Source organism: Enterobacter sp. CP102, assembly GCF_025152625.1.
GTDB lineage: Bacteria > Pseudomonadota > Gammaproteobacteria > Enterobacterales > Enterobacteriaceae > Enterobacter > Enterobacter soli.
On record NZ_CP104014.1, the window covers coordinates 2352213 to 2409883 of the forward strand.

54 protein-coding genes and 3 pseudogenes (1 of these 57 only partly in view) are annotated in these 57671 nt (G+C 52.2%); 34 read left to right on the forward strand and 23 right to left on the reverse strand.

The window, feature by feature from the left end; all coding sequences use genetic code 11:
- Window positions 1–600, forward strand: the 3' end of a protein-coding gene (locus N1249_RS11130) for an arsenic transporter (protein WP_259837819.1). Its footprint begins 690 nt before the window's first position; the window shows 600 of its 1290 coding nt (coding positions 691–1290); its start codon lies beyond the left edge, outside the window; its stop codon occupies window positions 598–600.
- Window positions 601–743: 143 nt separating this feature from the next.
- Here the strand turns inward: N1249_RS11130 and N1249_RS11135 are convergent.
- Window positions 744–1690: pseudogene (locus N1249_RS11135) on the reverse strand (helix-turn-helix domain-containing protein); the annotation flags it as partial.
- A 219-nt stretch (window positions 1691–1909) separates the two neighbouring features.
- On the opposite strand from N1249_RS11135, the gene N1249_RS23260 reads away from it, so the two are divergent.
- Window positions 1910–2113: a colicin E1 family microcin immunity protein gene (locus N1249_RS23260; protein WP_409193168.1), complete on the forward strand. Its 204-nt coding sequence runs from the start codon at window positions 1910–1912 to the stop codon at window positions 2111–2113.
- 96 nt (window positions 2114–2209) lie between these two features.
- On the opposite strand, the gene N1249_RS11140 is transcribed toward N1249_RS23260, so the two are convergent.
- The 3 genes from N1249_RS11140 to N1249_RS11150 form a co-directional block, all read right to left on the reverse strand.
- Window positions 2210–3079 carry an aldo/keto reductase gene (locus N1249_RS11140; protein ID WP_259838093.1) on the reverse strand — a complete coding sequence of 290 codons (870 nt, stop codon included), beginning with the start codon at window positions 3077–3079 and terminating at the stop codon, window positions 2210–2212.
- Window positions 3080–3130: 51 nt separating this feature from the next.
- Window positions 3131–3484, reverse strand: coding sequence for a cyclophilin-like fold protein (locus N1249_RS11145; RefSeq protein WP_259837821.1), 354 nt, complete (start codon window positions 3482–3484; stop codon window positions 3131–3133).
- A 431-nt stretch (window positions 3485–3915) separates the two neighbouring features.
- Window positions 3916–4965 (reverse strand): alpha/beta hydrolase, encoded by a 1050-nt coding sequence (locus N1249_RS11150; RefSeq protein WP_409193169.1) that lies wholly within the window; start codon window positions 4963–4965, stop codon window positions 3916–3918.
- 262 nt (window positions 4966–5227) lie between these two features.
- Here N1249_RS11150 and N1249_RS11155 point away from each other — a divergent pair, with 262 nt between their 5' ends.
- From N1249_RS11155 to N1249_RS11175, 5 genes are all read left to right on the forward strand, one after another.
- A complete protein-coding gene (locus N1249_RS11155; RefSeq protein WP_182061130.1) occupies window positions 5228–5908 on the forward strand; it encodes a heavy metal response regulator transcription factor in 681 nt (226 codons plus the stop codon).
- A 15-nt stretch (window positions 5909–5923) separates the two neighbouring features.
- Window positions 5924–7381, forward strand: coding sequence for a heavy metal sensor histidine kinase (locus N1249_RS11160; RefSeq protein WP_259837824.1), 1458 nt, complete (start codon window positions 5924–5926; stop codon window positions 7379–7381).
- Window positions 7382–7446: 65 nt separating this feature from the next.
- Window positions 7447–7926 carry a cupin domain-containing protein gene (locus tag N1249_RS11165; protein ID WP_259837833.1) on the forward strand — a complete coding sequence of 160 codons (480 nt, stop codon included), beginning with the start codon at window positions 7447–7449 and terminating at the stop codon, window positions 7924–7926.
- Window positions 7904–8665: a carboxymuconolactone decarboxylase family protein gene (locus N1249_RS11170; protein ID WP_259837835.1), complete on the forward strand. Its 762-nt coding sequence runs from the start codon at window positions 7904–7906 to the stop codon at window positions 8663–8665. The genes N1249_RS11165 and N1249_RS11170 overlap by 23 nt, the downstream gene beginning before the upstream one ends.
- 51 nt (window positions 8666–8716) lie before the next feature.
- A complete protein-coding gene (locus N1249_RS11175) occupies window positions 8717–9781 on the forward strand; it encodes an alpha/beta fold hydrolase (RefSeq protein WP_259837837.1) in 1065 nt (354 codons plus the stop codon).
- Between the two features lie 111 nt (window positions 9782–9892).
- Here N1249_RS11175 and N1249_RS11180 read toward each other — a convergent pair whose 3' ends face one another.
- The gene (locus N1249_RS11180) at window positions 9893–11305 is read right to left on the reverse strand and encodes a hypothetical protein (RefSeq protein WP_259837841.1); all 1413 of its coding nucleotides are present in this window, start codon (window positions 11303–11305) and stop codon (window positions 9893–9895) included.
- A 459-nt stretch (window positions 11306–11764) separates the two neighbouring features.
- On the opposite strand from N1249_RS11180, the gene N1249_RS11185 reads away from it, so the two are divergent.
- Window positions 11765–12616 carry an aldo/keto reductase gene (locus tag N1249_RS11185; RefSeq protein WP_259837843.1) on the forward strand — a complete coding sequence of 284 codons (852 nt, stop codon included), beginning with the start codon at window positions 11765–11767 and terminating at the stop codon, window positions 12614–12616.
- A 28-nt stretch (window positions 12617–12644) separates the two neighbouring features.
- Window positions 12645–13634: an aldo/keto reductase gene (locus tag N1249_RS11190; protein ID WP_259837845.1), complete on the forward strand. Its 990-nt coding sequence runs from the start codon at window positions 12645–12647 to the stop codon at window positions 13632–13634.
- A 34-nt stretch (window positions 13635–13668) separates the two neighbouring features.
- On the opposite strand, the gene N1249_RS11195 is transcribed toward N1249_RS11190, so the two are convergent.
- Complete coding sequence (locus N1249_RS11195; RefSeq protein ID WP_259837847.1) at window positions 13669–14562, reverse strand: LysR family transcriptional regulator; 894 nt, start codon at window positions 14560–14562, stop codon at window positions 13669–13671.
- A gap of 148 nt (window positions 14563–14710) precedes the next feature.
- Between N1249_RS11195 and N1249_RS11200 the strand changes: the two genes are divergently transcribed.
- Window positions 14711–15502, forward strand: a complete 792-nt coding sequence (locus tag N1249_RS11200) for an SDR family oxidoreductase (protein ID WP_259837848.1) — start codon at window positions 14711–14713, stop codon at window positions 15500–15502.
- A 124-nt stretch (window positions 15503–15626) separates the two neighbouring features.
- Window positions 15627–15878, forward strand: coding sequence for a DUF1471 domain-containing protein (locus N1249_RS11205; protein ID WP_259837850.1), 252 nt, complete (start codon window positions 15627–15629; stop codon window positions 15876–15878).
- A gap of 14 nt (window positions 15879–15892) precedes the next feature.
- Here the strand turns inward: N1249_RS11205 and N1249_RS11210 are convergent, their stop codons facing one another.
- Window positions 15893–17080 carry an OmpP1/FadL family transporter gene (locus N1249_RS11210; RefSeq protein ID WP_259837852.1) on the reverse strand — a complete coding sequence of 396 codons (1188 nt, stop codon included), beginning with the start codon at window positions 17078–17080 and terminating at the stop codon, window positions 15893–15895.
- A 25-nt stretch (window positions 17081–17105) separates the two neighbouring features.
- Window positions 17106–17627, reverse strand: coding sequence for a hypothetical protein (locus N1249_RS11215; protein ID WP_259837853.1), 522 nt, complete (start codon window positions 17625–17627; stop codon window positions 17106–17108).
- Between the two features lie 188 nt (window positions 17628–17815).
- On the opposite strand from N1249_RS11215, the pseudogene N1249_RS11220 reads away from it, so the two are divergent.
- The 7 genes and pseudogenes from N1249_RS11220 to N1249_RS11250 all read left to right on the forward strand — a co-directional run bounded on the left by N1249_RS11220 (window position 17816) and on the right by N1249_RS11250 (window position 25510).
- Window positions 17816–18375, forward strand: a pseudogene (locus N1249_RS11220) (hypothetical protein).
- A gap of 165 nt (window positions 18376–18540) precedes the next feature.
- On the forward strand, window positions 18541–19218 hold the full coding sequence (locus N1249_RS11225) for a type 1 glutamine amidotransferase domain-containing protein (protein ID WP_259837854.1): 678 nt from the start codon (window positions 18541–18543) through the stop codon (window positions 19216–19218).
- 143 nt (window positions 19219–19361) lie between these two features.
- Window positions 19362–20102 (forward strand): nitroreductase family protein, encoded by a 741-nt coding sequence (locus N1249_RS11230; protein WP_259837881.1) that lies wholly within the window; start codon window positions 19362–19364, stop codon window positions 20100–20102.
- 409 nt (window positions 20103–20511) lie between these two features.
- Window positions 20512–20766 carry a DUF1471 domain-containing protein gene (locus N1249_RS11235; protein WP_259837883.1) on the forward strand — a complete coding sequence of 85 codons (255 nt, stop codon included), beginning with the start codon at window positions 20512–20514 and terminating at the stop codon, window positions 20764–20766.
- A gap of 69 nt (window positions 20767–20835) precedes the next feature.
- Entirely contained in the window at window positions 20836–21177 is a 342-nt protein-coding gene (locus N1249_RS11240; RefSeq protein WP_259837886.1) for a helix-turn-helix domain-containing protein, read from the forward strand.
- 29 nt (window positions 21178–21206) lie between these two features.
- Window positions 21207–22382 carry an efflux RND transporter periplasmic adaptor subunit gene (locus N1249_RS11245; RefSeq protein ID WP_259837888.1) on the forward strand — a complete coding sequence of 392 codons (1176 nt, stop codon included), beginning with the start codon at window positions 21207–21209 and terminating at the stop codon, window positions 22380–22382.
- The gene (locus N1249_RS11250; protein ID WP_259837890.1) at window positions 22382–25510 is read left to right on the forward strand and encodes an efflux RND transporter permease subunit; all 3129 of its coding nucleotides are present in this window, start codon (window positions 22382–22384) and stop codon (window positions 25508–25510) included. Before N1249_RS11245 ends, N1249_RS11250 begins: the two co-directional genes overlap by 1 nt.
- 70 nt (window positions 25511–25580) lie before the next feature.
- On the opposite strand, the gene N1249_RS11255 is transcribed toward N1249_RS11250, so the two are convergent.
- The gene (locus N1249_RS11255) at window positions 25581–26969 is read right to left on the reverse strand and encodes a hypothetical protein (RefSeq protein WP_259837892.1); all 1389 of its coding nucleotides are present in this window, start codon (window positions 26967–26969) and stop codon (window positions 25581–25583) included.
- A gap of 249 nt (window positions 26970–27218) precedes the next feature.
- Here N1249_RS11255 and N1249_RS11260 point away from each other — a divergent pair, with 249 nt between their 5' ends.
- Both N1249_RS11260 and N1249_RS11265 read left to right on the forward strand, forming a co-directional pair.
- Entirely contained in the window at window positions 27219–27506 is a 288-nt protein-coding gene (locus tag N1249_RS11260) for a VF530 family protein (protein WP_259837894.1), read from the forward strand.
- A gap of 7 nt (window positions 27507–27513) precedes the next feature.
- Window positions 27514–28806 carry a glycoside hydrolase family 10 protein gene (locus N1249_RS11265; RefSeq protein WP_259837896.1) on the forward strand — a complete coding sequence of 431 codons (1293 nt, stop codon included), beginning with the start codon at window positions 27514–27516 and terminating at the stop codon, window positions 28804–28806.
- Between the two features lie 80 nt (window positions 28807–28886).
- On the opposite strand, the gene dsbG is transcribed toward N1249_RS11265, so the two are convergent.
- The 8 genes and pseudogenes from dsbG to N1249_RS11305 form a co-directional block, all read right to left on the reverse strand.
- A complete protein-coding gene (gene dsbG / locus N1249_RS11270) occupies window positions 28887–29648 on the reverse strand; it encodes a thiol:disulfide interchange protein DsbG (protein WP_259837898.1) in 762 nt (253 codons plus the stop codon).
- Between the two features lie 133 nt (window positions 29649–29781).
- Window positions 29782–30471: a VIT family protein gene (locus tag N1249_RS11275; RefSeq protein WP_259837900.1), complete on the reverse strand. Its 690-nt coding sequence runs from the start codon at window positions 30469–30471 to the stop codon at window positions 29782–29784.
- Window positions 30472–30541: 70 nt separating this feature from the next.
- Window positions 30542–31123, reverse strand: a pseudogene (locus N1249_RS11280) (cytochrome b/b6 domain-containing protein).
- Between the two features lie 107 nt (window positions 31124–31230).
- Window positions 31231–31791: an RNA polymerase sigma factor gene (locus tag N1249_RS11285; protein WP_259838097.1), complete on the reverse strand. Its 561-nt coding sequence runs from the start codon at window positions 31789–31791 to the stop codon at window positions 31231–31233.
- A 5-nt stretch (window positions 31792–31796) separates the two neighbouring features.
- Window positions 31797–32210, reverse strand: a complete 414-nt coding sequence (locus tag N1249_RS11290) for a hypothetical protein (RefSeq protein ID WP_217186735.1) — start codon at window positions 32208–32210, stop codon at window positions 31797–31799.
- Window positions 32211–32340: 130 nt separating this feature from the next.
- Entirely contained in the window at window positions 32341–33891 is a 1551-nt protein-coding gene (locus tag N1249_RS11295) for a methyl-accepting chemotaxis protein (RefSeq protein ID WP_259837918.1), read from the reverse strand.
- Between the two features lie 194 nt (window positions 33892–34085).
- On the reverse strand, window positions 34086–35300 hold the full coding sequence (locus N1249_RS11300) for a diguanylate phosphodiesterase (protein ID WP_259837920.1): 1215 nt from the start codon (window positions 35298–35300) through the stop codon (window positions 34086–34088).
- A 166-nt stretch (window positions 35301–35466) separates the two neighbouring features.
- Window positions 35467–36951 carry a carboxylesterase gene (locus N1249_RS11305; RefSeq protein WP_259837928.1) on the reverse strand — a complete coding sequence of 495 codons (1485 nt, stop codon included), beginning with the start codon at window positions 36949–36951 and terminating at the stop codon, window positions 35467–35469.
- Window positions 36952–37218: 267 nt separating this feature from the next.
- On the opposite strand from N1249_RS11305, the gene N1249_RS11310 reads away from it, so the two are divergent.
- From N1249_RS11310 to N1249_RS11345, 8 genes are read left to right on the forward strand one after another with little or no spacing between them, the layout of a single operon-like run.
- Complete coding sequence (locus N1249_RS11310; protein ID WP_259837929.1) at window positions 37219–38073, forward strand: MurR/RpiR family transcriptional regulator; 855 nt, start codon at window positions 37219–37221, stop codon at window positions 38071–38073.
- 12 nt (window positions 38074–38085) lie between these two features.
- Window positions 38086–38661 carry a D-alanyl-D-alanine dipeptidase gene (gene ddpX, locus N1249_RS11315; protein WP_166715330.1) on the forward strand — a complete coding sequence of 192 codons (576 nt, stop codon included), beginning with the start codon at window positions 38086–38088 and terminating at the stop codon, window positions 38659–38661.
- 15 nt (window positions 38662–38676) lie between these two features.
- Window positions 38677–40209: an ABC transporter substrate-binding protein gene (locus N1249_RS11320; RefSeq protein ID WP_257273152.1), complete on the forward strand. Its 1533-nt coding sequence runs from the start codon at window positions 38677–38679 to the stop codon at window positions 40207–40209.
- Between the two features lie 23 nt (window positions 40210–40232).
- Window positions 40233–41255 (forward strand): ABC transporter permease, encoded by a 1023-nt coding sequence (locus N1249_RS11325; RefSeq protein ID WP_259829315.1) that lies wholly within the window; start codon window positions 40233–40235, stop codon window positions 41253–41255.
- Window positions 41252–42145, forward strand: coding sequence for a D,D-dipeptide ABC transporter permease (gene ddpC / locus N1249_RS11330; protein ID WP_259829317.1), 894 nt, complete (start codon window positions 41252–41254; stop codon window positions 42143–42145). Before N1249_RS11325 ends, ddpC begins: the two co-directional genes overlap by 4 nt.
- Entirely contained in the window at window positions 42145–43131 is a 987-nt protein-coding gene (locus N1249_RS11335) for an ABC transporter ATP-binding protein (protein ID WP_259829318.1), read from the forward strand. Before ddpC ends, N1249_RS11335 begins: the two co-directional genes overlap by 1 nt.
- Window positions 43124–44053, forward strand: coding sequence for an ABC transporter ATP-binding protein (locus N1249_RS11340; protein ID WP_259829319.1), 930 nt, complete (start codon window positions 43124–43126; stop codon window positions 44051–44053). Before N1249_RS11335 ends, N1249_RS11340 begins: the two co-directional genes overlap by 8 nt.
- Complete coding sequence (locus N1249_RS11345) at window positions 44053–45030, forward strand: mannuronate-specific alginate lyase (protein WP_259829320.1); 978 nt, start codon at window positions 44053–44055, stop codon at window positions 45028–45030. Before N1249_RS11340 ends, N1249_RS11345 begins: the two co-directional genes overlap by 1 nt.
- Here N1249_RS11345 and N1249_RS11350 read toward each other — a convergent pair.
- Window positions 45027–45776 carry an SDR family NAD(P)-dependent oxidoreductase gene (locus N1249_RS11350; protein WP_166715337.1) on the reverse strand — a complete coding sequence of 250 codons (750 nt, stop codon included), beginning with the start codon at window positions 45774–45776 and terminating at the stop codon, window positions 45027–45029. The genes N1249_RS11345 and N1249_RS11350 overlap by 4 nt on opposite strands.
- Before the next feature lie 156 nt (window positions 45777–45932).
- Here N1249_RS11350 and N1249_RS11355 point away from each other — a divergent pair, with 156 nt between their 5' ends.
- Window positions 45933–46838, forward strand: a complete 906-nt coding sequence (locus N1249_RS11355) for a LysR family transcriptional regulator (protein WP_259829322.1) — start codon at window positions 45933–45935, stop codon at window positions 46836–46838.
- Window positions 46839–46860: 22 nt separating this feature from the next.
- On the opposite strand, the gene N1249_RS11360 is transcribed toward N1249_RS11355, so the two are convergent.
- The 4 genes from N1249_RS11360 to N1249_RS11375 all read right to left on the reverse strand — a co-directional run bounded on the left by N1249_RS11360 (window position 46861) and on the right by N1249_RS11375 (window position 50633).
- Window positions 46861–47289 carry an OsmC family protein gene (locus N1249_RS11360; protein ID WP_259829324.1) on the reverse strand — a complete coding sequence of 143 codons (429 nt, stop codon included), beginning with the start codon at window positions 47287–47289 and terminating at the stop codon, window positions 46861–46863.
- Between the two features lie 74 nt (window positions 47290–47363).
- Window positions 47364–48473 carry a hypothetical protein gene (locus tag N1249_RS11365; RefSeq protein WP_259829325.1) on the reverse strand — a complete coding sequence of 370 codons (1110 nt, stop codon included), beginning with the start codon at window positions 48471–48473 and terminating at the stop codon, window positions 47364–47366.
- A gap of 125 nt (window positions 48474–48598) precedes the next feature.
- Window positions 48599–49645 carry an NAD(P)-dependent alcohol dehydrogenase gene (locus N1249_RS11370; RefSeq protein WP_259829327.1) on the reverse strand — a complete coding sequence of 349 codons (1047 nt, stop codon included), beginning with the start codon at window positions 49643–49645 and terminating at the stop codon, window positions 48599–48601.
- Between the two features lie 112 nt (window positions 49646–49757).
- Window positions 49758–50633, reverse strand: a complete 876-nt coding sequence (locus N1249_RS11375) for a LysR family transcriptional regulator (RefSeq protein ID WP_259829329.1) — start codon at window positions 50631–50633, stop codon at window positions 49758–49760.
- A 111-nt stretch (window positions 50634–50744) separates the two neighbouring features.
- Between N1249_RS11375 and N1249_RS11380 the strand changes: the two genes are divergently transcribed.
- From N1249_RS11380 to N1249_RS11395, 4 genes are all read left to right on the forward strand, one after another.
- Entirely contained in the window at window positions 50745–51596 is an 852-nt protein-coding gene (locus N1249_RS11380; protein ID WP_259838099.1) for a Vmh family MBL fold metallo-hydrolase, read from the forward strand.
- Window positions 51597–51696: 100 nt separating this feature from the next.
- Window positions 51697–51834, forward strand: a complete 138-nt coding sequence (gene sra / locus N1249_RS11385) for a stationary-phase-induced ribosome-associated protein (protein WP_217186721.1) — start codon at window positions 51697–51699, stop codon at window positions 51832–51834.
- A gap of 174 nt (window positions 51835–52008) precedes the next feature.
- Complete coding sequence (locus N1249_RS11390; RefSeq protein ID WP_259829332.1) at window positions 52009–53706, forward strand: NAD-dependent malic enzyme; 1698 nt, start codon at window positions 52009–52011, stop codon at window positions 53704–53706.
- A gap of 328 nt (window positions 53707–54034) precedes the next feature.
- Window positions 54035–55744: an ABC-F family ATP-binding cassette domain-containing protein gene (locus N1249_RS11395; protein WP_259829334.1), complete on the forward strand. Its 1710-nt coding sequence runs from the start codon at window positions 54035–54037 to the stop codon at window positions 55742–55744.
- A 37-nt stretch (window positions 55745–55781) separates the two neighbouring features.
- On the opposite strand, the gene N1249_RS11400 is transcribed toward N1249_RS11395, so the two are convergent.
- The gene (locus tag N1249_RS11400) at window positions 55782–56381 is read right to left on the reverse strand and encodes an inorganic diphosphatase (protein ID WP_259829336.1); all 600 of its coding nucleotides are present in this window, start codon (window positions 56379–56381) and stop codon (window positions 55782–55784) included.
- Between the two features lie 277 nt (window positions 56382–56658).
- On the opposite strand from N1249_RS11400, the gene adhP reads away from it, so the two are divergent.
- Window positions 56659–57669 carry an alcohol dehydrogenase AdhP gene (adhP, locus tag N1249_RS11405; RefSeq protein WP_259829337.1) on the forward strand — a complete coding sequence of 337 codons (1011 nt, stop codon included), beginning with the start codon at window positions 56659–56661 and terminating at the stop codon, window positions 57667–57669.
- Window positions 57670–57671: the final 2 nt, after the last annotated feature.

Genomic DNA, 57671 nt, shown 5'->3' on the forward strand with positions numbered 1-57671 from the left:
CTGTTATTGTTGCTTATCGGTTTCTTTGTTCTGGAGCCGTTGGGGATCCCTGTCAGTGCAATAGCGGCTACTGGCGCAACAGTGTTGTTTGTAGTGGCGAAAAAAGGTCATGCAATTAACACGGGGAAAGTCCTGCGCGGTGCACCATGGCAGATCGTTGTTTTTTCGCTGGGCATGTACCTCGTGGTCTATGGCCTGCGCAATGCAGGGCTCACGGAGTACCTGTCCGGAGTGCTGAACCTGCTCGCAGGCAAAGGTTTATGGGTTGCGACGTTTGGCACTGGCTTCTTGACTGCATTCCTCTCATCAGTAATGAACAATATGCCGACGGTGCTGATTGGTGCGCTGTCGATAGACGGGAGTACAGCGGCTGGCGTCGTCAAAGAGGCAATGATTTATGCCAACGTGATTGGCTGCGATTTAGGTCCGAAAATCACCCCAATTGGCAGTCTGGCTACACTGCTATGGCTTCATGTGCTTGCCCAGAAAAATATGACAATCTCCTGGGGATATTACTTCCGTACCGGCATTGTAATGACTGTGCCAGTGCTGTTTGTCACTCTGGCCGCGCTGGGGTGGCGGCTCTCTGTCACTTTGTAATGAGATACTGATATGAGCAACATTACTCAAAATAGGTGGATGTCCGCGTATGGGTTATGTTTTCAGCTCTTGCCGAAGATGTCTTTGCTCCGAGTTTGCAGGTGTTTGAGTGCCGTCAACATGTCATCCTGATTCAGGCTACGTTGTGATTTCTTGCCAGGCTGCATCTTTCTGCGTGAGGTCTGGCCGTTAATTGATGGCAGAGCCTGCGAACGGGGGTTGTCACGCTTGTCCTGAACCAGATTTATCATCTCCAGTGCGTGTCCCAGGCGCTTGTTGTCGACGATGGCTCCCTGGTCCAATTCTCCCTGCTGGTCGTAAGTGATGAAGGGCAGGGAAGTACCGTTATACCGTTAGCCCGGAGCTCAATAGTGCCGTCCGGATACTGCCAGCCATCAATGTATTCCCCTGAAAACGCCGATTTTCTTCATTATCTTCGAGCAGATAAAGCTTCTTATCGTACTGTAATATCAGGTTTTTTTAGAACTTACAATGTTCACACCATGTGAATAGGTGGCTTTGCAAACCTGCGGTTGTAGTCAGCTATAAACTCTTCGGTAAAGGCGTTTGCAGCCTCAGGTGTAGTGATACCACGGAGCTGCAGCTCCTTGACCAGACGGTTCTGTAACCAGCGATGCTCGCTGCCATCAATCTGGATCAGCTCTCGGGTACAGGCACGCCGCGGCTGATATACACGCGGTGGCCGTAACTTGCGGGGGATCCATAAACCAGCCTGTGTCATCAGCTTGCGTACCGTCTCTTTGGCCAGATACAGACCGTGGATCTCGGCCAGCTTCTCGCAGGCTAAAGTAGGACCAAAATCAGCGTAACGTTCGCGAATAATACGCAGTGCACGTTCAGCAAGGCCCGGCATCAGTTGCCGGTTACCTGGCTGGCCACGACGACGGTTAACCAGCGAAAGTGGTCCGTGTTCGCGGTAACGCTCAAGCAAACGGCGGCAGTGTCTGTCCGAGATCTCCAGCCGGCGGGCGGCAAGACGAGTAGTAAGACGCCGGTCAATCACGTCCTGCAGGATCCTGAGTCGGTTCACATCGTTCATCGAAAAAAACTCCGTTCCGTATGCCGTCATTGGTCTCATCCTCAGAAAGCGGCGATCGCTGTGGTGAGACTGTATCTGGTCAGATACGGACATCTCAATTTAGTTATTAGAACTGTAGTGCGCATAATGTATATTATGTTAAATGGAATATAACCAACCGTACCGTACCAGCTCATGAGCCATTCCCTGCTGTTTCGCTACCCGACCAGCTAAGATTCATTCTTATCCCATAAGATACGGTTCTGGTGGTTGATTTTCCCCTTTGCAAAGAAAGCGATTGAACGGATTGCCCTGAAATATTCAACACGCGGACAGTGGACTACAGGTTTCTATACTGAAACGCCGATGAAGAACGGATTGTACGCATTCTACTTCATGCTGATTTTCGTCGTGTCCATACCAATTGGCGTAATCTATCTGCTGTACCTTGCGGTATCAAAAAAGGCCACATGACGTGGCCTTACTTCTCATCGACGCGCGCCGAAATTGCCGTTCTTTCACCCTTCCCTTTTTTCCAGAACGACTTGTTAACTCATTAGAGCGGCAAGATCAATCATGGATCCTGACGCCAAGACAACCGCGAACAAATTCAGGATTAAAATGCTTCACGGCCTCACCAACATAGCCTAAATCGAGTGCGCTGATTTGCGCCATTTCGCTCTCCGACAATGAGAAGTCCCAGATGGCGAAATTCTCAACGATACGTTCCTGATGAGTGGATTTAGGGATAACCGTAACACCACGTTGAATGTTCCAGCGCAAAACAACCTGAGCAATGGTTTTTTTATGGATGTCAGCAATTCCCTGAAGCATCTCATTTTCATACGGTTTATGTCTTCCGCCGCCCAACGGTGCCCAGGCTTCTGGCTGGACGTTGTAATGCTTCATAGTTTCCAGCGCGGCGGGTTGCGCAAAATAAGGATGCAATTCAACCTGATTGACCATCGGCCTGATCCTGACGGTTTCACAGAAGTTTGCTAATACATGAGCATAAAAATTGGACACCCCAATCGCTTTCAGTTTGCCGGCATCATAAGCATCCTCCAGCGCACGCCAGGCGCTGAAATAGTCACGCATCGCCTGGTGGAGTAAGTAAAGGTCAAAGTATTCCAGTCCAGATTTTTCCAGCGATGCGTCGATACCCGCTTTGGCCATATCGTAGCTGGCCATATCCTGTACCCACAGTTTTGAGGTAATGAACAACTCTTCGCGGGTACACAAACCTTCGGCAATGGCTTCACGAACTGCGTCACCCACCGCATCTTCATTACCGTATACCGCGGCGGTATCAATAAGACGATAGCCGGTACGAATCGCATTCAATACTGACTGTTTACATTCTTCTTTATTGGTAACCTGAAAAACGCCAAAACCTGCCATCGGCATTTTTAGGTTGTTGCTTAATACTGAATATTCCACTGTAGAGTACCTCCACTCTGTTTTAGGCATCAAAAATGTTCGGAGTAACGATTACTCAGTCAGAAGTTCAAATCTGGCGCTATAGGAGTCAGGATGGACGGGCAACGCGTCCGGCTCATCTAACTGACCTAATTTAACTAATCCGCCCGCATAGCCATGTGGTTTATAGAAAATAGCCAGATTGCCCCACGGGGCATACATCGTGATATCACCCTTTTTCGCGGCCATGCCTGCTGGTGAACCCGCGGTAGACAATCGGGCGGGTAAATCGCTTATTTTCTCCTCCCCGGCATAATCTTTCAGCGTCAATGTAAGCGGTAAAAGTGCTGCAAAATCGCGGCTTGCCTGACTGTCATTCAGGGTCGCGGTAATCGTTTTGTCGTCGAGAATAATGCGTAACTTCATAGGGTTTTCCTGTGTATGACGTGCAATTACCGTAGCCGGAAATATCGTGATCAAGGCCAGCACTAACCAACCCGAAAGGCCGGGTAATACAGGTTGCGTTTTAGAAGAGATAACCATGGATAGCCACCCGAGCGCAGACGTTTACAGCTATTTTGAACAGAACAAAACAGCTTGTTAATAGCGGTTATCAGAATAGAGAAATGAATTGAATTCATTAATTACAGCTATGATGATTGCCACTTTCTATCCCGTCGACCCCGTAGTTCATCCCCTGCCCCTTACCAGGTCTATGAATTCCATTCATAGCACCTATTTAAGTAGCGTAATTATCTTTAACCGCAATTTCTTTAATCTGGGTGTATCAGGAGAGTCAGTGCCGCGAAGATGGTGGGCATCCCCAACCTGTACGGCTGGGGTGTTATAGAGACTAACTAGATGTTTTTATCGAAGAAGACGTCTAATTTTTGCAAAGCCTGGTCAACATATTTTGGCACCCAGTAAGTCTCGATATGGGTAGCACCGTCGATCAGGAACAGTTCTTTGTCCTTCGTCCCGGTGGCTTTCGCGAACGCATCTTCAGTCATATAGAGCGTATCCGCTTTTGTACCGGCAATCATCAACAGTGGTTTATTGATGAGATTGATATGGTCCGTTACATCAAAACTCATCAAATCTAACAGGCTGCTTGTGGTGTATTTAAACGTTGAGTTCGGGTGTGCGTGGGTTTTCCAGTAGTACTCGTAGCCCTGCCGATATAAGGCAAAAGGCAATTTAGCAATCTGTTCATCAGTCAGGTTGGCATCACCGGAATAAAGCACCTCGCCTCCGGCAGCCTCCTGAGCACGTGCGTCAGATGCCTGCTGAAGACGCAGCTGGACAGTATCCAGCTGTGAATTTTGCATCCCGTTGCGGCGTACAAGGCCGGAATTAAACATGCTGATGGTTGCAATGGATTTAAACCGTTTGTCCGTCTCGGCAGCAACGAGTGAATAACCGCCACCACCGCAAATGCCAAGCAGGCCAAGACGGGAAGTATCAACCCCCGGATACTGGCTGATGTAATCAGCCATACCGTGAACGTCTTCAATACGGTTAACCGGTTTATCCACGCTGCGGGGCATCCCGCCACTGGCACCCTGATAAGCCGCATCGGCGGTGATCGTAATGTACCCATGCTCGGCGAGGCGCTGCGCATACAACCCGGCGACCTGCTCTTTTACGCCACCATTAGGATGCGCGACCACTACGGCAGGATATTTTTTGGCGGGATCGTAGTTAGCAGGGGTATAGACATTCGCAGCAATCTGGATGCCATGCAGATCGTATTTCACCGGATGAATGTTGACCTTGCCTTTTACGTTCTCAGCGATGGCGCCTTCATAAACGAGTGTGAATGGATTCTTTTTGTAATCAGCCGCATTGACTGAGCTCACTCCAGCCATTGCCGTGAGTAGCATTGCACTTATAAGCGTGAATTTCATGGTCTCCCCCGATGAGTGTCGGCCTGGTTTTGCAGGCTCGCGGATTTAAATGTGCAGGCTCAGATTAGGGCGAGAGGACTGTCAGCAGGGTGACAAGGAAATAACATTTTTGTCAGGAAACGGGCTGGGATGGCTAAGCGTTTCTGACAATGCTGTCAGGTAACTGTCAGCTTTATGTTGGCAACCAGGAGGCAAAATGGTCTCAGTAACAGGGTTGGTCAGGTATTGAAGCACCGTTGAAAAGTAAAGAGGAAGTCCCGATATGCGCCTACTTTTAGTTGAAGATGAAGAAAAAACGTCAACCTATCTCAACCGTGCGTTGAGCGAATCAGGTTTTACGGTAGATGTCTCAGCAGATGGCGCTGAAGGTCTTCATTACGCACTGGAGTTCGACTACGACGCGATAATCCTGGATGTGATGTTGCCGGGGATGGATGGCTACCGGGTACTCGAGGGTGTGCGGGCAGCCAAACAGACACCGGTGCTGATGCTCTCTGCTCGGGGATCGGTCGATGAGCGCGTAAAAGGTCTCCGCCTTGGCGCAGATGATTATCTGCCCAAGCCCTTCTCTCTTATTGAACTGGTGGCACGCATTCAGGCCCTGGTACGTCGCCGCTCTATGGATGGCGCGGATATCACCCAGCTGCAAATTCACGATCTGCATCTCGACTTACTGGCTCGCCGCGTTTTTCGTGCCGGAACACGGCTGGAGCTAACGGCGAAAGAGTTTTCCCTGTTGAGTCTTCTGGCCAGGCATCAGGGGGAGATCCTGTCAAAGATGATGATTGCTGAGCAGATATGGGACATGAATTTTGACAGTGATGCCAACGTGGTTGAAGTCGCCATTAAACGCCTTCGCGCAAAAGTGGATGCCCCGTTCGACGTCAAACTGTTACATACCGTTCGTGGCATGGGCTATGTCCTCGAAGTTCGTTCTGAATAAATGAAGAGGATAATCATGCCTAAGCGTTCCATCTCAGTTCACCTGGCGCTGATGTTTGCTTTATCCGCGCTGCTGATTGTGTCCGTAATCGGCATCCTGCTGAGAAGCTCCTTGCATGATTCTTTGCAAAAGCAGATGCACAACGAGCTGTTGTTCCGGGAATCATTAATGAGCCCGTGGATCACCGCACGAACCTCGGCTGAAGGCTGGTCGACGCTTGCCAACAAATTCACCGTTTTAACCAATTCTGAAGGTGAGCGCGTTCGCTACTGGATCGTGAGCGATAACCCACGCTTTAGCGTAGGAGGAACGCCACCAGTAGGCGTTCAGTGGTCTTCTTTGCAGGAAGGTTTTAATAAAGTGCCTGGCGCATCGGAAGGTGCATGTTCACTGTTCCTGTTAGTGAAAACTATCCCCGCCAATGGAGAAAGACCCGAGCTGCGCTATGTCGTTGCCATCGACTCAACACCCTACATGGGTACACTGAATGCCTTCACCAGGACGCTGCTTATCATTGTCGCACTGGGCGTCGTGATTGTCGCCATACTGGGCTACGTGGTTTCAAAGGTTGGTCTGCGTCCAGTTGGCGCGCTCAGTAAACAGGCCCGGCAACTCGCGCCCGGGGACCACGGCCAGCGCCTGAACACCCGCACGTTACCCGAAGAACTCCAGCAACTGTCTCTATCATTTAATGGCGTGCTGGAACGTCAGGAGATCGCCTGGCGTCAGCTCGACAGTTTTAATGCCGATGTTGCACATGAACTCAGGACCCCACTGACCAACCTGATTGGCCAGACGCAACTGGGGCTCTCACGCCGACGCTCGCAGGATGAACTGGAAGAGCTATTGGGTTCCAATCTGGAAGAGCTTGAACGCATGACGTCGATCGTTAATGACATGCTGTTCCTGTCCCATGCCCACGCGGGTGAACATGCTTCCCAGCTCATGCAGGTGTCCCTGCGAGAAGAAACCCTGAAAACAGCGGAGTATGTTGAACCCTCTTTTGCGGAAAAGCAGCTCTTGATGGACGTTCAGGGCGACGTCACCGCCCACATCGACCGGCGACTGTTCCACCGCTCGCTGGCCAATTTACTGGAAAACAGCGCAAGACATTCGCCATCCAATAGCACGGTTACGGTGCGCTTAAGTGAAAAAGGTCATCAGGCCTGTGTTGAAGTTTCAAACCCGGGCGATCCCATAGCGCCAGAGCACTTACACCGGCTTTTCGAGCGGTTTTATCGCGTTGATACCTCCAGGGCCCGGAGTGATACCCATCATGGGCTGGGCCTGTCGATCGTACGCGCCGTCGCCATTATGCACCGGGGTGATGCTTTTGCGCGAAGTGAAGGTGGCATCAATACATTTGGCCTGACCTTTGAGATACACGCGGATAAAACGACGAGCAATTCGCACTCCGGCACTGAACCGGAACCAGGGTTAACTGACAGAATTGTCAGGGGGGTGTCAGCCTGAGGACATCGCACCCTCGTTAATATCATCACAGGCAATCCCCCTCTTCATTGATAAGGACGCTTCGTATGATCAGGCATTTACGTTACCTCGGGCTGTTATTTCCTCTCTTTGTGTTTTCATCCTGGGCAGCGGAGCAACATTCCGCTGTTCATATCGCTCCCGCCGGAAGTCAGAACGCAGTATATGGGCCAGCGGAGAACTTTACCGGCCGCGTCCGGGTTGATCCTCTTTTTAAACCGGATAACGACATCCGTGCTTCCGGGGCCTATGTCACCTTTGAACCCGGCGCCCGTTCCGCCTGGCATACGCATCCGGCAGGCCAGCAGTTGATTGTGACCTCGGGCGTTGGGCTTACCCAACAAGAAGGCCAGCCGGTGCAGGTTATCCGCGCGGGTGACGTTGTCACTTGTCCGGCGGGCATCAAACACTGGCATGGGGCCGCACCGGGTAGCGCGATGACGCATCTGGCAGTAACCGGGGTTGTGGATGGCAAAAGCGTTAACTGGATGGAGAAAGTGACAGATGAACAATACCACGCCCATTAAGGCACTAGCAGCAGCGGTACTGCTGACCTTCGGTTTTGGTCTTACAGCACAGGCTGCGCCCGTCAATACAGGAGCCTCAGAGATGAACCATGAACAAACAGTTTCAGAAACACTGTCAGCCCGCCAGCAGGCCATCCCGTTGATTGCGGCATCGATGGCCAGCAGTCAGATGGATAAGCTGAATACGGCACTGAATCAGGGCCTTGATGCCGGGCTCACGATCAACGAAACCAAAGAGATACTCGTCCAGCTTTATGCCTACACGGGCTTCCCCCGGAGTCTGAACGCGCTGAGTGAACTGATGAAGGTTGTCGAAGCACGTAAACAACGTGGCATTAAAGACGTTGAGGGTAAAGAACCCACCGCCCCGATCCCTGTCGGAGATGAACTTCGCCGTTTCGGTACTGCCAACCAGACGAAAATCTCAGGCGCTCCGGTTCAGGGCCCGCTGTTTGATTTTGCCCCGGTCATAAATCAATTTCTGCAAACGCATCTGTTCGGGGACATTTTTGCCCGCGATAACCTCGACTGGCAAAGCCGCGAGCTGGCAACGGTTGGCGCATTAGCAGCCACACCAGGCGTTGAATCACAACTGCTTTCGCATACGCGTGCAAGTATGCGGGTCGGGTTGACGGCAGCGCAGTTGCGCCAGCTGGCAGAGGTTCTGCGTGAACATGGCGAAAATGATGCAGCTATGCGGGTTGAAAAAGCGTTGCAACAGGCGCTCGCAAACAATTAGGAGTTGGTTAGAGACGATACGCAGCTGATTTATTTATAAGAGGAAATACCCTTGAAGACACTTTTAAAAACACTGTCCTTCTGCGTTATTGCGGGTGGCATGGTGGCTCAGTCGGTATCCGCCGAGCTTTTGGTCATTCAGGAACAGGGCAGCTTTTCTGCTGGCGGGACGATAATCACTTCCCCCGGGAAATTTGACGCGAAAAAGCCGATGGACTCTGCTGGTCAAACTTATCACGGCGATCACGCGTCTGTGTTCTACCAAATCCCGGTGAATCCACATAAATACCCAATCGTCATGCTGCACGGCGCTGGCCAGTTCTCCCGAACCTGGGAAAGCACCCCGGATGGTCGTGAAGGTTTCCAGAATATATTCCTGCGTCGCGGATTCTCAACTTATCTTGTCGATCAGCCTCGTCGGGGCAGCGCCGGGCGCACGACGGTAGAAGGTACTGTTTCGCCAAAACCGGATGAGCAGCTGTGGTTTAATCAATTCCGCGTTGGCGTGTGGCCAGAGTATTTTAAAGGTGTTCAGTTCTCTCATGACAAAGAAGCGCTGAATCAGTATTTCCGTCAGATGACTCCCAATACCGGGCCGTTTGATATCAATGTTATCTCGGACGCGATGTCCGCCGTCGTGGATAAATCTGGCCCGGCGATCCTCTTCACCCACTCTCAGGGCGGCGGACCAGGCTGGTACACGGCAATGAAAAATGACAATGTCAAAGCCATTGTCGCTTTCGAGCCTGGCAGCAGTTTTGTCTTCCCGGAAAAAGAGCTCCCTGCCCCTATGCCAAGCGCGTTTGACACGCTAAAGGGCGAGCCAGTGCCAATGGAGCAGTTTATGGCTCTGACCAAAATCCCGATTCTGATTATTTACGGCGATAACATACCGGATAAACCTGTCGCCATGCCCGCGCAGGACAGCTGGCGCGTACGCCTGGCGATGGCCCGTGAGTGGCGTGAAGTGGTGAATAAGCATGGCGGGGATGTGACGGTTACGCATCTGCCAGAAGTGGGAATTAAAGGGAATACGCACTTCCCGTTCTCTGATTTAAATAATGTGCAGATTGCTGATTTGGTGAGTCAGTTCCTTAAGGACAAGGATCTGCAATAGGAAGTGATAGTATTGAGCCTTCATTGTTGAGGGCTCAATACAAGTATCTGAGCTGTAGGTTTATCGCCATAAGACACAATATTATTGGGCATATGGACTTCAAGCTACTGATTAACGTATCACACTGACATTTTCCAGTTTCACTGGGCTTTCAGGCTTATTACCTACTTGCATCGCTACCGGGATAAAAACATTGAGATCCTGCAGCCAGGCGAGTTTGATACTGCTACCCACTTGCCCTTCGTCAGTTTCATGGCAGTCAACTAATAGAAATTTCCCACCAAATTCAGGAGCAATGCTATTTGCGTCGCCCTTTGTTGTTACTTCGCAGCTTAACGCTGAAGTAATGACTTTCTTATCAGAGTCAATACTATCCCATTGCGCCTGATAACGTTGACCTGTCACTAGCGGGAAATGCAGATCCGTCTGCAATTTGTTGAGGAGTGATGAGCCAGTGCTGATGGACATGGTAAACTTAAGCTGTAGCTGATTAGCCAGAGTTAAACGTTGCACTTTCCAGATACCATAATCCTCCAGTTTGCGTACATAACCATTTGGTTGTGCATCCAACTGCACTTTGGTCTTACCGAGCGCGCTTACTTCGGTATAACGAACCTGTTTAAAGCGTGGAAGTGCCCAGGGTTTGATCAATGACTGAGCCTGGCGCTCAATTGCATCAGAGAGGGAATATTTATTCAGCCACTGTGGATTATTATCACTCAGGTCGGGCATTGATGGCCCCATCAATGTTGATATTGGTTTATTCGCGGCGGGTACAAAGTGGCCTTCTGCTGTAAACTTTTTTCCTGCGGGTAACTGGCAAAGCTGCTCGAAGCGTTGTGCCATCTGAGTGTCAATTTTGAAACTACTCTTGCGACGAACAATGTCAGCAGTTATGAGCGAATCCGTTACGCGCCCCTCACTGTCAAAGTTCATTGCAGCAACGGCATCACCCTGATGGGTTTTACAGTTGTATATGTAGTGTTCAATCTTTAATTCAAGCGGCGCATCGTAAGGCGGTTCCCAAATGATATCTGCAAAGTCATATCCAACGCGTACCGATAAAATGTCGCCACTGTGCTGAATGCTATTAACATCGACCAGCTTGGTAATGCCGAATTCAGACGTGGCTGATAACTTTTCCCATCGAGCCTCTTTTATTGGTAGCTGGCAAACCGTACGAATATCTTCTGCTGTCATCTGCTTATCATCCTGTGCAGGTGCATACCGAAGGTAGCTGTCGCCGTAATAGCGAGCAGTGGTATAGCCCTTATCATTCAACAAATCCTTGTACAGAAGCTGTGCCTTGCCCTGTTTGCAATCAATGGTTCGCCATTGTTGGGCTGTTTTCCCGTTATTAAAGTTTAACGACACCATGAAATTTACACGATCATGGATTCTGGTGACGGATAAGGGATTAGTGTCACCACCTGTCAATGTAGGCGTATCAGCAGCCTGAACGAAAGAAAACGGCAAGAAAGACAGTAAAACGAGTGGGCGCGTTAAAAGGCGTACGATAAACATACATGTTCCTTCATTTATTCATTAAGAATTGAAGATATCGGCATTTCACAGCAAATTATTAGCCATCATTGGTTCTTACAGTTCTGCTACTTATGTCAAAATGATTCAAATTTAGCGATTAGCGGAGACTTATTGAAATGGCTATTGTGTTCAACAATATAGTTTAATGCTCTCCATCAAACCTGAATGGGCAACAAGGAAGCGCGGAGAATTTACAGAAATCCTTAGCGAACAGGTTTAAAAAGGTCGGGGGTTTTTCAGAAACGTCGTTATCATCACTTTGATTCGAGCATCATTGTTCTAATCGCTCAGCATCCAACTGCCGCTCCTGGCACAAAGCCGATCGTTCCCTGTGTTTATTAATGAATAAATCAAATAAACCCTAGCTAATTACCCCATCTAATCGAATAAATCTCTTTGCGTTATGCTTTTCCTGGACAACAGCTGAAGGATAACGTCATGCAAACTGTAAAACTGAATAACGGTGTTGAAATGCCCTTGCTGGGCTTTGGTGTGTTTCAGATGTCTGATGCCGCTGAATGCGAGAGAGCCGTTATTGATGCCATCGATACGGGATACCGCCTGATCGATACCGCCGCGTCTTACCAGAATGAAACCCAGGTCGGGAACGCACTGAAACAGACCGGCATCGCCCGTAACGAACTCTTTGTCACGACCAAACTGTGGTTGCAGGATACCCATTACGAAGGCGCTAAAGCACAGTTCGAACGCTCCCTTAATCGACTGCAACTTGATTACGTTGACCTGTACCTGATTCACCAGCCTTACGGTGATGTCCATGGGGCCTGGCGTGCCATGGAAGAACTGCACCGGGCAGGCAAAATTCGCGCCATTGGTGTCAGTAACTTCCATCCAGACAGACTGGCCGATCTTATCGCTTTCAACAACGTTGTCCCTGCGGTAAATCAGATTGAAGTTAACCCGTTTAACCAGCAGTTACATGCGGTTCCATGGAATCAAAGCCGTGGCATTCAGCCGGAGGCCTGGGCGCCGTTTGCGGAAGGCAAAAATGGTCTGTTCCAGCATCCCGTGTTAACGGCCATTGGTCAGAAGTACGGCAAAAGCGTGGGCCAGGTTGTGCTGCGATGGATCTTCCAGCGAGGCATCGTTTCGCTGGCGAAATCAGTGCGTAAAGAACGCATGGAAGAAAACATTAACATTCTCGATTTTGAACTCAGTCATGAAGATATGCTGCAAATTGCCGCACTCGATACCGCAACCAGCGCCTTCTTCTCCCACCGCGACCCGGCAATGGTGGAATGGCTGACTGGCCGCAAACTTGATGTTTAAGTCGCGATATAAAAGAGGTAGTCATTCAATGCAAAAACGTTATCTGGGTAAATCCGGACTCGAAGTCTCTGCGCTTGGGCTCGGCTGCATGGGCTTAAGCCACGGCTACGGCCCGGCGACAGATACTCGTCAGGCTGTCGGGCTGATTCGCGCTGCGGTCGAACGTGGCGTCACCTTCTTCGATACCGCCGAAGTATACGGCCCCTTTCTTAATGAAGAGGTTGTCGGCGAAGCGTTAAAACCGTTTCGTGACCGCGTGGTCATCGCCACCAAGTTTGGTTTTACCTTCGGTGATGACAACAAGCAGCAGATTTTAAACAGCCGTCCGGAGCATATTCGTGACGCTGTGGAAGGATCACTTCGCCGTCTTAAAACTGATGTCATTGATCTGCTGTATCAACACCGTGTCGACCCGGATGTGCCCATTGAAGATGTTGCAGGAACAGTGAAAGACCTGATAGCTGAAGGCAAAGTTAAACATTTCGGCCTGTCTGAAGCGGGTGCACAAACCATTCGTCGTGCACATGCGGTACAACCTGTCACAGCCCTGCAAAGTGAATACTCCATGTGGTGGCGCGAGCCTGAGAAGGAGATCCTGTCATTGCTGGAGGAACTGGGCATCGGTTTTGTCCCTTTCAGCCCATTAGGTAAAGGCTTCCTGACGGGTTCAATTAAGCCAGGAACCACGTTTGGCAAGGATGATTACCGCAGCACTGTGCCACGTTTTGCCGAACAAGCGATTGAAGCGAATGAAAAACTGGTCTCATTGCTGGGTGAACTGGCAGCACAAAAAGGCGTGACGTCTGCGCAAATCGCGCTGGCATGGCTGCTGGCACAAAAGCCGTGGATTGTTCCTATCCCTGGCACCACTAAGCTGCACCGGCTGGAGGAAAACCTGTGCGCTGCCGACATCATTCTTTCTCAGGATGACTCACGGCAGATAACACAGGCGCTTGAAACGATTAAAATTGTCGGGGAGCGTTACTCCCCTGAGCATCAGGCTCGCGTAGGCCGTTAATACCCTGGCGGGTCCGTATCACGTTGCGGACCCGTTATTCCGAGTAGCGAAGCGCATCGATCATCAGCGCAAACGCCGGCGGATGCTGCTTTCGGCTCGGGTAGTAAAGATAATATCCGGGGAAAGAGGGACACCAGTCCTGGAGAACCTGAATGAGTTCGCCTGACTGTATATACTCCAGCACCCTATCCTCAGGTATACAGGCGATCCCAAAACCGGATAACGCGGCATCGATCCTTTCCGCCTGCATATTAAACGTTACCTGCCCATCAACCCTGACCCGTAACGGCTTCCCTTCCCGCTCAAACTCCCAATGGTAAAGTCCACCAGCCGTCGGCAGGCGCATATTGATGCACCGGTGATTTTGAAGATCGTGGGGTGTTTCAGGTACCGGGTTCTCTGCAAAATATGACGGTGCGCCAACCACTGCCATTCGCATATCTGGCCCGATTCTTACGGCAACCATATCCTTATCCACGCTTTCACCCAGACGGATCCCGGCATCAAAACGCCCTTCCACAATATCGACAAAACCGTTATCAACCACCAGCTCAACGTTGATTTCCGGATATTCCCTGAGGAAGGGTTTTAACTTCGGCCATACCACACTTCGCGCGGAATGCTCACCGGCGGATAAACGGATATTGCCGGAAGCAGTGCCATTGAGTTGAACAAGGGATTCCAGCTCCTGTTCAAGATCGGCTATCCGGGGTTCAAGACAGGCAATAATTCGCTCCCCCGCTTCTGTTGGGGCAACGCTTCGGGTCGTGCGGGTCAGAAGGCGGATTTTCAACCTTTCTTCCAGTGCCTTAATCGCATGGCTGAGGGCTGACTGGGAAACACCAAGTTTGCCCGCGGCTTTCGTAAAACTACGCTCCCTTGCTACCACAAGAAAGAGTTGAAGTTCGTTGAAGTTTTCTTTGAGCATTGGCGATTTCCTTATAGAAGCATTCCCTTCAACGCTCACTCATGAAGGGCGTTCATAGACACAATCATTTTAGCCCCATTACTGACAATAATGATAATTGATATTCTGACGCTATCGAAAATTAGTCTGAAGTATCAGAAGGTTTATCATGAAAATACTCGTTGCTGGTGCGACAGGAAGTATTGGTCTTCATGTCGTGAATACCGCTATAGAAATGGGCCATCATCCCGTAGCCCTTGTCAGAAATAAGCGCAAAGTTAAATTACTTCCTCGTGGAACCGATGTTTTCTACGGCGATGTCTCAATGCCTGAAACACTTACCGATTTGCCGAAAGATATCGATGCCGTGATCTTCACTCTCGGCTCTGATGGTCAGGGGCGAATTGGTGCCAGAGCAATAGATTACGGCGGCGTGCGTAATATTCTACAAATATTCAAGGATACGTCTGTTCGTATCGCCTTAATGACCACGATTGGCGTGACTGAACGGCTCAGCACATGGAATCAACGCACTGAGGTTCATGACTGGAAAAGACGTGCCGAACGTCTGGTCAGGGCGAGTGGTCATCCCTATACCATCGTCAGGCCCGGCTGGTTTGATTACAACAATGAAGATGAACACAAAATCGTTATGCTTCAGGGAGACAGACGCCATGCGGGAACGCCAGAAGATGGTGTGATATCCCGCGAGCAAATTGCCCTGGTTCTGGTCAGTGCTCTGAGCAACGATGCGGCAAAAAATAAAACGTTCGAGCTGGTAGCCGTACGAGGCATAGCACAGCAGGATCTTACCCCTCTGTTTGCTCAATTGCAGGCAGACAATCCCCAAAAATATGATGCCATTTTAGATATGGACAATATGCCCCTCAGTGAAGAGCCTGAGTGCATTATTAATGAGCTAAATCAGTATTCAAAAAACTCAGCGCATCTAAAACCCTGACAGCATTGTCATATAGCGGTCAGTCTTATGACAGCTTAGGTCTGTATAGTTAACTAAACAGACGGAGAAATCCCTCCTGATACAAGCCCAGTTTTAAAGATAGCGTTTAAAAGAGGTACCAGATATGAAAGCACTGCTTATTGCAACATTGGTGATGGGTTCCATTTCAGCGAATGCCGCATTTGCGGCTCAGGAAATTAACCATGCCGATGGCAAAGAAAAAATTGGCGTAATCTCAGCCAGCAATGCCTATACGCTTGACGATTTATCAAATGCACTTTCTCGTAAGGCTGATGAGCAAGGTGCTACGTCATTTAGAATTCTCTCTACATCGGGAAATAACAGGTTGCACGGAGTTGCGGAAATATATAAATAATCCACAATACCCACTCAGAACTGGTAACTGTAGTTCACACTGGCGAACCATAGCCAGGGATTATCATAGCTTCCTTTAAATACCTCAGGCGACTGCACCTGGGAAGATTGCATATGCAGATACGACACCGCGAAACCGATATTGCTTTGCGGTGTCACCTGATATTGCGCCCCTGTTGCAAATCGCCATTCATCACCGGTTGGTAAAGACAGCGCAATATCACTTTGTGACTTATAAATGGTGCTATCAAATGCCACGCCTGCATTTACTCGCCATAGTTCAGTCAGGCGATACTGCACACCAAGCGCTGTATGCCAGGAGTCTTTCAGCCGATTTTTCCGATCAACATCCTGCCCGGCAATCGTAATCTGTGGGCTGCCGAACTGGCTCCAGTCCTGCCAGCCAAGGTCACCCATCACTGACCATTGTTTATTAACGTCGTGTACCACACTTAACATGATTTGTTGCGGGGCTCTGATTTGCGCAGAGATTGGCAGATCATATTCAACATTGGGTAAGTTGGGGAAACGGGCTTTACCATTAATGTTAAAGTCATATTCCGTCTTACTGGTCCAGGCAATACCGGCTCGTGTCTGATCGGTAATCTCCATCAGTAAACCCAGACGATAACTCAACGCCCAGTCATGATCTTTCTCCGTTACATCATCACCATCGACATTACGGGTCAGTGAGAGGAAACCATAGTTAACATTAACAGAACCCCCTACTGAAACACGGTCACTGAGTTTATAAGCCAGTGATGGACTCAATGTCATGGCAACCATGGTGCTCTTTTTAATAAGTCGATCCCCTGCCCAGTTGCCAAAATCAATCCCCAGACCATAGTTACCATACAGTCCAATACCGGCATAAACATCGTCATTAAGCTTTTGTGCGTAGAACGCGCTGGCGTTAGGGAAAAAATGCATGATATCGCCAGGACTTTTGCGCCCTGATTCATCATCCAGCTTATAGGAAATGTCACCGTCCATGGCCTGCAAGCCACCCGTAAACATATGATCAGGAAGTCGCGTCATTCCTGCGGGGTTAGTGACAATGGTTGAGGGATCTTGAGCGCGTGCCGCCTGCCCGGCTCCGGCAAGCGCCGTGTCTTCCGTAGCAATTTCATAAAAATAGAGTGCGCTTGCATGGGTTGTTTGTGACAGAAATAATCCCAGATAAACCAGTGTTATTTTCTTCATTTGCCACTTGCGTTAGGTAATTTTATTATTCACTCTCTTGAAAACTGGGGAGTTCACCATAGTTGATTCTTATCCCCTGCAATTCATCAATGATCGCCTCACTAATATCCTGACCACTTTCTGAAGTCACACTCTGGTCTTTATTAAAGACCACTGAATAATGGTTTTTAACGCGATACGACTCAACAACCCGGGTGATCTCATTCTGGCTAATCATGCGAATGCGGCCCGCTTCGACGCGGAGTTTATTGCTTAGGCTGGCTTTTTCGAGCAATCCGATTTCGCGACGCTGGGGCTCAGGCAGGGCTGAATTCTTCAGTTGCGCGCTTCTCTCTGCTTCCTGAGCCAGCAGAGTGACCTTTTCGGTTCTGAGTTTCTCTTGCTGCATGATTGATGATTCATTCAATACCCGCGTATAGCTGACGTAGGCAACGCCCGGCCTTTTGTCACTGACTTTAACGTTATTGAGGAAGATAAAATAAATGACCAGACAGAGAGCGATTAACAGAAAAACAAAAAGGCGCATCGAGAATTTTTTTGTCTTCATTATTGGATCCGTAATTTAGCGTTTCACCTTGAAAGAATATATTCGCTACTGAAGATCACCTGAGATTTTCTCACCATCAGGAATAAAAATTGAGTATAACAAGTATCCCCGTTTGCGCGTCGCAAACTACTGACAGTTGCAAGCCTTGCCCTATAGTTAAATGACACTTTCGTACCCCGGGACTGGTCATGAACTCAGATGCCCTTTGTCTGCGCGGATTATTGCTAGCACTACTGCTCATGAATACCGAGGGGATGGCCGCAGACGACCATCGAATCAAACAACGAGCAGATGCTGTCCTGACGCTAATGAGTTTTATGGTGGTTCCTGATATTACAGCCAGCGATCTGAATATCGAGACGGGTACTAATGAAAGTAATGAGCTCACAATCACCCAGTTTGGCGGCGGCGCGACAATGAGTGATACATTCCCGATCTACCTGGAAGGTGCGCTGGGCTATAGCCGCTACGATCCAAAGTTCGTGCTAAGTAACGGCACAGATACACGGCGCATTCCCACCAAATGGAACAGCCTGACATCAACCGGCGGTGTCGGCTGGGATTTCCCGGTGTACCGTGACAGCCACGGTGGAAACTGGGTTTTAACAGCCTGAGTTCGGTGGGTGTAGGGCTCGAACTGGACAGCAGTCAGTACCCTGTATTTATCACCCGCACGCGACTTGTGGCACGCTACATGTTTGGGCATGACACCAGTGGTTACGGGATTGGCCTGGCGATGAGTTTTTGAATGCAGTACGTTTGCGGTTTACACCCGCCTCCCAGCGCCATCAATATGTTCAATCAGGATCTGTTTTGCATATGCCACGCGTGGTTGTAACCATATCAGGCTGTAACCGATCGTTTTTACAAAACTGATTTCGCCCCTGTCTTACAACATTATCGGGAGATAGCAATGAAAGTATTAATGGTTCTGACCTCTCACAGTGAACTGGGTAACACCGGTAAAAAAACCGGCTTCTGGCTTGAAGAGTTTGCCGCCCCGTATTACGTGTTCAAAGATGCTGGCGCAGAAATTGTGCTGGCCTCTCCGGCCGCTGGCCGGCCACCGCTGGATCCGAAAAGTGATTTAGCCGATTTTCAGACCGAACTGACGCATCGTTTCAAAGCCGACCCGGCAGCACAGCATGAACTTGCCAACACAGTAAAACTCGACACCGTACGTCAGGAGGATTTTGACACCGTGTTCTATCCTGGCGGCCACGGCCCACTGTGGGATCTGGCGGAGTCGAAGACCTCCATCGCACTGATTGAAGCCTTCACCCGCGCCGGTAAACCAACGGGCTTCGTCTGCCACGCACCGGGCGTGCTGCGTCATGTTAAAGCCGCAAATGGCGAGCCGCTGATCAAAGGCCGACAGGTGACGGGCTTTACCAATGGCGAAGAAGCTGATGTGGAGTTGACCGGTGTTGTGCCTTTCCTGATTGAAGATGCCTTTATCGCACTGGGCGCGCACTACCAGAAAGGCCCGAACTGGGCACCGTTTATTGTCGAAGACGGCAAACTGATCACCGGGCAGAACCCGGCCAGCTCCGAAGGTGTCGCCAAAGCTCTTGTTGCGCAGCTGAGTTAACCACCAGCCCGGCCATCAATCCCCGATGGCCAGGATCATCATGGTCAATGTGCGTCAGTACTTTTCGCCTGCATTCCGCAAAGAGTGTTAAATGAAAAACGGCTGAGGGCTGTTAGGATTTTGTGATTAACACCGGAGAATCTATGAACACCATTATTGACCTGTTTAACGACCATAAGAGCGAGCGCAGTTTTACCGATAAAGCCATCGATGACGCCACGCTCGACCGTATTCTCAGCACCGCCTGGAACGCCCCTACCTCAGTCCATTCCCAGCAGGTTTCAGTGGTCGTCACGCGAGATGCACAAAAGCGCGCAGAGATTTCCCGTATTGCGGGCGGCCAGCCGTGGATTGCCAAAGCACCGGTATTCGTCACCTTCGTGCTGGATATGCACAAAACCGAAGTGGGCATGAAGCTCGCTGGCAAGCAACAGGTAGCCCATCAAAGTATCGAGAGCCTTGTTGCCGGCGCAACCGACGTGGGTATCGCGTTGGGTTCGGTAATGGCAGCAGCCCGTTCCGAAGGTCTGGGGATCGTGCCGATTGGCGGTATCCGCCTGCATCCTCAGGCGCTGATCGATCTGCTCGGTCTGCCGGAACACACCTACCCGGTTGCCGGTGTGGTGATTGGACACGTCGATGTCCCGTCCCATCATAAACCGCGTCTTCCTTTGGAGACGTTCCGCCATGACGAAACCTACGTTACCGATGGGCTGGAAGAAAAAATCACCCGCTACAATCAGCAGATGACCGATCACTGGCAGGCCATTAATCGCCCTGACGGTGAAACATGGAGTGAAAGCGTGAGCGGTTATTACCAGCACGTTTATTTCCCGGACGTGCTGCCTTCGCTGCTGAAACAAGGATTTGGGGTGGATAAATAGGCTGCCTAATGCGGTCAAACCCTGATTGATTGCTTTACTCCGACATTGCCAGCAAACCGGCGTCCAGACTAATTCCCTTTAATCTCGATAGTGGCCAACAACGCCCCTATGTTGGCCAGATCACGTGCACGAATTCCAGGTTATATGCGGAATAAGTACACTGCCTAAGAGTTTCCCGTCCTCGTAATCATCGGTTATCTCCAGCATCAACTTATCTTGTTACGTAATTAATAAAAGCACATTTTGTGACAGGAATCGCATAAAGAGTTAAATTTCAGGTTTTTCAAGAGCCTATTAATGATAAATATTCATAAGTGTTAGCGGCGAGGATGTCTTAATCAAGTTAACCAAAATCGTTACTATGTTCTCGTTCCGTTATATTTCCGTAGTTATATCTCTGAGGTTACAGATGAAAACCATTATTATCACTTTATCCACTCTTTTCGCACTGTTTACCGCAGGTAGCGCCTTCTCTGCACAAATTGTGAATAACGATGCCGGGAAAGAAAAAATTGGCGTTGTTTCCGCTGGCGGTGCCACAACGCTTGACGAGCTGGTTGCCAGTCTTTCCGCTCAGGCAGATAAAAAAGGGGCCACCTATTTCAAAGTTATTTCCACTTCTGGCGCCAATAAAATGCATGGCGTAGCAGAAATATACAAATAATTCAGAAGTCATCTCCAGTGACAATCATTTTACTGAGTGTTTTAGTTGATTTAACAAATGAGACTGTAAATGATTAGACTGGATAACTTAATATCTGAAATTACGCAGTGGATAGACGATAACATTCACCAACCATTAAGCATCGAGGATGTTGCGGCGCGCGCTGGATATTCTAAATGGCATCTTCAGCGCGTCTTCGTTCAAATGAAGGGTGAAAACATTGCCGCGTATATCAGGGACAGAAAACTGACGTTAGCTGCAAACGATCTTGTTAAAAGTCATGATAAGATCCTTGATATCAGCTTTCGCTATGGCTTTGATTCTCAGCAATCATTTACCCGTTCATTCTCCAGAAAATACCGAATCCCACCGCAAAAATATCGTCGTTTGTATGCCGAAAGGCATTACTAATACTGTTCTAATAATAAGAGTTAACATTTATGAAAAGTTCGGTGGCTTATACGCCTCTGGCGATGCTATGCATTTGCGCTTTATCTACGGGGCTAACTGGGTGCGATAATAAAGCTGTTTCCTCTTCCGGCAAAGATGAGAACCCGGAAGTGATTGTCGAAACCCTAAAGTCCGCTCCTCTTTCCATGACACGCGATCTCCCTGCCCGTACGGTGGCCTCACGCATTGCGGAAATTCGCCCGCAGGTGTCAGGCATTGTATTGTCCAGGGATTTTACAGAAGGAAGTGACATCAGTGCAGGTCAGGCGCTTTATCATATCGACTCCGCGGTATTTCGCGCAGCGGTGGATAACGCCAGAGCGGCTGTTAACCAGGCGACTGCACAGTCACAACTCGCCCAGGCTACGCTCTCTCGCTATCGCGCATTGAGCGGCAAAAATTATGTCAGCCGTCAGGATCTCGATCAGGCTCAGGCTACCGCTCAGCAGTCTCATGCGGCCATTGACGCTGCCCGTGCGGCGCTTCGCTCTGCTGAAATAGACCTTAAACACAGCGTCGTCACATCGCCTGTGGATGGTCAAATTGGTCTGTCGAGCGTGACGGAAGGTGCACTTGTTCAGAACGGGCAAGCAACCGCGTTGGCGACCGTGCAGCAGTTAGATCCTATGTATGTCGACATCACCCAGCCCAGTGACGATTTTTTGCGCCTGCAACAGGCGCTGGCACAGGGGCAGATTAAGCAGGTCGACGGTAAAGTCCCGGTTCATTTACTCATGCAGAACGGGACGCCGTACCCTTTAAGCGGAACGCTGGCCTTCTCGGATGTCACCGTCGATCAGACAACGGGTGCCATCACTTTACGCGCCATTATTCCTAACCCGGAACATCAACTGTTGCCTGGCATGTTTGTCCGCGCGCGGCTTGATGAAGGCGTCACCCCCAACGCGCTGCTGATTGCTCAACAGGCCATTTCCCGCACACCGCGTGGCGATGCGACGGCTCTCGTCGTCGACCACGAAAATCGGGTTCAACGCCGCACGGTGGTCGTGACTCAAACCGTAGGTGACCGCTGGCATGTCGCCCGCGGTTTAGAAGCAGGTGAACGCGTCATTGTCTCCGGTAGCCAGCGCGTTAAAGAGGGAGAAACTGTGACGCCCCATGAGCGTGCCATCTCCACAGGTTCGTCTTCTCAGGAATCATTCTGATGTCAAAATTTTTTATTAACCGCCCTATTTTCGCCTGGGTGCTGGCAATCATTGTGATGATTGCCGGGGGCATTGCGATCCTGGGATTACCCGTAGAGCAATATCCTGATGTCGCCCCAACGGCAGTGCAGATCCGTGTAAATTATCCGGGCGCGGATGCCACCACGCTTCAGAACAGCGTAACCCAGGTCATCGAACAGAATATGACGGGTCTTGATGGCCTGATGTATATGTCCTCCACCAGCGATTCCTCAGGAACGCTACAGCTGACCTTATCCTTTAAAAATGGAACCGACCCGGATATCGCTCAGGTCCAGGTCCAGAACAAATTGCAAGTTGCCACCCCGCTGCTGCCTCAGGAAGTGCAGCAACAAGGGATCACGGTAATGAAATCATCCAGCACGTTTTTCCTTGTCCCCGGTTTTGTAGACGAAAGCGGGCGCATGAGCATGGAAGACATTGCTGATTTTGTGGCCTCCACAATTAAAGACCCCATCAGCCGTATTGAGGGTGTGGGTGATACCACATTGTTTGGCTCACAGTATGCAATGCGCGTCTGGCTTGACCCGAATAAGCTTAATAATTATCAGCTTACGCCTGTTGATGTGACCAATGTGATCAAGGTGCAGAATGCGCAAATTGCAGCCGGACAGTTAGGTGGTGCCCCTGCGATTAAGGGCCAGCAACTCAATGCGTCGATTATCGCCCAGACGCGACTTTCCTCTCCTGAGGAGTTCGGGGATATTTTACTGAAGGTCAACAACGATGGATCACAGGTTAAATTACACGATGTCGCCAAGATTGAACGCGGTGGTGAAAACTATCAGTTCGTGGTGAAAATTAACGGTAAACCCGCATCCGCACTTGGGATCCAGCTCGCGAGCGGGGCCAATGCGATGGATACCGCCAAAGCCATTCGCGCCAAACTGACGGAACTGGAACCTTATTATCCGCAAGGACTAAAGGTTGTTTATCCCTATGATACGACCCCGTTTATCAGCATCTCGATTCATGAGGTGGTGAAAACACTATTTGAGGCGATTATTCTCGTCTTCCTGGTGATGTACCTGTTCCTGCAAAGCTTCCGGGCGACATTGATACCGACAATTGCCGTACCGGTGGTTCTGTTGGGTACGTTTGGGATCCTCAGTGCGCTGGGTTACTCCATCAACACCCTGACAATGTTTGGAATGGTGTTAGCCATTGGGTTACTGGTTGATGACGCAATTGTCGTGGTGGAAAACGTAGAGCGAGTGATGGCTGAAGAGGGGCTAAAACCCCGCGCGGCAACACGAAAATCCATGGATCAGATCCAGGGCGCTCTCGTCGGCATTGCACTGGTGCTGTCGGCAGTCTTTATTCCCATGGCCTTTTTCGGTGGCAGTACAGGGGTTATCTACAGACAGTTTTCCATCACCATTGTCTCAGCGATGGTTCTGTCGGTACTGGTTGCCCTGACCCTGACGCCCGCACTGTGTGCCACCCTTCTGAAACCGGTTAAACCCGGCGAGCACACGAAAAATCGTGGACTGTTCGGCTGGTTTAACCGCCGCTTTGAGGCCAGTAGTTCGCATTATTCACGCGCTATCGCACGGATGCTGAACAGTACAGGTCGCTACCTGATCGTCTACGGCGTTATTGTCCTGGGCCTGGCCTTACTGTTTGCCCGCCTGCCAACGGCGTTTCTTCCTTCAGAAGATCAGGGTGTACTGGCAACACAGGCTGTTCTGCCCGCAGGTGCCACGCAGGAACGCTCCCAGCTGATTTTGGATCAGATCAATGACTGGTATTTGAATGAGGAAAAACAAAACGTTGCCAACGTACTGACGGTAAACGGCTTTGGTTTTGCCGGTCGAGGACAGAATATCGGTATCGCCTTTATCGGCCTGAAAGACTGGTCTGAGCGTGAGGGAAGTGAAAACAGCGTTGATGCGATTGCGGCAAGAGCTAATCAGGCCTTTTCAAAGCTAATCGATGCCCAGATCGCCGCGTTCAACCTGCCCCCGATTATTGCACTGGGTAACGCCACCGGCTTTGACTTTGAGCTGACAGACCAGGGAGGGGTCGGGCATGAAAAATTAATGGAAGCACGAAATATGTTGCTGCAGATGGCTCAGCAACACCCTGATGTATTGATGGCCGTGCGACCAAACGGACTGGAAGATACACCACAATATCGGGTGAATATTGATCAGCACAAAGCGTCTGCTCTGGGCGTATCGCTGGACGATATCAACACGACCCTCAGCACTGCCTGGGCCGGAAGCTACGTGAATGATTTTATGGATCGTGGCAGGGTTAAAAAAGTCTATGTGATGAGTGACGCTGCATGGCGCATGATGCCTGAAGATCTGAATAACTGGTATGTCCGCGCAGGCAACGGTAAGATGGTTCCTTTTGCCAGTTTTGCTGAAGCACAGTGGGTTTATGGCTCACCGCGTCTTGAACGCTACAACGGTTTGTCTTCCCTTGAAATTCTTGGGCAACCTGCACCAGGGCGAAGTTCTGGTGAAGCGATGGCGCTGATGGAGCAACTGGCATCCACACTGCCTGAAGGCATTGGCCATGACTGGACCGGAATGTCTTATCAGGAACGCCTCAGCGGAGAGCAAGCACCGGCACTTTATGCGCTGTCATTGATTATCGTCTTTCTGTGTCTGGCCGCACTGTATGAAAGCTGGTCAATACCCTTCGCGGTTATGCTGGTCGTTCCACTGGGTGTCTTTGGCGCTTTGCTGGCGACGACGCTACGCGGGCTAAACAATGATGTTTACTTCGTTGTCGGTCTGCTGACGACCATTGGCCTATCAGCTAAAAACGCCATCCTGATTGTTGAATTTGCCAACGACCTGATGATGAAAGAAGGCAAAGGACTGATTGAAGCTACACTCGAAGCGGCACATATGCGCCTGCGACCTATCCTTATGACCTCACTGGCCTTTATTCTGGGGGTGTTACCACTGGCTTTAGGGCGTGGTGCCGGCTCCGGTGCGCAGAACGCGGTCGGTACTGGCGTCATTGGCGGAATGGTCGCAGCAACGCTGCTGGCTATCTATTTTGTACCGGTCTTCTTCGTGGTGGTGCGGCGCCGTTTCAGCGGTAAACGCATTACCGAGGATGATGAATAACACATCTTACCGCCGGGGATATCAAGCCTCCGGCGGCTACCTTAATACGTTTTGGCATAATCAAAGCGATTTAATATTTAAGAAAGTCCTGTAGCTGCTTCGACCAATAGTAGGGAATGATTTTTTTAACCGTTACGCCCTTAAAACGCTCGTCGGCCTTCCATTCACCGCCCTTACTTTTGACCACAACAGCCCCTTCTGCGCCTACGCCAATCAGGTCGCCGTTTTCGCACTCAGCATAAGAAGCGACGTCAGGCTCCAGGGCGTGTTTTTTATCTTCAAATGCTGAGTTGAAGTTCTTATCGTCACTGTTAAACAATATGGATCCCGGTATAACAAATATACGACCGGTCTTGTCTTTTATGCGCATCAGTGAGTATCTGCTCATATCGGGGGCATCATAAAATGCCACCGGCGAGATACCGTCAAACGTAAACTTAACAAAACCCTCTTTTCCGGCGCAGAGTATTTCAGTGGGCAACAGATAACACTTCTCCCGGTTATCGATATAAACATCCAGTATTTTACCTCTGGTATCGTCATCCAGTTTTTGATAATTGTCCGTGAGTGGTCCCGCCACGAAACTCCAGTTATCAGTAAAGGTGTAAGCCTGAACAGAACCGTTTTGATGCAAGACCAGGGGGTAGCCAAGATCAAGGACGAGCGCCGTTATTTTATCCTTGAATTCATTAACAACTGAGAGGTCACTCCCATCAAAAAACAGCACCCTGTTTTTCGAATCCAGCATCAACCCGCCTTTTTTGAGTCTAAAGGGGACGTTATTGAAGCTGTATTCAACAGATTGCGTAATAAGCGTTCTTACCCTGAATTTATCATCTTTATCTTTTAGAGTGCTGTGTAGTCTCAGCATGTATGACACTGCATACGCGTGGCTACCCTGCTCTTCAAATGAGACATCACATTCAGGAAACGAGAGTGATTGATACAAGCCATGAGTGCATTTAACATGCCTGTAGCCATCCATATGGCGGGTTTCATGAACGATTATCGTGGCCAGCTGAGAAACAGGCACCCTTCCATTAAGAATACACAGACGGATAATTTTATCCGGTTTTTCAGGGTCGAGGACCGCGCCGCCTTCATTGAATCCGCATAAGCTGGAGTTATCCGGCATGAGAATTATTTTTTTAACCTTTTCGTTTATATAGGCAAAGAAATCAATACGATTTTCATCAGGCGCGTTTTTGATTTTTTGTTCAGAAACGGTCTTGATCTGCTCCAGTGCCAATACGGTTTTTTTAAACGCATCTTTATCGCACTTATCCGCTACCGTGTATTTTTTCGTCTCCTTGCCCGTATCATCGATGGCCGTAATGTCGAACCGGGAGAGCATGGACTTGACCAGGCCAGGAGACAAACATATGTCTTTCTCAACTGCATACGCAGTAGCGCAGGAACAAAGCATAAGCAGGACGACTATAGGTTTAAAAAATGACATCTCCGGGCCCCTTTTTTATCGTTATGGCAGCGTGTAGCAATAAGCACTTATGCATCTGATTTGAAGCGTAGCGCAAAACCCTGACCCGTAATCGCCAGATGAAGGGCAGAAACCGCAGATAACCGTATTGAGTCGGGTCTGGTTCTGCCTGGCCGGGTTTCTGTCAGTGAAATACGCCATTTCATTGCCGCTTTCCCTGCTTTCTTGTACCCTTTTATCGTTCATCCCTCCCCGTATATATGAGACAACATGACAGCACACACTTCGAAAGATCCTTTGCATGGCGTAACGCTGGAAATGCAAGTCAATGCGCTGGTTGCCCGCTATGGCTGGAGTGAGTTGGGAAAAATCATCAATATCAACTGTTTTAAAAACGATCCAAGTGTCAAATCGAGTTTAAAATTTCTGCGCAGAACGCCCTGGGCGCGTGCCGAAGTTGAAGCCCTGTATCTCGATTCTCTCAGTGATGATGCCACCGAAGAACCGGATGTTCTCGCCTTTAACCCTTGGGCAAATAGTCGGATTACTAAGAGCTAAAACGTAAATGTCGCTACACGTAAAACGGATTGGTGCGCTTATTGGCTGCGCACTTTTACTTGTTAGTTGCTCCTCAAAACCACCCAAATCGCTCGTGACTCCCCTCCCTCCGGTGAGTAAACCGGGTCAGCAGGCAAACGAACCGATGCGCGGCATCTGGCTGGCCACCGTTTCGCGCCTGGACTGGCCGCCGGTGGCATCGGTAAATGTCAGCAGTGCAGACCGACGCATTGAAATGCAAAAGCAGGCGCTCAAAGACAAGCTGGATAAGCTGAAAAGCCTCGGTATCAACACCGTGTTTTTCCAGGTTAAACCTGACAGTACCGCGCTTTGGGCATCTAAAATCCTCCCCTGGTCCGATATGATGACCGGAAATATTGGCGAATACCCGGGTTACGATCCGCTGCAATTTATGCTCGATGAAGCGCATAAACGCGGGATGAAAGTCCATGCCTGGTTTAACCCGTACCGGGTATCCACTAACACAAAACCGTCTACCGTTGCGGCGCTCAACAGAACCGCATCGCAAAGCCCCGCCAGCGTGTTTGTGCAGCATCCTGACTGGATCCGGACTGCTGGCGATCGCTTTGTGCTCGACCCGGGCATCCCGGCGGTGCGCGACTGGATCACCGCGGTGGTGACTGAAGTTGTCGCCAGTTACGCGATAGACGGCGTGCAATTCGATGACTATTTCTACACCGAAACACCGGGTTCCGCGCTGAATGACAGCCAGACCTTCCGGCAATACGGCCAGGGTTTTGCTTCCAAAGCAGACTGGCGCAGGCACAATACGCAGCAGTTGATTGCGCAGGTGTCTAAAGCCATCAAACAGCAGAGACCTGATGTCGCGTTTGGCGTGAGCCCTGCCGGGGTGTGGCGTAACCGCTCGTTTGATCCTGCGGGTTCAGACACCCGTGGAGCCGCCGCTTATGATGAGTCATACGCTGACACCCGTCTTTGGGTGCAGCAAGGTTTGCTGGATTACATCGCGCCACAGATTTACTGGCCGTTCTCCCGCAGCGCGGCACGTTATGATGTGCTGACGAAATGGTGGGCAGACGTCGTCAAACCTACCCATACGCGTCTTTACATCGGTATCGCGTTCTATAAAGTGGGCGAGCCATCCAGAAATGAGCCGGACTGGACGGTGAATGGCGGTGTACCGGAGCTGAAAAAACAGCTCGATTTGAACGAATCTTTGCCTAACGTCAGCGGCACGATCCTCTTCCGGGAAGATTACCTCAACCAGCCTCAGACTCAGGACGCGGTCAGCTACCTCAGGACCCGCTGGGGAAGTTAATCCATCAGGCAGAAACCGCGGATTTCTGCCTGTTTACCTGCGCTGCCTGCATATCTGAAAAGACAAGACCGGCTGCTGGGTTACTGGGGTTTCGGCCCAAACATCTCCAGAAGCTGTTTTTCGTCTGGCATCCCGACCACCTGCTGAAGCTCATTTTTAGCATTCAGATAATAAATGGCTGGTGTGGCATTGGCCCCCAGCGAGTCCATAAGCTTCTGATGCTGTTGCAGGATATTAAAGGCCGCGTGTGAGGTATCGCCTTGTGTTTTCGGCAGCGTTTTACCGCCGGAAAGCTCATAGTCCCGCCAGGCGCTGACAGGATCTTCCGCATTCAGAATGGCGGAGGCATTACGCCCGCTGTTCGGATTGAGAAACGCAACCAGCAGCGTATTCAGCTGGACCTTGCCGGCTTTCACCCAGGGCTGAGCCTCAGACCAGAACGCCTTGCAATACGGGCAGAACGGATCGGCAAAGACGAATACCTTACGCGGGGCAGTATCTGCGCCCTCTTTCAGCGGATGTGCCGCATTGAGCGTTTTCCACATCTCTTTGCCCAGCGGAATGTAGATTTCCTTCTGGAAGTATTCTTCGCTCAGGTTTTTCCCTTTATCATCATAAAGATAACCAGAGATCACATGCTTGCCGTCCGGCGTTAAAAAAAGCGTAACGCCCATGTCCTGATATTGACCTACCCAGCCCGGCGCCCCGCCAGGTGCATCAATTTTCTTAATAATTTTAATACCTTGCTGCTCGCTGAAGTTCTTCACCACGTCAGGAACGGCATCAGTTGCGTGTGCCAGCCCGGAAACCGCCAGCACTGAAAGTAACAGTAATTTCTTCATTCTCATCTCCGGCATTATCGGGGGCCGCCGTAGACCCCTTTAGCTTTGGATTATCCAGCGCGTACTGTTCCGCAAAAGTGCGACAGAATCAACCCGCCGTAATGGAAGTGTGAGGTTGAAATTGAAAGGAATTTTATAGCAGCGCCTGCCCGGCGAGATGACCAATACCTGTCGATGCCGCCATTGCCATAGCGCTCCAGAAGGTAATACGGATGATGGGTTTGACGGGAGAAGCTTTACTGACAACTGAAGAAATATAGCCAAGTGCTGCCAGCGAAAAAAGGGTGGAAAGAATAACAGACAAATAAACCAGCTTTGCCGGAGCAATCCATGCCACGAGTAACGGCAGCACCGCACCGGCGGAAAAACTCAGTGCTGAAAAGAGCGCGGCCTGAAGCGGCTGGGCGGCATTTGTCCCGGTCAGCCCGAGCTCTTCCCGGGCATGGGCATCCAGCGCATCTTTCACCATGAGTTGCTCCGCAACCTGGTGGGCGAGCCCTGGCTCCAGACCACGTTGTATATACAGTGCCGTCAGCTCCCGCACTTCTCCGTGATAATCAGTTTCCAGTTCCCTTCTTTCCTGCGCGAGTGCTGCGTCCTCCGTATCTGACTGCGATGAAACTGACACATATTCCCCGGTGGCCATCGACATCGCGCCAGCCACCAGGCCAGCTACACCGGCCAGTAAAACCCCGGAGGGGGCCGTATTTGCCGACGCGACGCCCAGAACCAGGCTTGCCGTCGACACAATGCCGTCGTTGGCCCCCAGAACCGCAGCCCTTAGCCATCCAACGCTTTCAATACTGTGTCGTTCAGGATGCATAATTCTGGTTTCCTGTACCCAGGTGCGGATAATTGAAAATGATTGAATAAGTATAATCAACTTAGCCGCTTTACCCGGTAACAGAATTTTTCCTTTGGCTGCGGACGGTAAGGAATATATGAATCAGCCCCATCGCACCGTGCGCCCAGAAATAAGTCTCAATAAAAACCGTCAGGAATTAATGAAAATGCAGCACGTTTTCTGCCAGCGCTGATGACGGCCCGTAAAGGGTATTAAGTACAAACCAGAGTCCACCACACAGGGCAACACCCAGCAGTGCCAGCACGCCAAGCCCCTGAATTATGGCCGCGATCCCACCGGCATGAGCTTCTGGAAGACGGAATGAAAAAAGCAGCTTAACGTCTTCAATTACCCCTTTAAAATCAAGGGCCAGCCAGGCGAAGTAGTAACGAAATCCTCGCTGCTTCAGCATCCAGCCAAGCATAATGATGCCAAGAACAATCAGCGCCAGACCGGATATAACATGGAACCATGTGACGATGCCGGTCAGTGAGAAATTATTCAGTGCCTCGCTTTCGGTAAGGTTTGAATTCACTATCTGCAACAAAACCAATACGGCCACAATAATATGCAGCACCCGAAAAAAAGGTGTGTCCTGGTGCGGAAGAGCATTGCGTATTTTTTCGTTCATCATTCAGCCATTCTGTCAGGGATTAACCTTGCCAGTATTACGCCTGTTAATTAACGAAACCTTAACGCCGTAAACAACGAAATAATGATCCATTTTCTCAGACGCCCTCACACCCCGGTCAGGGCATCATATATATCCCGCAGCCGGGTGCGCAGATACTGCACGGCTTTATGTTTGCGGGATAAAAGCGTCTGTACGCTGACACCAGACTCCTCCGCCAGCGCTTTCATGCTATAGCCCTGAAGCTCCGTTTTTTCGAATACCTCTCGCTGAAGCGGCGGCAGTTCAGACAATGCCTGCCCGAGCTCTTCCCACAGCAGCGTTTTCAGATACTCCTCTTCCGGCGTATTCGGCACGCCAAAGAGCGTTTCTGCAATCTCATCTTCGGCAAAATCCCCGTCGTCATCGGCCGTGAAATAACCGGAAAGCGGTAATTCCCGTTTCTTGCGTGCCCTGTCGGTCATTTCATTGCGCGCCGCACGAAACAGCCATGCGGCGACGTTCTCGACCGGCTGCTCAACGTTCATCAGTTGGTAAGTCACTTCCTGCACAATATCGTCGGCATCATCGCGTACGGTACTTCGCCCGCGAATAAAGGCTTTCAACCGGGCACGACAGGCACTGAGCGCCGACACCAGCAATGATTCGCCAGCCATCCCGGTTTTCATCTCACTCACTCGGCTTCCGGCGCTTTTGCCGCGCTGTCATCCCGTTTGTCTTCACGATGTCCGCGCCAGCCGCAGTGACCGTGGCGGCCAAAACCGTCGCGACGTTGCTGGATGAAGGCTTCCCGCTGCTCAGGCGTCATTTTCATCCAGCGCTCATGCATCCGGCGATGCGCGCCAAACATGCCCGGACGGAAACCAAGGCCACCAAACAGAATACGGCACAGAACCAATAATCCCAGCGCCTGCCAGAATCCAATGGCTTTAACACCCAGAATGGCTGGCAGAAGCGCGTTCCACAGGGACATCACCAGCAGGCCAAGCACCACAAACAACACCGCGCCAATCACCAGGGCTTTACCCATACGATGACGACCAAAACCGCGCCCGTGGCCTCTTGCGTGCATATCAAAATCTCTCATTTTTTTACCTCATTACAGTAACTGATTATGGCTTGTGATGAGGTAGACGAATCAGCGAGAAGAATATTGCTAAAAAAATGAAAAATATCAGAGGGTGTTTTCAGGGGGATTACTCCCCCTGACAGGAGAGTTACGCCCGCGCAGGCAGGCTAAAGCTTGAAATGCTGTGTGACAGATGTTGCGCCTGCTCTTCCAGAGATGCCGCCGCGGCGGCAGATTCCTGTACCAGCGCGGCGTTTTGCTGCGTGACGCCATCCATCTCGGTTACGGCCTGGCCCACCTGGCCAATTCCCCGGCTCTGCTCTTCAGAAGCCACGGAGATCTGCTCCATCAGCGTATTCACTTTATTCACCGACGTGATGATCGAGTCGATCACCTCCCCTGAGCGGTTCACCAGCTCTGCACCATTCTTAACGCTGGCGACCGACTGGGCGATCAGGCTTTCGATATCCTTCGCGGCAACCGCACTCTTCTGGGCAAGCGTACGGACTTCACTGGCGACAACCGCAAATCCACGCCCCTGCGTTCCGGCGCGCGCCGCTTCAACCGCCGCATTCAGCGCCAGGATGTTGGTCTGGAACGCGATGCTGTTAATGACGCTGGTAATATCTTCAATACGTTTTGAGTTGGACGCGATGGTGTTCATCGTTTCGATAACTTCACGCGTGACGGCTTCACCGGTATGGGCGTTTTTCACCGCGTCCTGCACCAGCTTGCCTGCCTGATTGACGTTTTCAGTGTTATTGGCCACGGTCGCGCTCAGCTCTTCCATGCTGGCGGCGGTCTGGGTCAGGGCGGAAGCTTGCTGTTCGGTACGTGAGGCCAGGTCGATATTCCCGGAGGCAATTTCCTGTGCGGCATGGGTTACCGTATGGCTGGCATCGCGAACCTGAGAGATGGTATCAAGCAGCGCGAGACGCATCTGCTCCATCGAGCCCATCAGGTTGTCGATCTCATTGCTGGAGTTGGCTTTCACCGGTACAGGCTGAGTCAGCTCTCCGGCGGCAATCTGGCTACAATGCTCGCGGGCCAGGTTTACTGGGGCAAAAATAACGCGTTTCATCAGCAGGCTGACGGCAATAATCACCGCCACAAACAGAATGGCAAACGTGGCGATAAGCCACAGACCCGAAACAAAATTGCTGCGCGCATCTTCGTTCAGGTTTTTGGCGTATTTCTGGTGAACCGACAGCACCTGATCGAGCACGATTTCGTATTTACGGTCGAGCTGAGAAACCGCAGTGATAAGTGCATTGAATTTCGGCACATCATGCGCTTGTGCGGCGTTAATCAGCGGCTCCAGCCCCTGATTACGATAGTTTTGCCAGGCATCCTGATACGCGCTGACCAGCGGGGCTTCGTCCTGCAGACGCGGTGCGGCCATAAAGGCGGCAAAGGCGCTATCGGCTTTTTCCAGCGCCGCTTTAACAGACGACAGTTTCTCAGCCTGATCGGCTGAATCCCCTGCTTCCACCATTTTCACGTACTCCATAACCCTTACGCGCAACGTACGGCTATGGTTAATGGGGTCGATAATGGATAACACGACCTGGATTTCTTTGTTCACATCATCCAGCGAGTTATTACTTTTAATGATGAGCCGGACGCTGGTAAACGTGCTGGCGACAAAGAAAAACAGCAAGGAGAACAGGATAATGAGGGACGATTTTTTCAACGACATGGACAGATACCTTAGGGATAGAGATTACCTATGGTTATCGGCTTTTCCATAACATTATTTAATTAAAATTATTACATTATTAAGTAAAGTCACCACACTATCACTCTGTTTAATATCAATGAGTTATTGATAATAATGGGTGGTGAAAATATTTATTTTAGTGTCCAAAATTAATCTGTTTGTTGGCTAATGAATTAACAGGCAACCTGCGGCCAGTGGATATCACCGACACCATTAAGCTGTGGCCGCGCAAACAAGAATCCCTGGAAACGACGGATACCGGCAGACTCAAGCCAGCACCACTCTTCTATCTTCTCGATCCCTTCCGCCACCAGCGAAATTTCCATGTCGGTACAGCAGCTGACAATTGATTTCACAATCGCCTGTTTCGGCCCGCTTAAATGAATATTGCTGACGATCTCCCGGTCGATCTTGATCTTGTCCGGCTGGAACCGGGTCAACAGAGAAAGCCCGGCATAGCCGGAGCCAAAATCATCAATCGCCAGGCCAATACCTTCGGCACGCAGCTGTTTAATGGCGCTGTTAAACTGGTTAAAGCCGGAGATCATCTCGTTTTCCGTCACCTCTATAACCACCTGCTCGGGCTGGAGCCCGTGAAGCTTGATTTGATCCACCAAAAACTCCACCGCCCCCGGGACATTCACCAGCGACATGGGCAGAAGGTTAACCGCGATTTTATGGCCGCCAATGCCAATTTTTTCGGCCAGCGCAAACGCATACGCCTTGGTCTGAAGGTCCACTTCATAGACTTTATCCTGATCGAGCGCCCTGAAGAAATGCTCGGGGCTACCACCGTCATTGCTGCGGATCAGGGCTTCAAGTGAGGAGATTTTACCTTCGCCGGGTTCGACAATGGGTTGCAAGGCAAACTGGCAAAACTGATTCGCTATCGGCACGCCTACACTCTCGCTAAAACGGGTGTTTTCTTTTGCCAGTGTCCATTTATCGGCACTTAACGCAGTGCCTGAATGCGAGGTTCTTTTCCGGGTGATAAACGACTGGATAAATTTAAACACCCGATCATCAGATGCCAGATAACTTTCCAGTTTGCTGTAATGCAGGACCGATTCCAGCACTGCACTGGGGGATTCAATACGCAGGTCAAAAAGCAACATACCGACATTTTCGAAGCGTCTGCGCGGGCCGTAGTCCCGCATCAGCTCAACCACATCGTTGTGTCGTTTATCGTCACGGATCCGATGAAACAGCTTAACGACGTTCTCTTCAGCGCCTTCCAGAATTTGCAGAATGTCATGTCCGTTGAACAGCAAAATCCCGGTGATGTTCAGCAACGCATTGCGATGTCTGGCTTTCTTGACCAGAGCGCTAAGCTGAATAGATTTACAGGATGAATTTAACTGGCTTCGATAAATGAGTGTAGTAAGCACAGAAACTGTTCCCGATGTAATTTTTACGCCTGTAACCTCTTGTTTAGCATACTTTCTCAATGCCGACTAATTATATTGCTGCTATAAATTGTTTTAAGATTTTCCGGGTTAAACATAAGTGAAATTGATTAAAAGTTTGCTTATGTCGTCATCAGTGATGGCCAGGTTACTTTGTATCTTCCCCTCCGATATGCCTGTCGATCCGCTGCTGCATATAGCCATAAAAAGGATTCGATGTGACACGCATAAGGGTGTCCTTGCCAACGCTCAGTACCGATGTCTCACCCCACAGCGAAACGGTTCCCAGACTGACGCCATACTGGTTTCTCACCTTCGGACGGCTGCCGTACAACGAGTCGTCGGGCGGGAATGGCACCGCGATATGCGACAGCGAATACACATCCTGCGGGTACGGCGTGTTTAAGGGGACAACCTGCGCCTCCAGGCTCCCGGCTGGCGTGGTTCTGGCGATGGTGTCGAACGTGTGGGCGCTGGCGTTGGTAATAACTGTGACACTGTAACGCCTTACGGCAGCGGGCAATAGCTCAGAGAAAGCCGTCCATGACGATGCCCTGAACAGCGGGCGGAAAATGGCGGCCTGATTGATATCAAACATCACCAGCTCGCTGCCGTTTGCAGGGAGCTGGTCGAACAGTTCGGTGACCACTGCCCGGGTACTGACCGTTGAATCCATCACAGACTGAAATGCTATCACAGGCGGTAACGCGGCCAGCCTGTTCTCTTTTGCGTCGCGGCTGAGCTGTTGTTGCAGCGCCTGGGTCAGTAACCAGGACTGACGGGCGGCATTAACCGGGAATGAATTGTATTTATAGGGGTTATACTCCGGGGCGATATTCAGCCAGGCCGCTTTCGCAAATGCCGGCAGCATCGCAGGTAAACCAGCAAACCCGGCAAAACGCGCAAACGCCGTGACGCCGATCATCGGGGAAAGTAATACCAGCTGCTGCGGTTTGCGAAGCTTGGGGGAATCCAGGCTATCGAGCGCATATTTCATGGCCAGCGCCCCGCCGTTGGAATAGCCCACCAGATGCAGCGGCATATTATCCCCCGCCAGACGTGTCGCTTCTCTTACCGCAAGCCGCGTCACCGCAAGCCAGGTTTCCCAGTCGACATCCGTGAGAGCGCCAGGTGCCGTTCCGTGCCCTGGCAGACGTGGGGCAACCGCCACAAATCCCCGCTGTTGATAATCAACCGCAAGACGCCGGACGCTATAGGGTGAATCCGTCAGCCCATGCAGCAGCACCACGGCCCCGCGCGGCTTCCCGGCGGGCATCAGAACAAAAGAACGGTTAGCGTCAGGCGAAAACTGACCGGGCCACACCAGGCTTTGACGGTAAAAACGGTTAAGCGGTGTACGCTCGCTCGCCTCGATTTTATCCGTCACCTGACTGCGCAGGTCACTAAAAATGGCGTTTTCCCGGGTGAGGTATTGCGTAAAGCTGGCGCGGTCAATCTCTGCGACCGACATCTCATCTGCGGTCCAGGTATGCCATACATGCAGTGCCGGCCCTTTTTGCGAGGCATAAATGCGGATCGCGAGCAGCACAATCAGCACCACGCCTATCACCAGCGCAATTCTCTTTGCAAGTACCATCAGACGCATACTGATGCGCCACGGCAGGTTAGCCATGCCGATATCCCTTTCCTGTTCACGATACCTTTTATCTTAACAAAAATGTGAAGGCACTGACGTATTCACCAAAATCATACCCGGCCATCCGCTCACTGCACCAAAAGTGAACTACGCTGCACAAATGTTGATCATTGGTTAAACAAATATTGCATTAACTTTGCAGCACAGGCGAAAAACCACGCCATGTGAACATGGCACGCGCCGTGCATTGTTAATCAGGTAACAACAACCCGGCGTTTGACAGCCTGTTAACAGCGAGGCGGCATGACGATAAAACCCGAGATGATGAGCCGCATTGAAGCGACCTTCAGCCAGCTCACGCCCAGTGAAAAACGCGTGGCGAGCTGGATGCTGGCGCATGGTGCGCAAATTCCGTTTGAAACAGCGGAAAGCGTTGCCCTGGCGACCGGAACCAGCGGGATCACCGTGGGCCGCTTCCTGCGTAAGCTAGGCTATCGCAATCTGGAAGACGCCAAAAAAAGTCTGCGCGATCCTTATCAGCCCTGGGGAATGAACGAGCGCCTCGACTCCTGGCAACAGCAGCGCCCGCTCTCTGATCGGGTTCAGCATTCGTTATCGCTTGAAGTAGACGCCATTACCCAGGTTTATCAGCTGGCGCAAAGTGACACCTTTAAACAGGTCGTTCACCGCTTAACCCATGCCGATGCGGTATTCGTGCTGGGGATCCAGTCGACACGCGGGATAGCCAACGCCTTCTTCAGCCATCTGGAATATCTGCGCCCGCGCGTCAGCTATTCGGAAGGGTTGTCCGGCAGCTGGGTTGAGTCGCTGAACTCCGGGTTTACGCACCCCTATATCGTGCTGACCGATACCCGCGCCTACTCTGCCATCGCCCGTCAGTACTGCCGCGTGGCGAGTGAAAAGAATATTCCCATGGCGCTTATCACCGACATCTGGTGCCCGTGGGCGCGGGATTACCCTGTCGACCTGCTCCAGGTGAAAACCGATACCGGTCATTTCTGGGATTCGCTGGCACCGGTGAGCTGTCTGTTCAACCTGCTGCTGTCGGGCGTGGTGGAAGCGCTGGGTGATGTGCTCCCGGCACGTCTGGCAGTCAACCGACAATTACAACAAGAGTTTGGTCAATTCGAACGCTAAAGGAGCGGAGCTATGCCCGAAGAGTGTCAACTGGTAGATGTGGCGAAAACCTTTCCCACGCTGCATATCGATCTTAAATACGCGACAGCCGACAACATTACCGGCCACCCTATCTACCGGGAAGCCTTGTGCCTGCTGCATCCCGATGCCACCACCGCGCTGGCGAAGGCCATCAGTATCGCCACGCTGGCCGGGCTGAAACTGGTGGTATACGACGCCTACCGGCCACAGCAGGCGCAGGCGCAACTCTGGGACGCCTGCCCGAACCCGGAATACGTGGTTGACGTGGCCATTGGCTCTAACCACAGCCGCGGCACCGCCATCGACGTCACCCTGATGGACGAACACGACAACATACTGGATATGGGTGCCGGGTTTGACGAAATGCATGACCGCTCGCACCCCTATCACCCCTCTGTGCCGCCGCAGGCACAGCGTAACCGCCTGCTGCTTAACGCCATTATGTTTGGCGGCGGCTTTGTGGGGATCAGCAGCGAATGGTGGCACTTTGAACTACCGAACGCCGCCAGCTACCCCCTTCTTGACGATCGTTTTGACTGTTTTCCGTTGACGCACACATCCCTTTAAATCTGGAGCTTTGCTATGAAAACAACGATTCTGACCACTTTGATCGCCGCGACGCTGGCCATGAGCGCCCCCGCCGTGCTTGCTGCGGTGCCAAAAGATATGCTGGTGATCGGTAAAGCTGCCGACCCACAAACGCTTGATCCTGCGGTGACCATTGATAACAACGACTGGACCGTAACTTATCCGTCCTATCAGCGTCTGGTGAAATACAAACCCGGCACCACCGAGGTTGAAGGCGACCTGTCGACCGGCTGGAAAGCCTCCGACGACCAGAAAGAGTGGACGTTTACCCTGACGGACAACGCAAAATTTTCCGACGGAACGCCGGTCACCGCCGAAGCGGTCAAACTCTCCTTTGAGCGTCTGCTGAAGCTAAGCCAGGGGCCGTCTGAAGCCTTCCCGAAAGATTTAAAAGTGGATGTGGTGGATGAGCACACCGTGAAATTCACCTTAAGCCAGCCGTTTGCGCCATTCCTGTATACCCTGGCGAACGACGGGGCCTCGATCATTAACCCTGCCGTACTCAAAGCTAACGCCGCGGATGATGCGCGCGGCTTTCTGGCGCAAAACACCGCAGGCTCCGGGCCGTTTATGCTGAAAAGCTGGCAGAAAGGCCAACAGCTGGTGCTGGTGCCGAACCCGCACTGGCCGGGAAATAAGCCGCACTTTAAGCGTGTCTCGGTGAAGATTATCGGTGAGAGCGCATCGCGTCGCCTGCAACTCTCTCGCGGGGATCTGGATATCGCCGATTCCCTGCCGGTAGATCAGCTTTCCGCCCTGAAGCAGGAAGGCAAAGTGGCAGTCGCGGAATACCCCTCTTTGCGCGTGACCTATCTGTATCTCAATAACAGCAAAGCGCCGCTGAACCAGGTGGACTTGCGCCGCGCGGTCTCCTGGGCGACCGATTATCAGGGCATGGTGAAAGGTATTCTCAGCGGGAATGGTAAGCAGATGCGCGGCCCAATCCCGGACGGCATGTGGGGCTTTGACGCAACCGCCATGCAGTACAGCTTTGATGAGGCCAAAGCCAAAGACGCCCTGGAAAAGGTTAAAGACAAACCGGCCAGCCTGACCTTCCTCTATTCCGATAACGATCCGAACTGGGAGCCTATCGCGCTGTCAACTCAGGCCAGCCTCGGCAAGCTCGGGATCAACGTCAAACTGGAGAAGCTGGCTAACGCCACCATGCGTGACCGCGTCGGAAAAGGCGATTACGACATCGCTATCGGTAACTGGAGCCCGGACTTCGCCGACCCGTACATGTTCATGAACTACTGGTTTGAGTCGGACAAAAAAGGGCTGCCAGGCAACCGCTCGTTCTATGAGAACAAAGAGGTCGATACCTTGTTGCAGGCGGCGCTGAAAACCACTGACCAGGCGGAACGTACCAAAGATTATCAACAGGCGCAGAAGATTGTGATCGACGAGGCCGCCTATGTGTATCTGTTCCAGAAGAACTACCAGCTGGCGATGAACAAAGAGGTGAAAGGCTTCACCTTTAACCCGATGCTTGAGCAGGTGTTCAACATCGACACCATGAGCAAGTAACGGTCCGGGCCGGGGAGACGCGTATGACGTTCTGGAGCATTGTGCGCCAGCGCTGCTGGGGATTACTCCTGGTAGTGGCGGGTGTTTGTATCATCACTTTTATCATTTCGCACCTGATCCCCGGCGATCCGGCTCGTCTGCTGGCCGGTGATCGCGCCAGCGACGACATTGTGCAGGGCATTCGCCAGCAGTTGGGGCTGGATCAACCGCTCTATATCCAGTTCGGTCGCTATGTGGATGCCCTTGTACACGGTGATTTAGGCACTTCTATCCGCACTGGTCGTCCGGTGGCGGAAGATTTAAAAGCCTTCTTCCCGGCCACCCTTGAACTGGCGTTTTGTTCCTTGCTGCTGGCGCTGGTTATCGGTGTACCGCTTGGGATCTTATCGGCGGTTTACCGTAACCGGTGGCTCGACCATCTGGTGCGGCTGATGGCGATGACCGGGATCTCCACCCCGGCATTCTGGCTCGGGCTTGGGGTCATCGTGCTGTTCTACGGGCATCTGCAAATTCTGCCCGGTGGCGGCAGGCTGGACGACTGGCTCGACCCGCCCGCACACGTCACCGGGTTTTATCTGCTGGACGCACTGCTCGAGGGCAACGGCGAGGTCTTTTTTAACGCCCTGCAACACCTGATTTTGCCCTCGCTGACCCTGGCATTCGTGCATCTGGGCATAGTGGCGCGCCAGGTACGCTCCGCGATGCTGGAACAGCTGAGCGAGGATTACATTCGTACCGCCCGCGCCAGCGGATTGCCTGGCTGGTACATCGTTTTACGTTACGCCTTACCCAACGCGATGATCCCGTCCATCACCGTGCTTGGTCTGGCCCTAGGCGACCTGCTCTACGGCGCAGTGTTAACCGAAACCGTCTTTGCCTGGCCGGGGATGGGCGCATGGGTCGTGACCTCTATCCAGGCGCTCGATTTCCCCGCCGTGATGGGCTTCGCCGTCGTGGTGTCGCTGGCTTACGTTTTCGTGAATCTGGTGGTCGATCTGCTCTATCTGTGGATTGATCCCCGCATCGGGCGCGGAGGTGCCGAATGATGTTGACCCAGGAAACGCCCGTCCCCGTTAAAAGCAACAAACCGCGCATCGACTGGGCAAAAATGTTCTGGTTACTGCGTAAAAGCCCGCTGACGATGATTGGCGGCATGATTATGTTCCTGATGCTGGCGTTAATGCTGACCTCGCCGTGGATTGTGCCTCACGATCCTAATGCCCTGGATCTCACCGCTCGGTTACAGGCGCCCTCGGCGCAACACTGGTTTGGTACCGACGAAGTGGGTCGCGATCTGTTCAGCCGCGTGCTGGTGGGTAGCCAGCAGTCAATCACGGCCGGGCTTGCCGTGGTGGTGATTGCCGGGGGCATTGGTTCGCTGCTGGGCTGTTTATCCGGGGTGCTGGGTGGACGAGGAGACGCCATCATCATGCGGGTGATGGATATCATGCTGTCGATCCCCTCCCTTGTTCTGACCATGGCGCTGGCGGCGGCACTTGGCCCCAGCCTGTTTAATGCCATGCTGGCGATTGCGATTGTGCGCATTCCGTTTTACGTGCGCCTGGCGCGCGGGCAAACGCTGGTGGTGCGCCAGTTTACCTATGTGCAGGCGGCGCGGACGTTTGGCGCATCGCGCTGGCATCTGATCAGCTGGCATATTCTGCGTAACGCTCTGCCGCCGCTGATTGTCCAGGCCTCGCTGGATATCGGCAGTGCGATCCTGATGGCCGCCACGCTGGGGTTCATTGGTTTAGGCGCCCAGCAACCCACAGCGGAATGGGGGGCGATGGTGGCTGTGGGCCGTAACTATGTCCTCGACCAGTGGTGGTACTGCGCGTTTCCCGGGGCGGCCATTCTGATCACCGCCGTGGGCTTCAACCTGTTTGGCGACGGTATCCGCGATCTGCTTGACCCGAAATCAGGAGGGAAACAGTGATGAGCGAGTCCGTTTTATCCATTGACGATTTACACCTCAGCTTCCCGGTGTTTCGCGGTGAAGTCCACGCGTTAAACCATGTGTCGCTTGAGATCAAACGCGGCGAAATCATCGGTGTGGTGGGCGAGTCCGGCTCCGGCAAATCGGTGACGGCGATGCTGGCCATGCGACTGTTGCCGGAGGGGAGCTATCACGTTCACCACGGCCAGGTGAAGCTGCTGGGTGAAGATGTGCTGAATGCCTCAGAAAAACAGCTTCGCCAGTGGCGCGGGGCAAAAGTGGCGATGATATTTCAGGAGCCGATGACGGCACTCAACCCCACACGGCGTATTGGCAAGCAGATGGTGGAGGTTATCCGTCAGCACCAGCCCCTTTCGCGACGCGACGCACAGAAGAAAGCCATTTCGCTGCTGGAAGAGATGCAAATCCCGGATGCGGGCGAAGTGATGGATCGTTATCCGTTTGAGTTGTCCGGCGGGATGCGCCAGCGGGTGATGATCGCCCTTGCCTTTTCCTGCGAGCCGGAGCTGATCATTGCCGATGAACCCACCACTGCGCTGGATGTCACCGTGCAATTGCAGGTGCTGCGGTTGCTTAAACACAAAGCCCGCGCCAGCGGCACGTCGGTGCTGTTTATCAGCCATGATATGGCGGTGGTGTCGCAGCTCTGCGATCGTCTGTATGTGATGTACGCCGGCAGCGTTATTGAGAGCGGAACCACCCAGACGATTATCCACCACCCGGTTCACCCGTATTCAATTGGTCTGTTGCAGTGTGCGCCGGAAAACGGTGAGCCGCGAGACATGCTGCCCGCCATTCCCGGCACGGTGCCGAATCTGACCCGTTTACCCCAGGGCTGTGCTTTCCGTGAACGCTGTTTTGCCGCAGGGGCAAAGTGCACCGACACGCCACGTTTAACGCCAAATGGCGCGCAGGGCCAGCTGGCAGCGTGCTGGTATCCGCAACTGGAGGAACGCCATGTCTGACATTTTGCTCGAACTGGCCCATGTACATGTGAATTTCCCGGCCCGTAAAAACTGGTTGGGCCGCGTAACGGAGCAGGTTCACGCCCTAAACGGGATGGATCTGCAAATTCACAGAGGCGAAACGCTGGGCATTGTCGGGGAGTCCGGCTGCGGGAAAAGCACCCTGGCACAGCTGCTGATGGGGATGCTCAGACCGAGCACCGGCGATTGTCACCGGACCAGCAGCGCCGGCGGGATGCAGATGGTGTTTCAGGATCCGCTCTCGTCCCTCGACCCGCGCCTGCCCGTCTGGCGGATTATTACCGAGCCCGTTTGGGTACAAAAACGCAGCAGCGAGCGCGAACGCCGCCAGCTTGCGGAAAACCTGGCCCAACAGGTAGGCATTCGCGCGGAATACCTCGACAGGCTGCCACATGCGTTTTCCGGCGGGCAGCGCCAGCGCATCGCCATTGCCCGTGCGCTCTCATCCGATCCCGATATCATCGTACTGGATGAACCCACCAGCGCGCTGGATATCTCCGTGCAGGCGCAGATCCTGAATCTGCTGGTCAAGCTGCAACATCAGCGCAATCTCACCTATGTGTTGATTTCGCATAACGTCTCCGTCGTGCGGCATATGAGCGACCGGGTAGCGGTGATGTATCTGGGGCAAATCGTCGAGTTAGGCCCTGCCCGGCAGGTGCTGAGCCAGCCGCGCCACCCGTACACCCAGCTGTTGCTCGATTCCGTCCCCAGAACCGGCGAACCGCTGGATGACAGTCTCGCACTGCGAAAAACGGATCTGCCAGGTAACCGGCATCTTCCCGCAGGCTGTTATTTTCGCGATCGCTGCCCACTGGCGACTGAGGGTTGCCAGGCACCACAGTCGTTGCAACCCGCCGCCGATGGACGCGCCGTACGCTGCTGGCGTAAAGTGACCTGATGCGAATTGTTCTTTTCCTGGCCTGTTTACCCGTTTATGCCTGTGCGGCACAGCTTGTGCCGCCGCCGGGTTTTACCAAACCGTTACCCCACACCGGGCACGGAAGCTGTGTCACGCTGCCTGCGCCTTATACCGCAGACCTGGTATTTCGCAGCAAATACGAAGGCTCTGACAGCGCCCGCGCAACGCTCAATCCTGACGCTGAAAAAGCCTTTCGTGACGAAACCAAACCGATAACCGATTTTGAACGCGGCATTTCACAGATGATCTGGCGCTATAAATACACCGGTGATGCGAAAACGCGGGACTGTATCCTGAGCGGCTTTACGCAGTGGGCTAATGCCGACGCCCTGACCTCTGCCCACACCAACCATACCGGGCGCTCGATGCGTAAATGGGCGCTGGCAACCCTGGCCACCGGCTGGGTTGAACTGAAATTTATGCCCGGTTCGCCGTTAAAAGAAAATGCAGATATTGAACGTTGGTTAGCCTTGCTGGCCGACAAAGTTGTGCAGGACTGGGACGGCCTGCCGCTGGCCAAAACCAATAACCACAGCTACTGGGCCGCCTGGTCAGTGATGGCCGCGTCGGTGGCATTAAACAGGCAGGATTTATTTAACTGGTCGGTAAAAGAGTACCGCATTGCCGCCAGGCAGATTGAAGCAGATGGCACCTTGCCCAACGAACGTAAACGCCGCGAACGGGCGGCGGCATACCACAATTACGCCCTGCAACCGCTGGTCATGATCGCAAGTTTTGCGCAGGCCAACGGCGTTGACCTGTTACCGGAAAATCATGACGCCCTGCAACGCCTGGCAAACTGGGTTTTGCAGCATGATAACCGCAATGCGGCCTGGCTCGCGCCTTACTGCACTTTAGTAAAATGTGACAGTGTCACTCTTTCACTGCGCGATGCCAGCCACTCACAAAAAAATCGCCGCATGGGCGGCGATTTAACGGTGCTTTATCAGCCTTAAATCTGGGCCATACCGCCGTCGACAAACAGCTCGGTGGCATTGATAAAGCTTGCAGCATCAGAGGCCAAAAACGCCACCGCTTTACCCACTTCCCCAGGCGCACCTAAGCGACCCAGCGGCACCTGCGCGGCCAGCGCATCGTACAAGCCCTGACGGTGTTCTTCCGGGACTAAATCACCAAGGCCAGGCGTTTTGATTGGGCCAGGGCTTACCACATTGACGCGGATCCCGCGACCTTGCAAATCCAGCGCCCACGAACGGGCAAAGTTACGTACGGCCGCTTTACTGGCGCTGTAGACGCTGAAGTTTGCCGTACCTTTAATCGATACCGTAGAGCCTGTAAGAATGATGGACGAGCCGGTTGAGAGCAACGGCAGTGCTTTTTGCACGGTAAACAGCACGCCACGCACGTTAGTACCAAATATTCTGTCGAATTGCTCTTCAGTGATGGCGCCTAACGGCAGCATGTCACCGCCACCAGCATTGGCGAACAGGATATCAAGGCGGCCAGCCTCTTTGGCAATCTGCGCATACACCTGGTCGAGATCAGACAATTTTGAAACATCGGCACGGATACCCACCGCTGCGGCGCCTATTTCGGCGGTCGCTGCATCCAGCTCTGCCTGACGGCGGCCGGTGATATAGACTTTTGCGCCCTGTGCGGCCAGTTCCTGCGCGGTGGCAAGACCAATACCTGTGCTACCGCCAGTGACCAGTGCAATTTTACCTGAGAGATTCTGATTCATGTGATTCACCTTCTGTTATGTGGAGTAGAGCCAGCAAAAACGTTTGAAGGGGCTTTCGCTTGCGTTGAAATCACTTTAACGCTTGCGTGATTAGTGAAAAACCAGCAAAAATGAAAATGACTATTCACACACAGAAATAATCAGAAGGATTGCAAAGTGGATCAGCTAATGGCGATGCGCGCGTTTACCCGCGTGGTGGAAACCGGGAGTTTTACTCAGGCGGCAGATTCACTGAACATGCCCATTGCGACCCTGAGCAAGCTGGTGAAGTCGCTTGAAACCCATCTTGAAGTGCGTTTGCTGCACCGCACTACGCGCCGGGTGGTGAGCACACCGGAAGGCGAGGAATATTACGAAAAAGCCCTGCGGGTGCTGATTGATATCGAGGATATCGACACCTCGTTTCGCGTAACACGCAGCTCGCCTAAGGGACATCTGCGTATTGATGTCGGAGGCTCAACCGCCCGGGATGTTCTGATTCCCCTGTTGCCCGATTTTATGCAGCGCTATCCGGATATTCGCATTGATTTGGGTGTGGCGGATCGCCCTGTTGATTTGATTAGCGGTAATGTGGACTGCGTGATCCGTGGCGGCCCGCTCAATGACTCCAGCCTTATCGCGCGTCATATTGGTGATGCTGAGATGGTCACCTGTACCACGCCGGATTATCTGAAAAAATACGGCATCCCTGCGTATCCGGAGGAGCTGCGTAATGGCCACAGGCTGATCAGTTACTTATCACCGGCAACCGGCAGACCCTTCCCGTTCCGGTTTCTCGCAAACGGCGAGACGCGGGAAATCAGCGCGCCACACTATCTGGGAGTGAATGAAAGCAATGCCCACCTCGCGGCATCGGTCGCCGGATTGGGCATCATCCAGACCTTTGCGTATTCCGTTAAAACACACCTGAAAGACGGATCGATGGTTGAGATCCTCCAGGCATGGCGCCCGGCAGCCTATCCTTTTCATGTGGTCTATCCGCAGAACAGACACCTGACGCATCGTTTACGCGTATTTATTAGCTGGCTTGGTGAGGTATTCCCGGCGGGGTTAAAGGGATAGCCGGGGCAGCCCCGGCTCTGACTCAGTTAAGCTTATAATCCAGCGAGATCTCTGCTTTAAGCACCTGTGACACAGGGCAACCCGCTTTGGCTTTCTGGATAATGCCGTCGAATTGCTGCGGATCAATGCCTGGCACCGTGACCTGACTTTGCAGCGCAATTTTGCTTATTGCAAAACCAGTGTCTGTTTTATCCAGTGACACATCTGCAGTGGTATCAATGGAATCTGCGGTGTAGCCCGCTTCGCCCAGCATCAGTGACAGCGCCATAGAAAAACAGGCCGCGTGCGCTGCACCAATCAGCTCTTCCGGGTTGGTGCCTTTGGCCCCTTCGAAACGGGTGTTGAAACCGTAAGGTTGTTGATTAAGAACGCCACTCTCTGTAGAAACCGTCCCTGTTCCGCGTTTAATGTCGCCAGACCAGTGTGCCGAACCGTGTTTATGAATCGTCATCGTCGCTCTCCTTTTGCCTGCAAAGGGTTAAGTATAGACAACGCATTTTTCTCAATGCCGAACACGGATTATTCTCACTTCGCGGCAAGCTTATTCTGGTCTTTAAGCGGCGCAGGCGTCAGGTAAGCCCATTCAATCGAAGCCTTCTCATAAAAACCTCTGTTCAACAGAGGTTTCGCCATCACCCAGCCGTCATCATGATCTTCCTGCCATTTGGTTCCCCAGGAATTGATCACCCTGATGACGTCTACACACGTATTTCCTTTACCACACATTTTTCTATAACCGGCGACGTATACCGAATGGCCAGCGCTACATTGTTTCATTGCCTTACTTTTGAGTGGCTCTTCTGCGCAGATACCCAGGACAGGCAGATTTTTATTCTTCAGCAGTTCTTTTATTTTATCGATTGATTTCGCGTAATTCATCTTCTCACTCTGCCCTATTTCCCAGTTACGCTTAATATCCAGCTGATTTTTGATATCCCAACATATATCAGGAACATAAACCATGTCAGTGAATTTTTCGAAAGAGCTCTCTTTAAATGCATTCACAACATTTTTCTGCTGCGTGAGCAAATTAATTTCCGCCAGAATAAAATTGGCTGCGGCATTCGCGTAGTTCTCGGCCAGTGTTTTATCCTGTTTGGTTTTTTCCTGGTAGCCTTCGTACATCAGCTTGAGCATCTCTTTTATTTTCAGCCCTTTAATGACGCTTTCCGCCCTGCCATCTTCATAAAAATTAATCGCGGACTCGGGTGCGCACGACTCTTTAGCAACCTTCTGCGTACGTCGGGCAACATCGATCACGTACACGGCTGAGCTGCCTTTATCAGACAGACCCTCATAATTAAATCGGTCAGAAACATCTACGTTTTCCGGCAAGTCATGATTATATCTTGAGAGATCAATCATCGAAACGCGCTTGTCATCACTCAGCAGGCTACAGTCTGTAATATTATTTGCCTTACAATATTCATAATCAATAATACTCGCTGCGACGCTGGCATAACAAATGGGTGCCGAGCCTTGCGATCGCCGTTTAGGCAAGTTGGTTATTTCAAGAGTACTGCCTTCTGCTGTTTTATATCCGGAAGGCACCCGTTCAAAACCTTGCTCACAGAATGCAGGCTGGACATAGAAAATGATAATGGCAACCGCCAGAGAGGGAATGAATGTGTTCATTGACGCCTGATCCTGTCAGCGACGCTCATGGTGTAAGCGTAACGCATCCGCATCGACATGCCAGGTGAGATTTCATCATACGCTACCCGGCACCCGGCGGGGTAGCGTGAGGAAGGAACAGGGTATCAGGCGCCTAAGGTGCTCATGTCGATGACAAAACGGTACTTCACATCACTTTTCAGCATTCTTTCGAAGGCGTCGTTGATCTCATCCATTTTGATCACTTCCACATCGGCAGTAATTCCGTGTGCACCACAGAAATCCAGCATCTCCTGAGTTTCGGCAATGCCGCCAATGCACGAACCCGCCACTGACTTGCGTCCCAGAATCAACGGCAAAGTACTTACCGGCGGGTTATCGCCAAGGAAGCCGACAAACACCAGGGTGCCATCGAGCGTTAAGGTCGACATATAGGGGTTAATATCGTGAACATACGGTACGGTATCGATAATCAGATCGAACTGATTCGCCACCGACTGCATCTGATCGGCATCTGTTGAGTAGACGATATGGTCAGCCCCAAGTCGGCGGGCGTCCGCTTCTTTCCCGGGCGAGCGGGTAAAGAGCGTAACCTCTGCACCCAGACCATGCGCCAGCTTGATAGCCATATGCCCAAGCCCGCCCAAACCAATAACGGCGACTTTACTGCCCTCACCAATATTCCAGTGGCGCAGCGGCGACCAGGTGGTGATCCCGGCACAGAGTAACGGTGCCGCGCTTTTCAGGTCGATACCTTGCGGGATGTGAAGCACAAAGGCTTCGCTGGCAATAATCGTCTGAGAATAGCCGCCGTAAGTGGGCTGGTGATCGTGACGGTCGTGGCCGTTATAGGTTTGAACATTGCCCTCTTCGCAATACTGCTCAAGCCCCTGTTGACACGGATGACATTTGCGGCAGGAATCCACCATGCAACCAATACCGGCCAGATCGCCTGCCTTAAATTTAGTGACACTGTCACCTACAGAGACAACACGACCAATAACTTCATGGCCAGGTACGATAGGATATTCGCTGAATCCCCAGTCGTTACGCGCCTGATGCAAATCGGAATGACAAACGCCGCAGTACAGGATCTCGATAACAACGTCGTCAGATCGTGGCTCGCGGCGGTCAAAGGTGAAGGGAGCCAGTGGCGCGGTTGGTGTTTTTGCTGCGTAACCCAATACTTTCATCTCTTTACCTCATTTCATGGCAATGCGCAGAAGGAACCGTACAACGCTACTGCACCCCCGGCGCGCTGACTATGGATAAAAGTGGCATAGCGTAATGAGCGTAGCTCATGAATCAGCTCAGGTTGCGGGCAAGCTCATCAAGAAACACCCGCAAGGCCGCAGGCTGATACTCACGTGACTGATATATACCGTAAATAGCGAGTGACTTTGGCGTGAAGGACGTAAGCACTGGCACTAACCGCCCAGCAGCCAGCGCGACCTGGGCTTCTCGTTCCGGCAGCATGGCGATGCCACAATCCTGAATCGCCGATTCCATCAACAACGACGAGATACTGGCGCTGAGATTTCCGCTAACCGCCACGCTCACCTGCTCGCCCTCTGTGGTGACAAAGTGCCAGGACTGCCCGGCAAAGAAGCTGTAATGCAGACAGTTATGCTGCGTCAGGTCCTCCAGACACTGCGGCGTGCCCCGCGCGGCCAGGTATTGCGGCGAAGCGCACAGTACCGAGCGACACTCCCCCAGACGCCGGGCAATCATTCCGGGTTCGGGGTTATCAGTTATGCGTATAGCCACATCAATACGCTCACCGACCAGGCTCACCGGGTGGTTATTCACATCCAGCTCGACCCTGAGCTGCGGGTAGCGAGCCAGCAGCTCAGGCAACACGGGGGCAATCATATGCATTGCGGTAAAGTGCGCACAGGCGACCCGCAATGTGCCCGAAGGCAAGTCTTTGGCGGACTGATCTTCTATTTCCTGGGAAATTTGCGAGAGTGAGCGCGTTTTCAGCAACACTTTTTCCCCCGCCGCCGTCAGCGTCAGCTTGCGCGTGGAGCGGTTTACCAGCCGTGTTCCGGCCCACTTTTCCATCTGTTCCAGATAACGGCTAACCATCGGACGTGAGATCCCAAGCGAGCGCGAAGCGGCGCTCAGACTTCCCAGTTCGCATATCCGGTTATAGACCTGGGCGGCGATAACGCGATCCATGTTGTGCTCCATCTGCTCGATTTATGAAACTAAGCATGTCTTGTTTCAGGAATTCTGGCAAATGCAGAAATCCATACAATAGAGACTTTCCTGAATAACAGAGACATGATGATGAAGCTCACCCGCCTTGCTGTACTGTGCACCCTCTTCACTCCGGCTGTTTTCGCCGCACCGTTAACCATTGATAGCTACAACCCGCAGGAAAAAGGCATCTTTGCCGTCTCTTCCACGCTGGTGTCCGGGCCAACTGAAGCGGTGTTGTTTGATGCCCAGTTCAGCGTGAAAGACGGCGAGCAGCTGGTCGACAAAATTCGGCGCAGTGGCAAGACGCTCAATAAGATTGTGATCACCTCCGGCGACCCGGATTTCTATTTTGGCCTGCAACCGCTGGTGAAAGCCTTCCCGGACGCCAAAGTGGTAGCGACGCAAAAAGTGGTTGATCACATTAAAGCCACCAAAGATGCCAAACTTGCCTTCTGGGGGCCGCAGATGAAAGACGGCGCGCCAACCAAGCTGGTGGTGCCGCAGGTTATCGCCTCGACAACCTTTATGGTTGATGGTGAAAAAATCGATATTGAACAACCCGACAGCTATGCCGCATATGTGTGGATCCCGTCAGCAAAAACCATCCTGGGTGGTACCGGGGTTTCATGGGGAATTCACGTCTGGACCGCCGATACCCAAAGCAAAGAGAGCCGCCAGCAGTGGCAACAGACGCTGGAGAGTATGGCCGCACATAATCCTGAGCGCGTGATCCCCGGGCATTATCTTGGCACACCGCCAGCCGGAAGCGAGGCCATTGCCTTTACCCGCCAGTATCTGGCGCAGTTTGAGCAGGCACTGGCGAAACATAAAGATTCCGCAGGTGTGATTAATGCCATGAAAACCCAGTGGCCAAACCTGGCGGAAGCCAGCTCCCTGGAGCTGAGCGCCAAAGTGAATACCGGCGAAATGAAGTGGTAATGTGAAAATCTGCTAAGCTGGATTGGCAACCTAAGGGGTTACATTTCTTCCGCACACGCGGAGTTGTCCTTAAAACTATCAACAGGATTGAGGAGTACGCATGAAATCGAACCGTAAGGCACGCCATATTCTGGGACTGAACTACAAGATTTCTAACCACAAAAAAGTGGTGATCGAAGATAGCCATGAAACGGTTATCGCTCATGCAACGGGCAGAAAACGCCACGCTGAGAAGTAAGTTTCCGCTTATGACGCACAACACCATCGGCAAAGCCGATGGTGTTTTTGTTTCTGGGTTGCGGTAATTAACATTCAGCTCCTCTATAATACTGCCCGACCGAAACCCGCAGCACAGGCCAGAAAGATGACAACCGCAGTGTCAGGGACGGATCTTCAAAAAAGAGTGAGTGACATGGACAACAAACTGAAAAAACATCGTTCCCTATATATCCCCTATGCCGGACCCGTTCTGCTTGAATTCCCCCTGCTTAACAAAGGCAGCGCCTTCAGCATGGAAGAGCGCAGCAGCTTCAACCTGCTCGGCCTGTTACCGGAAGTAGTTGAAACTATCGAAGAACAAGCTGAACGTGCCTGGATCCAGTATCAGGGCTTCAAAACCGAAATCGATAAGCACATCTATCTGCGTAACATCCAGGATACCAACGAAACCCTGTTCTATCGTCTGGTACAAAACCATCTCGAAGAGATGATGCCGGTGATCTACACCCCGACGGTGGGCGCGGCGTGTGAACGTTTCTCTGAGATCTACCGTCGTTCCCGCGGCGTGTTTATCTCTTATCAGAACCGTCACAACATGGATGACATCCTGCAAAACGTGCCAAACCACAACATCAAAGTGATCGTGGTGACCGACGGCGAGCGTATTCTGGGCCTGGGCGACCAGGGCATCGGCGGGATGGGCATTCCAATCGGTAAGCTGTCGTTGTACACCGCCTGTGGCGGTATCAGCCCGGCGTATACCCTGCCGGTGGTGCTGGATGTAGGGACCAACAACCAGCAGTTACTGAACGATCCGCTGTACATGGGCTGGCGTCATTCTCGTATTACCGACGACGAGTACTATCAGTTTGTCGATGACTTTATCCAGGCCGTGAAGCACCGCTGGCCGGATGTGCTGTTGCAATTTGAAGATTTTGCGCAGAAAAACGCTATGCCGCTGCTGAACCGCTATCGTGATGAAATCTGCTCTTTCAACGACGATATTCAGGGGACTGCGGCAGTGACCGTTGGCACGCTGATCGCAGCCAGCCGTGCGGCAGGTAGCCAGCTGAGCTACCAGAAAATCGTCTTCCTGGGCGCAGGCTCTGCGGGTTGCGGTATCGCCGAACAGATTATCGCCCAGACCCAGCGCGAAGGCTTAAGTGAAGAGCTGGCGCGCTCCCGTGTCTTTATGGTCGACCGTTTCGGCCTGCTAACCGACGCGATGCCAAACCTGCTGCCGTTCCAGACTAAGCTGGTGCAAAAACGCGATAATCTGAAAAACTGGGATACCGATAACGAAGTGTTGTCCCTGCTGGACGTGGTGCGCAACGTCAAGCCGGATATTCTGATCGGGGTTTCCGGGCAAACGGGTCTCTTCACCGAAGAGATTATTCGTGAGATGCACAAACACTGTGAACGCCCTATCGTGATGCCGCTGTCTAACCCGACCTCACGTGTGGAAGCAACCCCGCAGGACATCATCGCCTGGACTGAAGGCAATGCGCTGGTTGCCACCGGCAGCCCGTTTGATCCAGTAGTGTGGAAGGATAAAACCTACCCAATCGCCCAGTGCAACAACTCCTACATCTTCCCGGGCATTGGTCTGGGAGTTATTGCTTCGGGTGCATCGCGCATTACCGACGAAATGCTGATGTCTGCCAGTGAAACCCTGGCGAAGCACTCGCCGCTGGTCAATGACGGCGAAGGTCTGGTGCTGCCAGAGCTCAAAGACATACATAAGGTGTCCCGCGCTATCGCCTTTGCGGTGGGCAAAATGGCGCAGCAGCAAGGCGTGGCGATCAAAACCTCTGCCGATGCGCTGCAACAGGCCATCGACGATAACTTCTGGATGCCGGAATACCGGAGTTATCGCCGTACCTCAATCTAAAACGTAGGCCGGGTAAGGCGTAGCCGCCACCCGGCACATCGTTTGCTCAGCGCCCGCTTGCCGGGCCTGACATTCCCCGCTACACTCCCTTCATCCATTAACCCACTGAATATATAAGGAGGCCAATTATGCTGTACTGTGAAATTTTCAATGTTTCACATACATTTGGTGATCGCACCAGCTCAAGCGTTATCGGTATCGTGCTGCGATAACTTCGGCTTGAGCGAAGACACCAATCCCTGAAATCCCTTCTCTCGGGCTTACTGAGTTATCGTCAGCGATGTTTGACGAGGCATAAACATGCCTGTAACTCTTGGGTAAGCAACAAATGAGCACTTTACTCACTGCACAATCTTTACGTGTTGATACAGCGTTTGGCACGCTCTTCGACTCACTCTCCTTTACGCTGAAAAAAGGCGACCGCATTGGCCTGCTGGGGGATAACGGCTGCGGTAAAAGTACGCTGCTGAAGGTGCTGGACGGCACAGACGCCCCCGCAGCGGGCACTGTCGCGCTGGCCGGGCACTGCATGATGGCACGTGTGGAACAACATCTGCCGGAAGCAATTTACCCGCTAACTATGCTCGATGCCGTACTGGCGCAGTTACCCGCAGCTGAACGTGACAGCCTGCGCTGGAAAGCGGAAACGCTGCTGGCCAGCATGGGCTTTACACCGCAGGACACCGCCCTGCAATCGGCTACCCTCAGCGGTGGGCAACATACCCGCCTGTTGCTGGCGCGGGCGTTGATCAGCGAGCCGGATCTTCTGCTGCTGGATGAACCCAGCAACCACCTGGATCTGCCGACAATGCTCTGGCTGGAGCAGTTTTTACAAAACTGGTCCGGTAGCTTTGTGCTGGTATCGCATGACAGGCAATTACTGGATGCCGTCACCAACGGCAGCTGGATCCTGCGCGACAAAACGCTGCACTACTTTGCGCTCCCCTGTACTGCGGCACGCAAGGCGCTGGTCGCGAAGGATGAAAGCGATGCCCTGCGCCACAAAGCAGAGCAAAAAGAGATCGACCGCGTCGCGGCCAGTGCGAAACGGCTGGCGACCTGGGGCAAGGTTTACGATAACGAAGATCTCGCCCGCAAAGCCAAGCAGATGGAAAAACAGGTCGAACGGCTCAAAGAGAGCCAGACGGAAGTCACTGCCGGCAGCCAGTGGACCTTAACCCTGCGGGGGGATGCGCTGCGGGCCGACCGCCTGCTGGAAATGGATAACCTCGACGTGCCTCCGGCGCCGGGTTTACCTGCCCTGTTCAGGGTGGACATCGCACGGCTGAAAAGTGGTGATCGGGTTGCCATAATCGGGCGTAACGGCTGCGGAAAATCATCCCTGATGAAGCTTATCTGGCAGCAATGTAGTGCTGAGCAATCAACGGATACGCTGAAACTCCACCCACGTCTTGCGCCGGGTTATTACGACCAGACGCTACACCAGCTACCGGACGATGCCCCTCTGCTGGACGCGCTGGAGCCCTTCGCGCCAAACCCGCAGGATCGCAAAATGGCGCTGATAAGCGCGGGCTTCCCGTGGGCGCGTCATGGGCAGCAGGTCAGCACGCTTAGCGGTGGCGAGCGCTCTCGCCTGCTGTTTGTCGGACTGACGCTCGCCCGTTATAGCCTTCTGATGCTGGATGAGCCAACCAACCATCTGGATATGGAAGGCAAAGAAGCGCTAGCCGATACCCTGCAACAGTTCGAAGGCGGCGTACTGCTGGTTAGCCACGACCGACAGCTAATCACTCAGAGCTGCAATCGTTTCTGGCTGATTGAAGACGGTAAGCTCAGCGAATGGCACGATGCCGACGCCGTGTTCGAGCGTCTGCGTGAAAGTTCGGGGCTGACACAACCGGTCGATATCGTGCTACCACGGGACGAAACACCGTCGCCGTATGACGATGTGCTGGAAAGACTGGTGGCGCTGGAGACACTGCTTGCAGAGGACTTAGCGCGTAAGCCGAAGCATCAGAAGCCGCAGTTGCAGGCGCAATGGCGTAAAGAAATAGAGGAGCTGGAAGCACAACTGTAAGTCTGCGCCCGGCGGTTAACCCCGCCGGGCCAGAGTATTACTGCGGGTTTTTCTCTTTCCAGGCATCCCATGCCTGTTTAATTTCCTGCTTCGCGGTCGCCGCATCGTTAAAGCCGCTCAGCTCAACTTTTTTGCGCCCTTCCGGCAGCTGTTTGTAGACGCGGAAGAACGACTCCAGACGCTGCACTTCGATTTTCGGCAGGTCTTTCAGCTCTTTGATATCGTCGTAAGTCGGGTCGATTTTACTCGCCGGAACCGCCACGATTTTATCGTCCTTCTCACCGCCATCCACCATCTTCAGCACGCCAATCGCACGCAGCTTGATGAGCGTACCCGGAGCCATTGGCGCACGGGTATAGAAAATTACGTCCAGCGGATCGCCATCACCGGCCAGAGATTGCGTCAGGGAACCATAGTTGGCCGGATAAGCCACAGGCATGGACTGGAAACGGTCGGCAACGATAAAACCGGTTTTAGCGTCGGTTTCATATTTGATAATGCCGCCTGCGGGGATTTCCGTAACGGCATAGAACTCTTCCGGGTTGTTCTCCGGCTGAGGGAATTCGAGGATGTTTTGCGCCTGAACGGAAGCGGACAGGAGAACGCTGATTGCGATAAGTTTTTTCACCAGATGCATTGTCTTTTAACTCTTCGGTTATTAGGAAGACAACACGTTACGTTTGGTTCATGTCAGAATCATGACAGTTTTTTGTCAGTTTTTTACCGCCCCCCCTATATTGAGGGGATTGATGCCGTTTTGCCGCATTAATGAACAAAAACCGAATAAAATGATGACATTATGTTGCTGCGGCCTTGCATAACACCGGCAAAACTCTAATCCTTAAGGAGTAAGACGTATTCTCATATACGCCGGACCTGCTATGCAGAATCTCATAATGAATAAGGAGAAACATATGAAGGCTGCTGTTGTCACCCACGATCATCAGGTGAATATCGCTGAAAAAACCCTGCGTCCGCTGCAACACGGCGAAGCGTTGTTGACGATGGAATGCTGTGGCGTTTGCCACACCGATCTGCATGTTAAGAACGGTGACTTTGGGGATAAAACCGGGGTTATTCTGGGCCATGAAGGGATCGGTATCGTGAAAGAGATTGGGCCGGGCGTGACCTCGCTGAAGGTTGGCGATCGGACAAGCGTGGCGTGGTTCTTCGAGGGCTGCGGACATTGTGAATACTGTAATACCGGTAACGAAACCCTGTGTCGTGATGTTAAAAACGCCGGTTATTCCGTAGACGGTGGCATGGCGCAGGAGTGCATCGTGACCGCCGATTACGCGGTAAAAGTCCCGGATGGTCTCGACTCTGCCGCCGCCAGCAGTATTACCTGTGCCGGGGTTACCACTTATAAAGCGGTGAAAATCTCCTCTATCAAACCAGGCCAGTGGATTGCGATTTACGGCCTCGGCGGGCTGGGTAATCTCGCGCTGCAATACGCCAAAAATGTGTTCAACGCCAAAGTCATCGCCATTGACGTTAATGACGAACAGCTGAAACTGGCCGCCAGCATGGGTGCTGATTTGACCGTGAATTCCCGTAGCGAAGATGCGGCAAAGGTTATCCAGGCGAAAACCGGCGGCGCACATGCCGCAGTGGTGACCGCAGTGGCAAAAGCGGCGTTCAACTCCGCGGTGGATGCGGTGCGTGCGGGTGGCCGTGTGGTCGCCGTCGGTCTGCCGCCGGAAGCAATGAGCCTGGATATCCCACGTCTGGTGCTGGACGGTATTCAGGTTGTGGGGTCGCTTGTGGGTACCCGCCAGGATCTGCTGGAAGCGTTCCAGTTTGCCGCCGAAGGTAAAGTTGTTCCGAAAGTAACAATGCGCCCGCTGGAAGATATCAATGCCATCTTCAAAGAGATGGAACAAGGGCAAATCCGCGGCCGTATGGTGATTGATTTACGTTCGTAATC

What these genes read in the sequence shown, in the direction of transcription:
- N1249_RS11145 (WP_259837821.1), bottom strand. Translation starts at nt 3,484, where the DNA reads ATGAAGTTACGCATTATTCTCGACGACAAAACGATTACCGCGACCCTG.
- N1249_RS11150 (WP_409193169.1), bottom strand. Translation starts at nt 4,965, where the DNA reads ATGAAATTCACGCTTATAAGTGCAATGCTACTCACGGCAATGGCTGGA.
- N1249_RS11155 (WP_182061130.1), top strand. Translation starts at nt 5,228, where the DNA reads ATGCGCCTACTTTTAGTTGAAGATGAAGAAAAAACGTCAACCTATCTC.
- N1249_RS11160 (WP_259837824.1), top strand. Translation starts at nt 5,924, where the DNA reads ATGCCTAAGCGTTCCATCTCAGTTCACCTGGCGCTGATGTTTGCTTTA.
- N1249_RS11165 (WP_259837833.1), top strand. Translation starts at nt 7,447, where the DNA reads ATGATCAGGCATTTACGTTACCTCGGGCTGTTATTTCCTCTCTTTGTG.
- N1249_RS11170 (WP_259837835.1), top strand. Translation starts at nt 7,904, where the DNA reads ATGAACAATACCACGCCCATTAAGGCACTAGCAGCAGCGGTACTGCTG.
- N1249_RS11180 (WP_259837841.1), bottom strand. Translation starts at nt 11,305, where the DNA reads ATGTTTATCGTACGCCTTTTAACGCGCCCACTCGTTTTACTGTCTTTC.
- N1249_RS11185 (WP_259837843.1), top strand. Translation starts at nt 11,765, where the DNA reads ATGCAAACTGTAAAACTGAATAACGGTGTTGAAATGCCCTTGCTGGGC.
- N1249_RS11190 (WP_259837845.1), top strand. Translation starts at nt 12,645, where the DNA reads ATGCAAAAACGTTATCTGGGTAAATCCGGACTCGAAGTCTCTGCGCTT.
- N1249_RS11195 (WP_259837847.1), bottom strand. Translation starts at nt 14,562, where the DNA reads ATGCTCAAAGAAAACTTCAACGAACTTCAACTCTTTCTTGTGGTAGCA.
- N1249_RS11200 (WP_259837848.1), top strand. Translation starts at nt 14,711, where the DNA reads ATGAAAATACTCGTTGCTGGTGCGACAGGAAGTATTGGTCTTCATGTC.
- N1249_RS11205 (WP_259837850.1), top strand. Translation starts at nt 15,627, where the DNA reads ATGAAAGCACTGCTTATTGCAACATTGGTGATGGGTTCCATTTCAGCG.
- N1249_RS11210 (WP_259837852.1), bottom strand. Translation starts at nt 17,080, where the DNA reads ATGAAGAAAATAACACTGGTTTATCTGGGATTATTTCTGTCACAAACA.
- N1249_RS11215 (WP_259837853.1), bottom strand. Translation starts at nt 17,627, where the DNA reads ATGAAGACAAAAAAATTCTCGATGCGCCTTTTTGTTTTTCTGTTAATC.
- N1249_RS11225 (WP_259837854.1), top strand. Translation starts at nt 18,541, where the DNA reads ATGAAAGTATTAATGGTTCTGACCTCTCACAGTGAACTGGGTAACACC.
- N1249_RS11230 (WP_259837881.1), top strand. Translation starts at nt 19,362, where the DNA reads ATGAACACCATTATTGACCTGTTTAACGACCATAAGAGCGAGCGCAGT.
- N1249_RS11235 (WP_259837883.1), top strand. Translation starts at nt 20,512, where the DNA reads ATGAAAACCATTATTATCACTTTATCCACTCTTTTCGCACTGTTTACC.
- N1249_RS11240 (WP_259837886.1), top strand. Translation starts at nt 20,836, where the DNA reads ATGATTAGACTGGATAACTTAATATCTGAAATTACGCAGTGGATAGAC.
- N1249_RS11245 (WP_259837888.1), top strand. Translation starts at nt 21,207, where the DNA reads ATGAAAAGTTCGGTGGCTTATACGCCTCTGGCGATGCTATGCATTTGC.
- N1249_RS11250 (WP_259837890.1), top strand. Translation starts at nt 22,382, where the DNA reads ATGTCAAAATTTTTTATTAACCGCCCTATTTTCGCCTGGGTGCTGGCA.
- N1249_RS11255 (WP_259837892.1), bottom strand. Translation starts at nt 26,969, where the DNA reads ATGTCATTTTTTAAACCTATAGTCGTCCTGCTTATGCTTTGTTCCTGC.
- N1249_RS11260 (WP_259837894.1), top strand. Translation starts at nt 27,219, where the DNA reads ATGACAGCACACACTTCGAAAGATCCTTTGCATGGCGTAACGCTGGAA.
- N1249_RS11265 (WP_259837896.1), top strand. Translation starts at nt 27,514, where the DNA reads ATGTCGCTACACGTAAAACGGATTGGTGCGCTTATTGGCTGCGCACTT.
- dsbG (WP_259837898.1), bottom strand. Translation starts at nt 29,648, where the DNA reads ATGAAGAAATTACTGTTACTTTCAGTGCTGGCGGTTTCCGGGCTGGCA.
- N1249_RS11275 (WP_259837900.1), bottom strand. Translation starts at nt 30,471, where the DNA reads ATGCATCCTGAACGACACAGTATTGAAAGCGTTGGATGGCTAAGGGCT.
- N1249_RS11285 (WP_259838097.1), bottom strand. Translation starts at nt 31,791, where the DNA reads ATGAAAACCGGGATGGCTGGCGAATCATTGCTGGTGTCGGCGCTCAGT.
- N1249_RS11290 (WP_217186735.1), bottom strand. Translation starts at nt 32,210, where the DNA reads ATGAGAGATTTTGATATGCACGCAAGAGGCCACGGGCGCGGTTTTGGT.
- N1249_RS11295 (WP_259837918.1), bottom strand. Translation starts at nt 33,891, where the DNA reads ATGTCGTTGAAAAAATCGTCCCTCATTATCCTGTTCTCCTTGCTGTTT.
- N1249_RS11305 (WP_259837928.1), bottom strand. Translation starts at nt 36,951, where the DNA reads ATGGCTAACCTGCCGTGGCGCATCAGTATGCGTCTGATGGTACTTGCA.
- N1249_RS11310 (WP_259837929.1), top strand. Translation starts at nt 37,219, where the DNA reads ATGACGATAAAACCCGAGATGATGAGCCGCATTGAAGCGACCTTCAGC.
- ddpX (WP_166715330.1), top strand. Translation starts at nt 38,086, where the DNA reads ATGCCCGAAGAGTGTCAACTGGTAGATGTGGCGAAAACCTTTCCCACG.
- N1249_RS11320 (WP_257273152.1), top strand. Translation starts at nt 38,677, where the DNA reads ATGAAAACAACGATTCTGACCACTTTGATCGCCGCGACGCTGGCCATG.
- N1249_RS11325 (WP_259829315.1), top strand. Translation starts at nt 40,233, where the DNA reads ATGACGTTCTGGAGCATTGTGCGCCAGCGCTGCTGGGGATTACTCCTG.
- ddpC (WP_259829317.1), top strand. Translation starts at nt 41,252, where the DNA reads ATGATGTTGACCCAGGAAACGCCCGTCCCCGTTAAAAGCAACAAACCG.
- N1249_RS11335 (WP_259829318.1), top strand. Translation starts at nt 42,145, where the DNA reads ATGAGCGAGTCCGTTTTATCCATTGACGATTTACACCTCAGCTTCCCG.
- N1249_RS11340 (WP_259829319.1), top strand. Translation starts at nt 43,124, where the DNA reads ATGTCTGACATTTTGCTCGAACTGGCCCATGTACATGTGAATTTCCCG.
- N1249_RS11345 (WP_259829320.1), top strand. Translation starts at nt 44,053, where the DNA reads ATGCGAATTGTTCTTTTCCTGGCCTGTTTACCCGTTTATGCCTGTGCG.
- N1249_RS11350 (WP_166715337.1), bottom strand. Translation starts at nt 45,776, where the DNA reads ATGAATCAGAATCTCTCAGGTAAAATTGCACTGGTCACTGGCGGTAGC.
- N1249_RS11360 (WP_259829324.1), bottom strand. Translation starts at nt 47,289, where the DNA reads ATGACGATTCATAAACACGGTTCGGCACACTGGTCTGGCGACATTAAA.
- N1249_RS11365 (WP_259829325.1), bottom strand. Translation starts at nt 48,473, where the DNA reads ATGAACACATTCATTCCCTCTCTGGCGGTTGCCATTATCATTTTCTAT.
- N1249_RS11370 (WP_259829327.1), bottom strand. Translation starts at nt 49,645, where the DNA reads ATGAAAGTATTGGGTTACGCAGCAAAAACACCAACCGCGCCACTGGCT.
- N1249_RS11375 (WP_259829329.1), bottom strand. Translation starts at nt 50,633, where the DNA reads ATGGATCGCGTTATCGCCGCCCAGGTCTATAACCGGATATGCGAACTG.
- N1249_RS11380 (WP_259838099.1), top strand. Translation starts at nt 50,745, where the DNA reads ATGAAGCTCACCCGCCTTGCTGTACTGTGCACCCTCTTCACTCCGGCT.
- sra (WP_217186721.1), top strand. Translation starts at nt 51,697, where the DNA reads ATGAAATCGAACCGTAAGGCACGCCATATTCTGGGACTGAACTACAAG.
- N1249_RS11390 (WP_259829332.1), top strand. Translation starts at nt 52,009, where the DNA reads ATGGACAACAAACTGAAAAAACATCGTTCCCTATATATCCCCTATGCC.
- N1249_RS11395 (WP_259829334.1), top strand. Translation starts at nt 54,035, where the DNA reads ATGAGCACTTTACTCACTGCACAATCTTTACGTGTTGATACAGCGTTT.
- N1249_RS11400 (WP_259829336.1), bottom strand. Translation starts at nt 56,381, where the DNA reads ATGCATCTGGTGAAAAAACTTATCGCAATCAGCGTTCTCCTGTCCGCT.
- adhP (WP_259829337.1), top strand. Translation starts at nt 56,659, where the DNA reads ATGAAGGCTGCTGTTGTCACCCACGATCATCAGGTGAATATCGCTGAA.